General features: G+C 67.0%; 53 protein-coding genes and 1 tRNA gene (2 of these 54 cut by a window edge). 27 read left to right on the top strand and 27 right to left on the bottom strand.

The window, feature by feature from the left end:
• From Y900_RS22905 to Y900_RS22925, 5 genes are all read right to left on the bottom strand, one after another.
• Positions 1-591, bottom strand: partial view of a pyruvate kinase gene (locus Y900_RS22905; RefSeq protein ID WP_036344688.1) — the 5' portion only. Its footprint begins 1,260 nt before the window's first position; only the first 591 of its 1,851 coding nucleotides appear in the window; it begins with the start codon at positions 589-591; its stop codon lies beyond the left edge, outside the window.
• Positions 592-739: 148 nt separating this feature from the next.
• Complete coding sequence (locus tag Y900_RS22910; RefSeq protein ID WP_192827540.1) at positions 740-1,453, bottom strand: type 1 glutamine amidotransferase; 714 nt, start codon at positions 1,451-1,453, stop codon at positions 740-742.
• A gap of 26 nt (positions 1,454-1,479) precedes the next feature.
• Entirely contained in the window at positions 1,480-2,229 is a 750-nt protein-coding gene (locus Y900_RS22915; protein ID WP_036344690.1) for an SDR family NAD(P)-dependent oxidoreductase, read from the bottom strand.
• Complete coding sequence (locus tag Y900_RS22920) at positions 2,226-3,428, bottom strand: MBL fold metallo-hydrolase (protein WP_051660456.1); 1,203 nt, start codon at positions 3,426-3,428, stop codon at positions 2,226-2,228. Before Y900_RS22920 ends, Y900_RS22915 begins: the two co-directional genes overlap by 4 nt.
• 48 nt (positions 3,429-3,476) lie before the next feature.
• Positions 3,477-4,745: a sulfotransferase family protein gene (locus Y900_RS22925; RefSeq protein ID WP_036344692.1), complete on the bottom strand. Its 1,269-nt coding sequence runs from the start codon at positions 4,743-4,745 to the stop codon at positions 3,477-3,479.
• 40 nt (positions 4,746-4,785) lie between these two features.
• Here Y900_RS22925 and Y900_RS22930 point away from each other — a divergent pair, with 40 nt between their 5' ends.
• A complete protein-coding gene (locus Y900_RS22930) occupies positions 4,786-5,682 on the top strand; it encodes a helix-turn-helix domain-containing protein (protein ID WP_036344693.1) in 897 nt (298 codons plus the stop codon).
• A gap of 3 nt (positions 5,683-5,685) precedes the next feature.
• On the opposite strand, the gene Y900_RS22935 is transcribed toward Y900_RS22930, so the two are convergent.
• Together Y900_RS22935 and Y900_RS22940 are read right to left on the bottom strand one after the other, a co-directional pair.
• Positions 5,686-6,090 carry a RidA family protein gene (locus tag Y900_RS22935; RefSeq protein WP_036347586.1) on the bottom strand — a complete coding sequence of 135 codons (405 nt, stop codon included), beginning with the start codon at positions 6,088-6,090 and terminating at the stop codon, positions 5,686-5,688.
• Positions 6,087-7,121: an acetamidase/formamidase family protein gene (locus Y900_RS22940; RefSeq protein WP_051660210.1), complete on the bottom strand. Its 1,035-nt coding sequence runs from the start codon at positions 7,119-7,121 to the stop codon at positions 6,087-6,089. The genes Y900_RS22935 and Y900_RS22940 overlap by 4 nt, the downstream gene beginning before the upstream one ends.
• 206 nt (positions 7,122-7,327) lie before the next feature.
• Here Y900_RS22940 and Y900_RS22945 point away from each other — a divergent pair, with 206 nt between their 5' ends.
• Complete coding sequence (locus Y900_RS22945; RefSeq protein WP_036347589.1) at positions 7,328-8,320, top strand: TerC family protein; 993 nt, start codon at positions 7,328-7,330, stop codon at positions 8,318-8,320.
• On the opposite strand, the gene Y900_RS22950 is transcribed toward Y900_RS22945, so the two are convergent.
• From Y900_RS22950 to Y900_RS22985, 8 genes are all read right to left on the bottom strand, one after another.
• A complete protein-coding gene (locus Y900_RS22950; RefSeq protein WP_036344695.1) occupies positions 8,317-8,835 on the bottom strand; it encodes a hypothetical protein in 519 nt (172 codons plus the stop codon). The two genes, Y900_RS22945 and Y900_RS22950, sit on opposite strands and share 4 nt — an antisense overlap.
• A 1-nt stretch (position 8,836) precedes the next feature.
• The gene (locus tag Y900_RS22955; RefSeq protein WP_036344696.1) at positions 8,837-10,174 is read right to left on the bottom strand and encodes a molybdopterin-dependent oxidoreductase; all 1,338 of its coding nucleotides are present in this window, start codon (positions 10,172-10,174) and stop codon (positions 8,837-8,839) included.
• Positions 10,175-10,179: 5 nt separating this feature from the next.
• Positions 10,180-10,488 carry a hypothetical protein gene (locus tag Y900_RS22960; RefSeq protein ID WP_051660211.1) on the bottom strand — a complete coding sequence of 103 codons (309 nt, stop codon included), beginning with the start codon at positions 10,486-10,488 and terminating at the stop codon, positions 10,180-10,182.
• 104 nt (positions 10,489-10,592) lie between these two features.
• Positions 10,593-10,832 (bottom strand): anti-sigma factor family protein, encoded by a 240-nt coding sequence (locus tag Y900_RS22965; protein ID WP_109751127.1) that lies wholly within the window; start codon positions 10,830-10,832, stop codon positions 10,593-10,595.
• Entirely contained in the window at positions 10,829-11,464 is a 636-nt protein-coding gene (locus Y900_RS22970) for an RNA polymerase sigma factor (RefSeq protein WP_036344698.1), read from the bottom strand. The genes Y900_RS22965 and Y900_RS22970 overlap by 4 nt, the downstream gene beginning before the upstream one ends.
• A 20-nt stretch (positions 11,465-11,484) precedes the next feature.
• A complete protein-coding gene (locus tag Y900_RS22975) occupies positions 11,485-12,201 on the bottom strand; it encodes a flavodoxin family protein (protein ID WP_036347593.1) in 717 nt (238 codons plus the stop codon).
• 278 nt (positions 12,202-12,479) lie between these two features.
• Positions 12,480-12,565 (bottom strand) — tRNA-Leu (locus Y900_RS22980).
• 159 nt (positions 12,566-12,724) lie between these two features.
• Entirely contained in the window at positions 12,725-13,414 is a 690-nt protein-coding gene (locus Y900_RS22985; RefSeq protein WP_051660212.1) for a sensor domain-containing protein, read from the bottom strand.
• Positions 13,415-13,528: 114 nt separating this feature from the next.
• Here Y900_RS22985 and Y900_RS22990 point away from each other — a divergent pair, with 114 nt between their 5' ends.
• Genes Y900_RS22990 through Y900_RS23005 form a run of 4 tightly spaced genes read left to right on the top strand, consistent with a single transcriptional unit; the run spans position 13,529 to position 18,015 of the window.
• Positions 13,529-14,854: a M20/M25/M40 family metallo-hydrolase gene (locus Y900_RS22990; protein WP_192827541.1), complete on the top strand. Its 1,326-nt coding sequence runs from the start codon at positions 13,529-13,531 to the stop codon at positions 14,852-14,854.
• Between the two features lie 22 nt (positions 14,855-14,876).
• Positions 14,877-15,407: a YbhB/YbcL family Raf kinase inhibitor-like protein gene (locus Y900_RS22995; RefSeq protein WP_036344700.1), complete on the top strand. Its 531-nt coding sequence runs from the start codon at positions 14,877-14,879 to the stop codon at positions 15,405-15,407.
• Positions 15,408-15,466: 59 nt separating this feature from the next.
• Positions 15,467-16,945 (top strand): alpha/beta hydrolase, encoded by a 1,479-nt coding sequence (locus Y900_RS23000; protein ID WP_051660458.1) that lies wholly within the window; start codon positions 15,467-15,469, stop codon positions 16,943-16,945.
• Positions 16,939-18,015: a hypothetical protein gene (locus Y900_RS23005; protein WP_131536250.1), complete on the top strand. Its 1,077-nt coding sequence runs from the start codon at positions 16,939-16,941 to the stop codon at positions 18,013-18,015. Before Y900_RS23000 ends, Y900_RS23005 begins: the two co-directional genes overlap by 7 nt.
• Here the strand turns inward: Y900_RS23005 and Y900_RS23010 are convergent.
• Genes Y900_RS23010 through Y900_RS23020 form a run of 3 tightly spaced genes read right to left on the bottom strand, consistent with a single transcriptional unit; the run spans position 17,973 to position 20,286 of the window.
• Positions 17,973-19,067 (bottom strand): quinone-dependent dihydroorotate dehydrogenase, encoded by a 1,095-nt coding sequence (locus Y900_RS23010; protein WP_051660213.1) that lies wholly within the window; start codon positions 19,065-19,067, stop codon positions 17,973-17,975. The two genes, Y900_RS23005 and Y900_RS23010, sit on opposite strands and share 43 nt — an antisense overlap.
• Complete coding sequence (locus Y900_RS23015) at positions 19,067-19,321, bottom strand: DUF5703 family protein (protein ID WP_036344702.1); 255 nt, start codon at positions 19,319-19,321, stop codon at positions 19,067-19,069. The genes Y900_RS23010 and Y900_RS23015 overlap by 1 nt, the downstream gene beginning before the upstream one ends.
• Positions 19,318-20,286: a YncE family protein gene (locus Y900_RS23020; protein WP_237752628.1), complete on the bottom strand. Its 969-nt coding sequence runs from the start codon at positions 20,284-20,286 to the stop codon at positions 19,318-19,320. The genes Y900_RS23015 and Y900_RS23020 overlap by 4 nt, the downstream gene beginning before the upstream one ends.
• A gap of 204 nt (positions 20,287-20,490) precedes the next feature.
• Between Y900_RS23020 and Y900_RS23025 the strand changes: the two genes are divergently transcribed.
• The 7 genes from Y900_RS23025 (at position 20,491) to mshC (ending at position 25,992) form a co-directional block, all read left to right on the top strand.
• Positions 20,491-20,802, top strand: coding sequence for a hypothetical protein (locus Y900_RS23025; protein WP_036347603.1), 312 nt, complete (start codon positions 20,491-20,493; stop codon positions 20,800-20,802).
• Between the two features lie 46 nt (positions 20,803-20,848).
• Positions 20,849-21,682, top strand: a complete 834-nt coding sequence (locus Y900_RS23030) for an undecaprenyl-diphosphate phosphatase (protein WP_036347604.1) — start codon at positions 20,849-20,851, stop codon at positions 21,680-21,682.
• Positions 21,679-22,371: a histidine phosphatase family protein gene (locus Y900_RS23035; RefSeq protein WP_036344703.1), complete on the top strand. Its 693-nt coding sequence runs from the start codon at positions 21,679-21,681 to the stop codon at positions 22,369-22,371. The genes Y900_RS23030 and Y900_RS23035 overlap by 4 nt, the downstream gene beginning before the upstream one ends.
• Positions 22,372-22,425: 54 nt before the next feature.
• Positions 22,426-23,010: an Rv2134c family protein gene (locus tag Y900_RS23040; RefSeq protein ID WP_036344704.1), complete on the top strand. Its 585-nt coding sequence runs from the start codon at positions 22,426-22,428 to the stop codon at positions 23,008-23,010.
• Complete coding sequence (locus Y900_RS23045) at positions 23,007-23,834, top strand: Rv2133c family protein (protein WP_036344705.1); 828 nt, start codon at positions 23,007-23,009, stop codon at positions 23,832-23,834. Before Y900_RS23040 ends, Y900_RS23045 begins: the two co-directional genes overlap by 4 nt.
• Before the next feature lie 56 nt (positions 23,835-23,890).
• The gene (locus Y900_RS23050) at positions 23,891-24,652 is read left to right on the top strand and encodes a 3'(2'),5'-bisphosphate nucleotidase CysQ (RefSeq protein WP_036344706.1); all 762 of its coding nucleotides are present in this window, start codon (positions 23,891-23,893) and stop codon (positions 24,650-24,652) included.
• A 101-nt stretch (positions 24,653-24,753) separates the two neighbouring features.
• On the top strand, positions 24,754-25,992 hold the full coding sequence (gene mshC, locus Y900_RS23055; RefSeq protein ID WP_036344707.1) for a cysteine--1-D-myo-inosityl 2-amino-2-deoxy-alpha-D-glucopyranoside ligase: 1,239 nt from the start codon (positions 24,754-24,756) through the stop codon (positions 25,990-25,992).
• A 3-nt stretch (positions 25,993-25,995) separates the two neighbouring features.
• Here mshC and Y900_RS23060 read toward each other — a convergent pair whose 3' ends face one another.
• The 3 genes from Y900_RS23060 to Y900_RS23070 all read right to left on the bottom strand — a co-directional run bounded on the left by Y900_RS23060 (position 25,996) and on the right by Y900_RS23070 (position 29,363).
• Complete coding sequence (locus Y900_RS23060; protein WP_036344708.1) at positions 25,996-27,099, bottom strand: acyl-CoA dehydrogenase family protein; 1,104 nt, start codon at positions 27,097-27,099, stop codon at positions 25,996-25,998.
• Between the two features lie 13 nt (positions 27,100-27,112).
• Positions 27,113-28,288, bottom strand: a complete 1,176-nt coding sequence (locus Y900_RS23065) for an acyl-CoA dehydrogenase family protein (RefSeq protein WP_036344709.1) — start codon at positions 28,286-28,288, stop codon at positions 27,113-27,115.
• A gap of 184 nt (positions 28,289-28,472) precedes the next feature.
• Positions 28,473-29,363 (bottom strand): PAC2 family protein, encoded by an 891-nt coding sequence (locus tag Y900_RS23070; protein ID WP_036344710.1) that lies wholly within the window; start codon positions 29,361-29,363, stop codon positions 28,473-28,475.
• Positions 29,364-29,653: 290 nt separating this feature from the next.
• Here Y900_RS23070 and metH point away from each other — a divergent pair, with 290 nt between their 5' ends.
• Entirely contained in the window at positions 29,654-33,427 is a 3,774-nt protein-coding gene (gene metH / locus Y900_RS23075) for a methionine synthase (RefSeq protein WP_036344711.1), read from the top strand.
• A gap of 3 nt (positions 33,428-33,430) precedes the next feature.
• On the opposite strand, the gene Y900_RS23080 is transcribed toward metH, so the two are convergent.
• Genes Y900_RS23080 through gnd form a run of 3 tightly spaced genes read right to left on the bottom strand, consistent with a single transcriptional unit; the run spans position 33,431 to position 38,489 of the window.
• A complete protein-coding gene (locus tag Y900_RS23080) occupies positions 33,431-36,085 on the bottom strand; it encodes an MGH1-like glycoside hydrolase domain-containing protein (RefSeq protein WP_036344712.1) in 2,655 nt (884 codons plus the stop codon).
• Positions 36,082-37,476, bottom strand: coding sequence for a glucose-6-phosphate dehydrogenase (zwf, locus tag Y900_RS23085; protein WP_036344713.1), 1,395 nt, complete (start codon positions 37,474-37,476; stop codon positions 36,082-36,084). The genes Y900_RS23080 and zwf overlap by 4 nt, the downstream gene beginning before the upstream one ends.
• Positions 37,476-38,489: a phosphogluconate dehydrogenase (NAD(+)-dependent, decarboxylating) gene (gene gnd, locus Y900_RS23090; RefSeq protein ID WP_036347607.1), complete on the bottom strand. Its 1,014-nt coding sequence runs from the start codon at positions 38,487-38,489 to the stop codon at positions 37,476-37,478. The genes zwf and gnd overlap by 1 nt, the downstream gene beginning before the upstream one ends.
• A gap of 78 nt (positions 38,490-38,567) precedes the next feature.
• On the opposite strand from gnd, the gene Y900_RS23095 reads away from it, so the two are divergent.
• The gene (locus Y900_RS23095; protein ID WP_036344714.1) at positions 38,568-39,251 is read left to right on the top strand and encodes an HAD family hydrolase; all 684 of its coding nucleotides are present in this window, start codon (positions 38,568-38,570) and stop codon (positions 39,249-39,251) included.
• A gap of 87 nt (positions 39,252-39,338) precedes the next feature.
• On the top strand, positions 39,339-40,805 hold the full coding sequence (locus Y900_RS23100; RefSeq protein WP_036344715.1) for a sugar porter family MFS transporter: 1,467 nt from the start codon (positions 39,339-39,341) through the stop codon (positions 40,803-40,805).
• A gap of 6 nt (positions 40,806-40,811) precedes the next feature.
• Here the strand turns inward: Y900_RS23100 and Y900_RS23105 are convergent, their stop codons facing one another.
• Entirely contained in the window at positions 40,812-41,399 is a 588-nt protein-coding gene (locus tag Y900_RS23105; protein WP_036344716.1) for a hypothetical protein, read from the bottom strand.
• A 54-nt stretch (positions 41,400-41,453) separates the two neighbouring features.
• On the opposite strand from Y900_RS23105, the gene Y900_RS23110 reads away from it, so the two are divergent.
• The 11 genes from Y900_RS23110 (at position 41,454) to Y900_RS23160 (ending at position 55,482) form a co-directional block, all read left to right on the top strand.
• Positions 41,454-41,735, top strand: a complete 282-nt coding sequence (locus tag Y900_RS23110) for a phosphoribosyl-ATP diphosphatase (protein ID WP_036344717.1) — start codon at positions 41,454-41,456, stop codon at positions 41,733-41,735.
• 9 nt (positions 41,736-41,744) lie between these two features.
• Positions 41,745-42,599 (top strand): ATP phosphoribosyltransferase, encoded by an 855-nt coding sequence (hisG, locus tag Y900_RS23115; RefSeq protein WP_036347609.1) that lies wholly within the window; start codon positions 41,745-41,747, stop codon positions 42,597-42,599.
• Positions 42,600-42,667: 68 nt separating this feature from the next.
• Positions 42,668-43,150, top strand: coding sequence for a DUF4126 family protein (locus tag Y900_RS23120; protein WP_036344718.1), 483 nt, complete (start codon positions 42,668-42,670; stop codon positions 43,148-43,150).
• The gene (locus tag Y900_RS23125) at positions 43,147-44,514 is read left to right on the top strand and encodes an FAD-containing oxidoreductase (RefSeq protein ID WP_036344719.1); all 1,368 of its coding nucleotides are present in this window, start codon (positions 43,147-43,149) and stop codon (positions 44,512-44,514) included. The genes Y900_RS23120 and Y900_RS23125 overlap by 4 nt, the downstream gene beginning before the upstream one ends.
• A 133-nt stretch (positions 44,515-44,647) precedes the next feature.
• Positions 44,648-45,061, top strand: a complete 414-nt coding sequence (locus Y900_RS23130) for an NINE protein (protein ID WP_036344720.1) — start codon at positions 44,648-44,650, stop codon at positions 45,059-45,061.
• Complete coding sequence (locus tag Y900_RS23135; protein WP_036344721.1) at positions 45,054-45,464, top strand: DUF2752 domain-containing protein; 411 nt, start codon at positions 45,054-45,056, stop codon at positions 45,462-45,464. Before Y900_RS23130 ends, Y900_RS23135 begins: the two co-directional genes overlap by 8 nt.
• A gap of 150 nt (positions 45,465-45,614) precedes the next feature.
• The gene (gltB, locus tag Y900_RS23140) at positions 45,615-50,177 is read left to right on the top strand and encodes a glutamate synthase large subunit (RefSeq protein WP_036344722.1); all 4,563 of its coding nucleotides are present in this window, start codon (positions 45,615-45,617) and stop codon (positions 50,175-50,177) included.
• Entirely contained in the window at positions 50,170-51,669 is a 1,500-nt protein-coding gene (locus Y900_RS23145) for a glutamate synthase subunit beta (RefSeq protein ID WP_036344723.1), read from the top strand. Before gltB ends, Y900_RS23145 begins: the two co-directional genes overlap by 8 nt.
• 68 nt (positions 51,670-51,737) lie before the next feature.
• Positions 51,738-53,156: a pyruvate kinase gene (gene pyk / locus Y900_RS23150; protein WP_036344724.1), complete on the top strand. Its 1,419-nt coding sequence runs from the start codon at positions 51,738-51,740 to the stop codon at positions 53,154-53,156.
• A gap of 12 nt (positions 53,157-53,168) precedes the next feature.
• Positions 53,169-54,035, top strand: coding sequence for an acyl-CoA thioesterase (locus Y900_RS23155; RefSeq protein ID WP_036344725.1), 867 nt, complete (start codon positions 53,169-53,171; stop codon positions 54,033-54,035).
• A 22-nt stretch (positions 54,036-54,057) separates the two neighbouring features.
• Positions 54,058-55,482 carry an MprF family protein gene (locus Y900_RS23160; RefSeq protein WP_109751128.1) on the top strand — a complete coding sequence of 475 codons (1,425 nt, stop codon included), beginning with the start codon at positions 54,058-54,060 and terminating at the stop codon, positions 55,480-55,482.
• On the opposite strand, the gene Y900_RS23165 is transcribed toward Y900_RS23160, so the two are convergent.
• Together Y900_RS23165 and cydC are read right to left on the bottom strand one after the other, a co-directional pair.
• Positions 55,460-56,005, bottom strand: a complete 546-nt coding sequence (locus tag Y900_RS23165; protein ID WP_036347612.1) for a DUF4190 domain-containing protein — start codon at positions 56,003-56,005, stop codon at positions 55,460-55,462. The genes Y900_RS23160 and Y900_RS23165 overlap by 23 nt on opposite strands.
• A 10-nt stretch (positions 56,006-56,015) precedes the next feature.
• Positions 56,016-57,296, bottom strand: the 3' portion of a protein-coding gene (gene cydC / locus Y900_RS23170) for a thiol reductant ABC exporter subunit CydC (protein ID WP_036344726.1). 324 nt of this gene lie beyond the right edge of the window; 1,281 of the gene's 1,605 nt are visible here — the last part of the coding sequence; the start codon falls outside the window, past its right edge; the stop codon is at positions 56,016-56,018.

A 57,296-nucleotide genomic window follows, 5' to 3' on the forward strand; every position in this document is an offset into this window, starting at 1 on the left:
CAGGTCCATTGCCACCAGGCAGGTCTGGCCCGCCGCCGCGGCGGCGGCACGGACGTTGTCCGCCATGGCTTTCCATGCGGCGGCGTCGTCGTGGGCGCAGTTGATCCTGGCGATCCGCATACCGGAGTCGATGAGGGTGCGCGACAGGCCGGGGTTGGTGGCCGCCTCCGAGGGCAGGGTGACCATGATCCGGGCCGCGCGGTCCTCGGCGGCGGGTCCCAGCAACTCGGTGGCGTTGCGCTCCAGAAGGCGGCCGCCCTCGGCGACCTCCACGCAGACCTGGTCGTTCGGTGTCCAGCCCTGTCCGCGCATCGCGGCGAGCGCGGCCGACACCAGGCGCAGCGTCGCCTGGACGTGTGCTTCGCTGCGGCCGAGCGAGGAGAGCCCCAGAGCCGTCAGCTGCTGCTGGGCATCGCGGAGGTCGACCTGCCGCATCGCCCAGTAGTGCACCAGGTTCGTTGCGCTGCACCGATTCTCGTCGGCAACCGGGTCGGTCCACGGTTGCCATCGCAGCTCGGCATCGGCCAGCTGGGCCAGCAGCGCGTCGACGTCACTCTGCAACCTGGCCAGCTGCTCTGCGTCTGCGGACATGGTCCGGCACGCTAGTCACTCCAGGTTGCGGTTGGGTGAACGGTTGCCCTTGGGCGACGGCAACAACACGAGCCGGCCCCTGTTATCTTCGCCGGATGCGAACCCGGGGCTGCTCAGTGGATATTGGGATGTTGCTACTGGCGGGCAGTCAGCGGGCGACCGTCGCGAGGAATCCGCGCACCAGCTGCCTGAGCCGTCGTGCCGCATCGTCGACATGCGTGGTGGTGTCGGCGCGCAGGTCGTCGGCGCTCAGCCCGAGCCGGGCGAGATCCCCGTCGCCGCGGGTGCGGTCATCGTCGATCCACAGCTCGAGCAGCTTGTGGTCGAGTTCGGGGTGAAATTGCAGACCCAGAGTGCGGCCGTGGATGAAAGCCTGTGTGGCGCGGCTATTCTGGGCGACCACGGTGGATCCGGGCGGCGCGGTGAAGCGGTCGAAATGCCACTGGAACCACGGCCCGGCGTCGGGCACCAACTCGGGGTCGCTGCTGTGCACCTGATGCCAGCCGATCTCGGGATCGGGGGAGCGCTGCACCGAACCGCCGAGCGCTGTCGCCACCAGCTGGCCGCCGAAGCACACTCCGAGCACACCGACACCGGACTCGGCAGCCCGTCGCACCACGTCGATCTCACCGGCCACCCACGGCAGCCGTTCGTCGTACACCGCCCACCGTGAGCCCAACGGCACGATCACGTCGTAGCGGGTGGGGTCGGGGAAGGTCACGTCGACGGTGGGGTCGCCGGCTCGCTCAGCCGGGACGACCTCGAATGTGTCGACGTCGAAACCGAGTTCGGTGAACGTCTCGCCGAGCAGCGCTTCGGGCGCGATCGGATCGTTGTAGATGAACAGGACCTGACGGGGCACCCGCATACGGTACGGCAGGTGTGCGGCTACACGCAGTCCGAGCCACCGTCGACGACCAGCACCGCGCCGTTGATGTAGCTGCTCTGCGCCGTGCACAGGAACGCGATGGCCGGGGCGACCTCGTCGACCCGACCCATCCGCCCGGCCGGGATGTGCGCGATCTCGGTCGCCAGGATCTCCGGGACGGCATGCATCGGCTCGGTCATCGCGGTCTCGATGGTGCCCGGCGCGATCGCGTTGACCCGGATGCCGTACTTGCTCCACTTGACCGCCAGGTTGCGGGTGATGTTGACGATCCCGGACTTGGCCGCGCCGTAACCGGGGACCATCGTGACCGCACGCAGTGCCGACATCGAGGCGAGGTTGACCACGCTCGCCCCTCCTGCCGCGGTCGACGCCGTGAGTGCGCGACGCAGCCCGACGGTGAGTCGGTAGGGCCCGGTGAGGTTCAGTGCGACGGAGGCGGCGAACCCGTCTGGGGCGGATTCGTCAAGGCCGCCGGGGAAGTTGGCGCCGGCGTTGTTCACCAGCACGTCGAGCGACGAGATACTCTCGGCCAGGCTGTCGACGGACGCGTTGTCGGTGAGCACAAGTTGCCGATAGGTCATCCCGGACAGGTCGGTGTCGTAGTCGCCGGCACCGGGCTTGGTGCCCGTCACGGTGACGGCGGCGCCGGCGTCACGCAGCAGTACGGCCACGGCGTGGCCGATGCCGCTGGTCGCTCCGGTGACCAGCGCCTGGGTTCCGGTGAAGTCAAAGCTCAGCTGGGCGGTCATGTGTACCTTTCGATCTGCTTGGTCAGCCACGCGCTTTCCCAGAAGTTGACGCTGTCGGCCAGCAGCCGCTCGTGGGCGTCCTTGAGCACCGCCCGCGCGGCGGCGTCATCTGGGGCGGTGTCGGTGACGACTTCGGCGAGGTGGATGGCCTCCAGCGGCCGGCCATCGGTGAGGTGGCGCCGGGCGCGCGCGGTCAGGGCCGCGGCGCCGGACAACTCCACGAGGTCTGCGCTCACGGCGTCGGCCCCGGTGGGGTACAGCTCGGTGGTCGACTGGTGATGGAACCACCCGGAGTAGTTCTCCCAGATCGCCCGCACATTCCAGGCCACCTTGCCGTAGCCCTGGCCGACCTCCAGGTGGGCGGGCAACGTGATCTCGCGCATCAGCGTCCGGACGTCTTTACCGGCGTTCATCCCGGCCACCGTCTCGTCGTGCAGGTAGTGCACGGCATCGCGCAGTCGGGTCAGCTCGGCGTCGATCAGGTCGGCCCCGCGGATGGGGTCGAAGTGTCCGGTGAGCAGCACGTCGGGCCGCAGTGACCGAACCCGCTCGATGGTGTCGATCACCGTGAGCGCATCCCGATAGCGGTCGCCGCGCATGGTGACCAGATTGGGGATGTGACCGAAAACGGGTCCGAAGGTGTTGCTGCACAGGCAGATCCGCTCATCAGGCAGCCAGATCACCATCGAGTCGGTGGTTTCCCCGCCCGGAGTGGCGATCAGCTCGAAACGGCGCTCTCCGACCGTCAGCGACAACCGGTCGTCGACAACGATGTCGGCTCGCCCGGCGCTCTGGGGCGGCAGCTTCTTGCCGAAGCGCTGCTGGATCTTGGCGATACCACCGGTTAGTCTGTCGGAGAACGCGAACGCACTGCGATTGGCCCGGTAGGGCAGCAGCCGCTCATTGTCGTCGCGCCATTGCTCCCAATTCGCCTGTGCCACCACCGTGGTGTCCGGATCGCACAGGGTGTCCAGGCCGCCGACGTGGTCGTAGTGGCCCTGGGTGATCAGGATGTAGCGCACCGGTGAGGAATCGACGGCGTCGAAGACCGCGCGGTGCACCGGGGCTTCGAATCCCATCCCGGTATTGACGAGCACGCGACCGTCGGAGGTGGTGAGCAGGTAGGCGTTGGTCAGCCCGGGCGAGCACCAGATCCCGGGAGCGACTTCCTCGGCGTGTTCGGCGGCGGCAGGAGCCATGGCGTCGGCGCCGGGCCGGTTGCGGTAGATGGGTTCCACTGCGTTCCTTCAGATCTCGGGGCGGACGTCGAAGCGGTCGAAGTAGAACCCGAACCGTGACCGCAATTCATCGGGCTCGACACAGAAGTGACGGCGCAGGTCGTAGGGGATGCGGCCCTTGGCGCCGCGGCGGTTGTCGTCGATGTAGGCCTGGAATCGCGTGGCCACCTTGGGCGGGATATCGATACCGGCCAGATCGTAGAACGAGGTGAGTACCGGCATCTCGTTGCCGTTCAGGTGATGGAAGCTGATGTCGACGCTGCGGTCGGCGGGCACCAGATCCCGGTCCCGCACGCAGGCGGTCAGCAGGCGGTGGATCCGGTCACTCCAGTAGTCGACCAACCAGTCCGGGTCGATGCTGGTGCGGCGCAACCGATCCGAGTACGCCATCATCGTGATCGCCGACTGGATCACCGCGACGGGATCGCGATGGGTGAAGGCGACGGTGGCATCGGGGAAGGTGGTCATCAGCGGAGTGAGCTGCTCGGCATGTTGCGGCGATTTCAGCACCCAGGTGCGCGGGCCGCGCAGGAAGGTCAGCGCCTGCAGGATCTTCTTCAGGTAACCGTAGTGACGGACGTGATCCAGGCCGAGGTAGAAGTCGCGCCAGCCCGGAACACGGGCATGCCATTCGAGAACGTAGCCGGCCATGTCGAGATCGAGTAGTTCCACTTCCTCCTCGATGGCCTCGGGGAATCGGTCGTGCATCGCCGCGACGTACGGGGTGCTGGCCATCAGTGCCTCGTGCTCGGCCTTGACGCGGGTGTAGCGGGGATCGACACCGAACACGTCGGGCCCCTGCCCGAGCGTAGGAATCGGGTCCTCGGCCTCCCAGTACGGCAGGGCACGCCGGCGCCGATCCTGGGCGATCAGGTTGACCAGATGAGTGGTGCCCGAGCGGGGCATGCCGACCACGATCAGTGGCCGCTCGATGTGGATGGATGCGATCTCCGGGTAGCGCTTGAGCAGGTCGGTCAGCGACAGCCGGTTGCGAACCTTGCGAATCACTCTGGCGCGCAGACTGCTTCGGATCAGCTGGCGTAGCCCGGTGTCGGACTCGATGGCCGCCACATGGGCGGCCAACCGGTCGGCGAAACCGTCGTCGTCGGCCAGGTCGAAGCTGCCGGCCTGCTGCACGGCTTCGGCGAGCATCTCGTCGATGTCGAAGGTGACGTGCTGCGACTCGGTGTAGTCGAGGATCTGGCGCTGGGTTTCGGTCAGCACGGGGTCGGTGAGATCGTCGAGGTTCAGTGTCTCCGTTGATGACCGCGTCGTCATGTCTTGTTCCTGTCGAATATTCGACGTACTGTTCGGAAATATGACGCTCAACGTAGACCTTGCCAAGACGACGGGTCAAGCGTCCCCGCCCACCCAGCGGGTGATCGCCGTGATGGAGATGCTCGGCGCCGATCCCGGCAGGCAGTTCACGCTCGCCGAGATCTCCCGCGGCCTCGGCATCAGTCGGGCCACCGGGCACGCGATCCTCGCCACGCTCGTCGCCCACGAGTGGGTCACCCGGGATCCGCTTTCGGCGCGATACGCCTGGGGACCGGCCATCGCCAGCCTCGCCAAGCCGGCCGACCTGTTCCGCGATGATCTGGCCGACCTGGCCGCGGCCACCGGCACCCAGGTGTACCTGGCCCGCAGGGACGCAGGCAGTCTGGTGATCATCGACATCGCCGGCGAGACGCTGGCGGCGCCACGGATCGGGCGGGGCACCAAGACTCCGTTCGTGGCGCCCTTCGGCCGTGATTATGTGGCCTGGTCGAGCCCGGAGGTCCAGCAGGCCTGGCTCGAGGCGATCGGCCAGCCCAGCGCCGCCCTTCGTGGCCGAATCTCGGCGGTGCTCAACGAAACTCGCAACCGGGGTTTCGTCGTGGAGCGGCTCACCCGGGAATACCTGCGGGTGTACTCCGCTCTGCAGGCCCTGTCCGATGACGGTGAGGTGGACGCGATCACCGCCCAGCTCGCGCGCGCCTTCGCAGATCTCAGCGTGATCGACGTGCTTCCCGATGAATTGGGCGCCGGCGCCACCCACAGCATCGCGACGGTGTCGGCGCCGATCATGACCGTCGACGGTGTGGTGACCATGTCGGTCACCGCCGCGCCGTTCGCCACGCTGGAGGCGTCGGCGATCACCGGCCTGGGAGATCGGGTGCGTGCCACCGCCGCCGCGATCGGGGAGCGGTTGAACCGCTACGGCGATCAGGCCTAGAACTCAGCCCCAGCCGTCGTCGCGCCAGCACACCCAGTCGATCTCGACGCATGCGCCCACGGCCAGACCTGTCGTGCCGACACAGGTTCGGCTCGGGAGCCGGTCGGGGAACCACCGGGCGTAGGCGGCGTTGAAGGCGGCGTAGTCGTCCCAGTCGAGCAGAAACGCCCGCACCGAGACCACGTCGGCCACGCCGCCGCCACACAGTTCGGTGACGCGCAGCAGGTTGGCCAGCACTTGATCGGTCTGGGCCGCGACATCCTCGCCGACCACCGCGCCGCTGGTGTCGGTCGGCATCTGGCCGGTGACGTAGAGGGTTTGGCCCGCGGCCGTCGCGTGGGCGAACGGCGCCACCGCTGGTGGTACACCGTCGGCCGGGGTGAACGCGAACTCCCGAATACCGGTCATGCGGCGGGATTCTGCCACCGCGGGAAGCATCGCTTGTCGATTCGGCCGTGCACGCCCTGACGCTGGTCGACCACCTGGGTCACGGTGAAGTCCACTGCCACCGACATGAACGAGTATGCGTCGGCCCGCGACAACCCGAAGTGACAACGCAGCAGCTGCAGAGTGCGCAGCGCCGCGCACCTCATCGCCGTGTCCAGGCTGTCCCCGAAGCCGTGCACCAGCAGCTCGGTGGCGGTTTCCAGGACCGGCACGGTGAATGGCAGATCACGGCGAATCGTCAAGCGCAGCAACCCGTTCAGTGATGACTCCAGCGCGGTACCGCTGACTTCACCATCGCCCTGCGAGACATGCGGGTCACCGACCGAGAGCAGCGCGCCGGGCACCTGAACGGGGTAATACATCCGGCCGCCCACCCCGATGCGCCAGTTGTCGACGTTGCCGCCGTGATCGCCCGGCGGCACCGAGGAGACGCGCACCGGATCGGCAGGCGCCACACCCATGGTGCCGAAGTGCGGCCGCAGCGGCACCACGACTCCCGGCAGCGCAGGCTCGCGGCTCCCGGGGTCGGGTGCCACGATCGTGCCCGGCTCGTTGGCCAACGGGGTCGCTGTCCAGTCGTAGCCGAACAGCGCCCGTCCCTGCAGCGCGTTGACATCGAGTTCGTAGATGGTGACCCGTTCGACGGGGATCTCGTCGTAGAGGTAGCCCCAGTGCCCGGCCAGGTTGGATCCGTACGGCAGGCGCGGGGTGGCCTCCAGGATGTCGACCTGCAGCACATCACCCGGTCGGGCGCCGCTGACCGCGATCGGCCCGGTGAGGATGTGCGGTCCCGGCCCACGGTCGTCGACTTCGGCGAACACCCGCGAAATACGCTCGTCCATCAGCAGATCCGGGGCGTCGCCGGCGTGATGGGTCAGCGTTTCGATCGTCACCAGGTCGCCGGATTCGACGGTCAGTGCCGGAGCCTGCCGTGGGTCGAAGAAGCCCCACTGCACCGATTGCGCGGTCGCCGGGAGGTGGTGCACTGCCATAAGCGACAGATCATGCCAGCAGCCCGGCCGGGGCGCGCGATGAAGAATCACACCGCGTGATAGCGACGCTCAGGGCGCCCTGCCCCGTACTGCAACCGCCACCGGTGGTCAGCAAGTGTTCGAGGCAGCGTCGCGCAACAAGTGCTGATGGAATGCCCGAAACCTTGCTCGCGGTCAGGGCCGGCGAATACCGAATAATGGATGTCATGGACATCACCGGATCGGTCTGGTTCATCACGTGCGCAGTCATCCTCGGGCTGTTCGTGTTCGACTTCTACGCCCACGTGCGGGTGCCGCACGAACCGACGTTCACAGAGTCGGCGATCTGGTCGTCGGTGTACATCGGCCTGGCGGTGGTGTTCGGGGTTGTCGTGTGGTGGCTGTGGGGTGGGACGTTCGCCGGCGAGTACTTTGCCGGGTACGTCACCGAGAAGGCCCTGTCCGTCGACAACCTGTTCGTCTTCACGGTGATCATGGGCACGTTCGCGGTGCCGCGGGCATTCCAGCAGAAACTGCTGCTGATCGGGATCGTGCTGGCGCTGGTGATGCGCGCCGGGTTCATCGCCGTGGGTGCTGCGGCCATCAGCACGTTCAGCTGGGTGTTCTACCTCTTCGGACTCTTCCTGGTGCTCACCGCGATCAAGCTCGCGAAGGAGGCCGGTCACGAGAAGGAGGTCGAGGAGAAGCGCGACAGCCGCATCATCGCGTTGGTGCGCCGCCTCGTCCCGACGACCGACACCTACGACGGCGACAAGTTCCTCACCAAGGTCGACGGTAGCCGCGTTGTCACGCCGATGTTGTTGGCGCTGATCGCAATCGGCTTCACCGACGTACTGTTCGCCCTCGACTCGATCCCGGCGATCTACGGGCTGACCGAACAGCCCTACATCGTGTTCACCGCCAACGCGTTCGCCTTGATGGGGCTGCGGCAGCTGTACTTCCTGATCGGTGGTCTGCTGGACCGCCTGGTGTACCTGTCTTACGGGCTGGCGCTGATCCTGGCGTTCATCGGTGTCAAGCTCGTGCTGCACGCCTTGCACGAGAACAGCCTTCCGTTCATCAACGGCGGCGACCATGTCACGGTCCCCGAGATCTCCACCGGCATGTCGATCGGCGTGATAGGGGTGGTACTGCTGGTGACGACGGTTGCGAGTCTGGTCAAGACGCGCGGGCGCGCGAGCACGCCTGATTCGGTCTAGGACTCGCTCACAGTCGGTTTCATCGCCACGCGTGCCACCCGGACCCCGTACGCGACCGCGCTCGCCCCGAACAGCGCTGCCGTGAGCAGAAGCCAGCGTCCCAGATAGGGAGCCTGGGTCAAGCCGGTGGCCGCATGAAAGTTCACGGCGCCCTGCTCGATGATGCCGGGCAGGAAGACGACAAGAGTCAACGTCGCACCCATCAGCGGCACCCGCACATAGTTGATCAGCGGGACGCTCGCCTTGGTGGTGATGGTGGCGGGTCGGTGATGGAGTGCGGCCACGAGAACGCGGTCGACAAGCGAATAGAGCGGAAACAAGACGAGATCATGGGCGACGATGGCGGCCGCGAACCACACTGCGATCGACTGCCACCACGTGCTGGGGTTCCATAGCCCGTCAGGGCCAAGGGTGACGAGAACATAAGTGAACAAGGCGAATCCGGCCGTCAACGTGAGCAGGTGCAGCGGATGCGAGCCATAGACGTCGCGGAACACCGAGGTGAACGAAGACACCTCACACCGCCCTGAAGTCGATGGACGTGACCCACTTGGTGCTGTGCACGCCGGGCAGTGCAGGAACGACGATGCGCGCCGGGTACCCGTGATCGGGGGACAGGTCGGCACCGTTGACTGTCAACGCCAACAACGAATCCCGGTCTGATACCTGATTTCCTTGGAGCGTCGCCTGGTTGAAGCCATATCGCTCGAGGGAGCGGACGTACGCCGAGACCGGATTGGGCACACCGGCCAACGCGGCCAGACTGCGCAGCGGTACCCCTGTCCAGTCCTGAGTGCTCGACCACCCCTCGACGCAGGCGATCGGCAGGGTGGCGGTGTGCTGCGTCATTGCCAGCAGCGCTGCACGATCGAGCACCACGGCACGCGATCCACCGGTCAAGGTAAGTCGCCAGGCGTCGCTCGTGGCACGGGGATCGATCTGAGAGGCGGCGAAGGTCTTGTTCACCTCGAAGTCGTTCGGCCCGTTGCCCAGGTCCCGGCCACGCGGCAGGAGAAGCGCCAGAGGGCGCGTGAATCCGCCGAGCGTCTGCCCGGCAGTGAGCACCGCGATGAACGCCGAACCCGCGCCGACGAGAAGCAGCGCGCCCCGACGGCTCACGGTGGCCGGTGCGGGATCAGCCGCGACCAGCCCGTCGGGGTCCGCTGGTTCCGCCCGAGTTTCGGCCACCGGGGTGGCCAGCACCTGCCGAAAAGGTAGTGACCGCAGCCCCGCTCGCATCTTCGGGATCTTGATGGTGACGTGAACGAGGAATCCCGCGATGAACACCCAGGCGCCGAAGTAGTGGGCGGTATAGAAGCTGAACCCGAAGATGTAGTCGTACTGGATGTTGAGGACGCCGGTCACGATTTCGAAGAGGATCCCGCCGACCAGCATGATCAGCGACAGACGTTCGATCAGCTGGGCCGGCGAGCGCGAGGGCGGCCAGGAGAAGAAGCGCGGGATCACCGACCACAACTTCGCCAGTACCACCGGGATCAGGATCAGGCCCAGACCCACATGCAGACCTTGCGTGAGCCGGTACAACCAGGACGGGTCTGTCGGCCAGTCGAATGTCGGTAGTTTCAGCAGCCCGACATCGACGGGTATCGCCTGTCCGAACTGGGGACCATACGCGATGTATGACAGCAGGCCGGTGATCACGACTATCGGCAGGGTGATCAGGAGAACCAAGCCGAAGACTGAGGTCAACCACGGGCCGCGTAGCGGGCTACGCCATCGGCGGAGATGGTGGACCCCAGGTGGCGGATGCTTGTCCACGTTGCGCCACAACACCTTTGGGAACCCGTAATCGTCTGTCGCAGCGGCCGGTTCTTCGCTGTCGTCGCCGTTCATGTCGACTAGTTGCCGATCGGACAGGAGAGGTCTACGTAGGCCACGCCGGGGTTGCCCGGATCCATGCGCATCGTCAGAGAGCCGTCAGCCATCATCATGACTACCAGTCCGTGTACGCCGTTGACGGTGCACCGCGACAGCGGCATGGTCGTCGATGGTCCGTTGAATTGCACCGTGTAGCCCTGGTCTTGCAGAGCTTTGACAACATCTGCCGCCGATCCGCTGTTGATCGGGACGGCCATCGCAATGCCTGCAGTGCACACACTGACGCCAACGGCGAGGCCGAGCGCGGCAGCGGGAAGGGCGATCTTCACTGGGGAACTCCTGCGGGTCGTGCGCCGCGTTGGGTGAGGCGCTGGATGGTACGACCCGGAGTGTTCAGCGGACGGGGATGCGTTACACCGATGCGCAGAGCCGGTCAGCGCCAGTCGCGGAACGCGTTGAGCAGCTTGGCCCGGAAGTCGTGGTCGATGTGTTCATGCCTGATGCGCCCCACCGTCGCTATCGTGACCCGGAATTGCTGCAGATAGTTCTCACACCCGTCGCAGTCCAGCAGGTGCTCGTCGAACCTTGCCCTGTCCGTCGAGTCAAGTGATCCGTCGAGGTAGGCGGTGACGAGTTCGACCAATTCGTTGCAGTCCATGCCCCGGGCGTTCATCGCACCTCCCGCACGTAGTCCTCGAGCGCCTGCCTGATCCCGGCGCGACCGCGATGCAGCAGTACGCGCTGGTTCGCCACACTGAGCCCCAGCAACTCGCACACCTCACCAGAGTCGAATCCCAGTAGGTCTCGCAAGGTGACGACCATACGTTGCCGCTCGGGGAGCTTGTCCAATTCGCGACGTGCGAGATCGAGGAACTCTGCTTCCAGCACCGTGTCTTCGGGAGTGTTGGGGAACGGGACAGGTGCCCGGTCGTCTTTCCAGTGTCCGGGCCACTCTCGGTCGCCTGCGGGACGGAATCTGTCCGGGTCGACTGTGCCTCCCGCCGCGGCCACCTCGGCCTCGGTGTCCCGTCGGTCTCGTACGCCGCGAGTCTTGGCGATGTTGATCATCACCGTGAAAAGCCAAGTGCGAAGCGATGATCGGCCTTCGAACTTCTCGATGCCTTTGACCAGCGCGATCCAGGTCTCCTGGACCACCTCTTCAGCCGATTCGTGAGTGCGGACGTAACCGCGAGCCACCCGCAGGAGAGCGGGCGTGTAGCGGTCGACCAGCCGGGCGAACGACGGCTCATCGCCGGCCCGCAGTGCTGCGACGAGTGCTGACTCGTCGTCTTCCGTCCCGGCCATCGAGACGGAATGTTATCCGCTCAGCGGTATTCCGGATTGGCGAAATCATAGCGGCACCCCGCGTCCCAGCCCGCCCGTACATTTCCGTGGGCCGGTATCCCCCCGGTATTGCGCAGCAGCTGGGCCAGGTGCATCAGATTCCAGGTCATGAAGGTGGTGTTGCGGTTGGTGAAGTCGTTCTGGGGGCCGCCCGAACCGGGATCGAGGTAGGACGGTCCGGGACCTGCTTCCCCGATCCATCCTGCGTCGGCCTGCGGCGCAATGGTGTATCCGATGTGCTGCAGGGTGTAGAGCACGTTCTGCGCACAGTGCTTCACCCCGTCCTCGTTGCCGGTGATCAGGCAGCCGCCGACGCGGCCGTAGTACAAGTACTGGCCGGCGTCGTTCAGCAGGTGTGACCCACCGTAGAGCCGCTCGTGCACCCGTTTCATCACAGAGCTGTTGTCGCCGAGCCAGATCGGTCCGGCCAGCACCAAAATGTCTGCGGCAAGGACCTTTTCAAACAGCTCCGGCCAGTCGTCAGTGGCCCACCCGTGTTCACGCATATCGGGCCAGACACCGGTGGCGATGTCATAGTCGACCGCACGCACCACGTCGACCGCCACCCCGTGTCGAGTCATGATCGAGGTGCTGATGTCGACCAAACCCGCAGTGTTGCTCGGCTCGGGTGAACGTTTCAGGGTGCAGTTGATGAACAACGCGCGCAGACCCGTGAAGTCGTAGCTCGGAGCATTCATATAGTCGTAGCTCGGAGCATTCATATAGATGTTCTCCCTTGGTCACTGCTGCCACCGCAGTGCTCTGGGCCGTCGACACCGTTACACGGCTCTCTCGAGCGGTTCCCGGACACATCGTGGCGGAGATGTATGGCCATGATGATCGTCAGCGCAGACAGGTCGACGACGCGACCGCTGACTTGAGCCGGGATACCTCGGTGATCGCGCCAACGGCTACGCGACGATGACGGTGCCGAGTGCCGACGGTGTTCAGATCGCCGTCCGGCTGAGGAGAGATGTGTCCGAGGGGGGACTTGAACCCCCACGCCCGTTAATAGGGCACTAGCACCTCAAGCTAGCGCGTCTGCCATTCCGCCACTCGGACCTACCCCTGAAGACCAGCCCAGGGGCGCTTAAGGCTAACGGATCAGACACCCCAGCCCCAAATGAGGGCCCCGCGGCCCCGCACCCTCGCCGAGGGTAACGCCACGGTGACGTTCGCCGCCGAATCGCGCCCCGGCGTCACTGTCGGGGCGTCAGCGGCTCACGCACTCGGCAGACGCCCGGCGATCTGGCCTGCGATCGCGCTGGCCGCCGCCGTCGGCCCGTCCAGGCTGCATGCCTCAACATCGACCGCAACATTGCTGTGCACCGTCAACGCTCGCTGGCAGGCCCACCGCTGGGGGCTCTCCTGTACCCGCGACACCGCGAGCACGTCGCGATCGGTGCTGGGCTGTCCCACCGACCACACCTGCGGAGGTCCGATGGGCTGGGCATAGTTCAGCTCCCGGTTCGAGCACTCCGCCCAGCCGCGCTGCGACGCGGCGAAGAAGTCCGACGCCGCCTGCGCACTGGGGAACGACACCACCGCCTGCACGGCGTAGTGCTCCCACGCAGGCGCCGTCGGCGCCTCGCGCAGCACCTGACCGTGCACGGCCGTCGAGCCGCTGCCCGAGTACACCCCCTGTTGGGCGGCACCGGCGATGGCCAGGCAGTTCACGTCGGCGAAGTGGGCGCTGTCGTTCCACGCTTTGCTCACGTCGGTGGTGACGACGACGTCGTCGCTGGCCAGTGCCGCGCCCACATCGGGTGCCGACAGCAGGAGCGCGGGCAGGGCGTCCGGGCTGGTCAGCTGCGCACGTTCGGCCGGCTGCGCGCTGCCCGCAGTTACAGCCGAGCAGCCGCTCACCGACAGGCACAGCAGCGCCGCAATCGCGGGCAGGCGGGGAGTCATCCGCTAAATCAAACCCTAAATCGGCGTGTTGCGCGAGTGGTTCTTGGGAAACATGTGGTAGAGGCCGACCTCCGCACCCCCGGGGGGCGGGCGCCAGTGGTAGGAAAGGGGACTGTGACACAAGCCGTCGACGAGGTCGTTGATCTCGTCAGTTCCCTGATCCGGTTCGACACCTCCAACACGGGCGATTTGGCGACCACCAAGGGTGAGGCGGAGTGTGCCCGGTGGGTTGCCGAGCAACTCAGCGCCGTCGGCTACACCTGCGAGTACGTCGAATCCGGCGCGCCGGGCCGCGGCAACGTGTTCGCCCGCCTGGCCGGCGCCGACAGCGGCCGCGGCGCATTACTGATCCACGGCCATCTCGACGTGGTGCCCGCCGAGCCCGCGGACTGGAGTGTGCACCCCTTTTCCGGCGCCGTTGCCGATGGTTACGTGTGGGGCCGCGGTGCGGTCGACATGAAAGACATGTGCGGCATGATGATCGCGGTCGCCAGGCACTTCAAACGAGCCGGCATCGTGCCACCCCGGGATCTGGTGTTCGCGTTCGTCGCCGACGAGGAGCACGGCGGCACCTACGGCGCACAGTGGTTGGTGAACAACCGGCCCGACCTGTTCGAGGGCATCACCGAGGCCATCGGGGAGGTGGGCGGGTTCTCGCTCACCGTTCCGCACAAAGACGGCGGGGAACGCCGGCTCTACCTCATCGAGACCGCGGAGAAGGGGCTGTCCTGGATGCGGCTCACCGCCCGCGGCCGTGCCGGGCACGGCTCGATGGTGCACGACGACAACGCCGTCACCGCGGTCGCCGAGGCGGTTGCCCGTCTCGGGCGGCACCAATTCCCACTGGTGCTCACCGATTCCGTGCAGCAATTCCTCACCGCGGTCGCCGAGGAGACCGGTTACAGCTTCGATCCGGAGTCTCCCGATCTCGACGGCACGATCGCCAAACTCGGCGGCATCTCGCGCATCGTCGGCGCGACCCTGCGTGACACCGCCAACCCCACCATGCTCAAGGCCGGGTACAAGGCCAACGTCATCCCGCAGACGGCCGAGGCGGTCATCGACTGCCGGGTGTTGCCCGGCCGCAAGGAAGCCTTCGAGCGGGAGATCGACGAGCTGATCGGCCCGGACGTCACCCGCGAGTGGGAGCGGGACCTGCCGTCCTACGAGACCACCTTCGACGGTGACCTGGTCGACGCGATGAACGACGCGCTGCTGGCCGTCGACCCGGAGGCCCGCACCGTGCCCTACATGCTCTCCGGCGGGACGGACGCGAAAGCCTTTGCCAGACTGGGTATTCGGTGCTTCGGCTTCATCCCCTTGCGGCTGCCGCCCGAGCTGGACTTCGCGGCGCTGTTCCACGGTGTCGACGAGCGGGTACCCGTGGATGCGCTGCACTTCGGCACCCAGGTGCTCGAACACTTTTTGAAGAACTGTTGACAACCGAAAGGAAGCCCGTCACATGGCATTTCCATACAACCCCTACGAATTCCTGCCCGCGCTGCCGGGTTTCACCCTCACCAGCACCGACTTCGCCGACGGTGAGCCGTGGAAGAACGCTCAGGTCAGCGGCATCATGGGCGCCGGTGGTGAGGATGTCTCGCCGCAACTGAGCTGGTCGGGTTTCCCGGAGGAGACGCGCAGCTTCGCCGTCACGGTCTACGACCCGGACGCTCCGACCGCCTCCGGCTTCTGGCACTGGGCGGTGGCCAACCTCCCGGCGACCGTCACCGACCTGCCGTCCGGCGTCGGTGACGGTTCGGTGCTGCCCGGTGACGCCCTCACACTCGTCAACGACGCCGGCATCCGCCGCTTCCTCGGCGCCGCCCCGCCGCAGGGGCACGGCTACCACCGCTACTACGTCGCCGTGCACGCGGTGAAGGTGGAGAAGCTCGAGCTCACCGAGGACGCCAGCCCGGCCTACCTCGGGTTCAACCTGTTCATGAATTCCATTGCGCGGGCAGTTATTCACGGCACGTACGAGCAGAACTGACCACGTTGGGTTGCATCGGCCGCCAACACGTCACCCGGATCGCAGCGGTCCTGGCGGCCATGCTGATGTCGGGCTGCAGTACATCTGTTGCGGGACTGCCGATGCCGTCGGGGCCACCCTTGGCGCAACCGGCGCCGGTTGCATGGTCGCCGTGTTCCGTCGTCGGTGGCGGTGACAGCTCCCAGGTGCCGGCGGGTGCCCAGTGCGGCGAGATCGAGGTACCCGTCGACTACTCCAAGTCCGGCGGTCCGGTCGCCCATCTGGCAGTGGTTCGCTTTCCGGCCACTGGTCAAAAGATCGGCTCCCTGGTCGTCAACCCCGGTGGTCCCGGGGAGTCGGGGGTCGACGCGGCAATGGATTTGGTGACATCGCTGCCACCGGAGATCCGCCGGCGATTCGACTTTGTGGGTTTCGACCCGCGCGGTGTCGGATCGTCGATTCCGGCGCTGTGGTGTAACTCCGATGCCGACAACGACGCCTACCGCGCCGACCCGCAGGTCGACTACAGCCCCTCGGGCGTCGCGCACATCGATGACGTCGACAAGCAGTACGCCCAGCGCTGCCTTGACAAGATGGGCAAGGACTTCCTGGCCAACGTCGGCACGGTCAACGTGGCCCGCGACCTCGACCGGCTGCGTGCTGCACTCGGTGACGACAAGCTCACCTATCTGGGCTACTCGTACGGAACCGAGATCGGTTCGGCCTACGCCGAGGCCTACCCGGACAAGGTTCGGGCGATGATCCTCGATGGAGCCGTCGACCCGAACGCCGACCCGATCCAGTCCAACCTGGACCAGGATGCCGCCTTCCAGAAGGCGTTCAACGACTATGCCGCCGACTGCGCCAAGAATCCCAAGTGCCCGTTGGGCACCGATCCGGCGAAGGCGGTCGAGGTCTATCACCATCTGGTGGATCCGTTGGTGGCCAAGCCCGTTCACACCGACGATCCTCGTGGGCTGGGTTACAGCGACGCGATCACCGCGACCATCATGGCGCTGTACTCGCCCGGTCTGTGGACGCACCTCACCGACGGGTTGACCGAGCTGTCCACGGGGACGGGTGACACCCTGCTGAATATGGCAGATGCGTACTGGAATCGTGATGGCCACGGCCACTACACCAACTCCAACGACGTTGAAAGAGCGGTCAATTGCGTCGACCAACCGCCGATCACCGACCGGGCGCGAGCGATCGACGAGGACCGGCGGTCGCGGCAGGTCGCGCCGTTCGACAGCTACGGGCAGTTCACCGGCGATGCGCCCCTTGATCCCTGCGCGTTCTGGCCGGTGCCGCCGACCAGCGGCCCGCACACGGTGAGCGCGCCGGGTCTGCCTCCGGTGCTGGTGGTCTCGACGACTCACGACCCGGCGACCCCCTATCAGGCAGGCGTCGAGCTCGCCAAGCAGATGGGCGGTGCCTTGTTGACCTTCAACGGCACGCAACACACGGTGGTGTTCCAGGGGAACACCTGCGTCGACACGTACGCGGCGACGTATCTGACCGATCTCACACTGCCGCCGAAAGGTGCTACATGCTGATCAAGCCGGCAATTCCGGCAGCGGTCGGCGCGGTTTTACTGGTTGCCGGATGTAGTTCTGGCACACCGGTTGCCCCAAGTGTGGCCCCGTCGTCTTCGGCGCCTTCGGCCACATCGGCTGCCGGGCCCTACAGCGCCTACACGCAGAGCTATACGGTTCCGTGGGTCGGGTCACCGGACTTCGCACACCTGACCAGCACGCTCAAAGTCGAGGCGTCGGTCAACGGTGGCGCGGTGTCGCCGTTCACGGTGGACACCGGGTCGGTGGGGGTGGTGGTGCCGGCCTCGGAGGTGCCGAATATTCCTGCCGACTCGCCGCCCGGCAGCCTCACCTACAGTTCGAGTGGGCTGGAGCTGACCGGAGTCTGGGTGACGGCGTCGGTGTCGTTCCCGCAGGCCGTCGACGCCACCGGTGCCGCCGCGGGAGCGCAAGCAGAAGTGCCGGTGCTTGCGGTGACCAGCTCGACATGCCGTGGCGGCGGGGTGAATTCGGGCCGTTGCACGGGGGCGATACCGCACATGCTCGGCGTCGGGTTCGGCCGGGGAAACACCGCCCGTGCCGCGCCGACCCACAATCCGTTCCTGAACCTCGCCGCGATGACGGCGGGGACGATGCGGCGCGGGTACCTGATCGGCCGGCCCGGCCTGTCGCTGGGCCTGACGGCCGCCAATGTCACCGGTGCCTGGACCATGCAGCAGCTGACCAGTGCCGGCACCCCGGCGGAGGGCCCGCACAACGACTGGCTGACCCCGACAGGCGGCTTCCAATCGGGCTCAGGGCCAATGCATTCCGGCAAGGTTCTGGTCGACACCGGTCTGCTGGACATGATCGTGGAGGCCGACGGTCTCCCGGCGAACGGCACCGTGGCCGCCGGCACCGCGATGACGATCACCGTGGGCGATCTGCGCTACAGCTTCGCCGTCGGCGACGGGGGACCGCAGACGCCGACCGAGGTGCACCGCGCGCCCGCCCGAAATGGAACATTCGTGAACACCGGGCTGCGGGCACTGGGCCGCTACGACCTGCTCTACGACGCGGACGGCGGATTCTCGGGGTTGCGCCCGGGGTGAGCCGACCCGACGGCCTCCGCCAGCGACGAGAAGCCGCCGGCGTGCAGACGGGCGGCGATGCCGTCGTGAATCTCCTTGGCCCACAAGCCGCCGCCGTAGATGAATCCAGTGTAGCCCTGCAGCAGGGACGCTCCGGACGTGATGCGCTCCCACGCGTCGTCGGCGGTCTCGATGCCGCCCACACTGATCAGCACCAGATCGCCGCCGACCCGGCTGTACAACCGCCGCAGGATCTCCAGGGACCGGCGCGCCACCGGCGGTCCGGAAATACCGCCCGGCCCCAGCGCGTCGACACCGGGGGTGCGCAGGCCGGCTCGCGAGACCGTGGTGTTGGTGGCCACGATCCCGGCCAGCCCCAGCCCGACGGCCAGGTCGGCGACGGCGTCGACGTCCTCGTCGGACAGGTCCGGCGCGATCTTGACCAGGACGGGGGCCGAGGTCTCAGCCAGCACGGCCGACAGGATCGGGCGCAGCGATTCGACGGCCTGCAGGTCGCGCAGTCCGGGTGTGTTGGGGGAGCTGACGTTGACCACCAGGTAGTCGGCCAGCGGGCCGAGTAGCCGTGCGCTGGCGCGGTAATCGTCGGCGGCCAGCTCGGCCGGAGTGACCTTCGACTTCCCGATGTTGACCCCGATCGGCGAGTCGGGCCGATATCGGGCCAACTGCAGCGCCAACTGCCCGGCGCCGTGGTTGTTGAAGCCCATCCGGTTGAGCAGGGCCCGGTCCTCGGGGAGGCGGAACAGCCGCGGCAACGGATTGCCCGGCTGCGCACTCGCGGTCACGGTGCCGACCTCCGCGTAGCCGAATCCCAGCGCGTCCCAGGTCTTCAGCCCGAGGCCGTCCTTGTCGAACCCGGCGGCCAAGCCCATCGGGCCGGGGAACCGCACCCCGAACACGGTGCTGGCCAGTGCCGGATCGCGGGGTGCGAGCCGGCGGCGTAACGGTCCGCGCGTGGCGTTGGTGGCCGTGACGGCTCGCAGGGAGCCGAACACGAACGTGTGGATGCGTTCGGCCGGCACCAGGAAGAATGCCCGCCGCAGCGCGTCGTACATCACAGCTCGGGCTGATCGGCGGTCTGGCCGTTGACTCGAGACTTCTTGCGTCGCAAGAGGATTCGACGGCTACCGTCGGTATAGAGGCGCACCCGGGTCAACTCCCACCCCCGGTACTCGGCTTCGATCGACAGTCGGGTCGAGGCGCTGACGCGGGTGACGTCGGGCGGCAACCGCAGAGGGATCCACTCGTAGTCGTCGGAGAGTTCGACTTCCCAACTCGCCGGCATCCGGCCGCGGTACGCCGCGCTCACCGGGCGCCCGCCGCATTGCGGATCACCTGCACACCCGCGCCGGCGGCCGACACCACATAGAGCGTGTCGGAATTGTCATCGAAAGCCAGCGAGTTCGGTTGCTGCACGGTCGGGTAACGCACTTTCTCCACAGGAATGCCAGTCGTCAAATCGTAACCAACAACCATGTTCGACGCGGTCTGCGAAACCCAGGCCAGGTGGCGTGACCCGGCCAGGCCGTACGGCGCATCCGGAACCGGGTAGGCCTGTCGCTCGATCAGCGGATCGACACCGAACACCAGCAGCTGGCCACCGCGGGTGTCGGTGACCAGGACTCGGCCCAGCGGGTCGGCCACCATCGTGGTGGCGCCCAGACCGGCGCGCAGGGCCTGCTGGGTGCGGCCGTCGGCGTTTAGTGAGGTCACCGAGGTCTGACCGCGGTCGAGAACCACGGCGTTGTTGCCTTCGGCGACCACGGCGTCCACCCGCGCGAAGATCTTCACCTTCTCGGCGACCGCGGTGTCCGATCCCAGGGTGTAGGCGGTGCCGTCGGCGCTGCCGAGCACCAGCCGACCGTCCGCGCGGCGGGCGATCGCGGTGAAGTCGGTGTCGGTCTCCTCGCTGATCGACACCGGACTGGCCGTGCCCGCGGCCAGGTCGACGGTGACATAGCCACCTCTGGTGGACAGGAAGGCCGAACCCTGGCCGTCGCCGGTGATCGCGGTGGCCGGACCGGGCAGGGTGAGCTCGCGGGGAACGCCGCTGGCGTTGAATATCGTCAGTGTCGCCGCGGACTGGGGGTCGGCACCCGGGGTCAAAACAGCCAGTGACCCGGTGCGTTCGTCGAAGACCGCGGCGTCGGGATTTCCGCCCAGCGGCAAGATCTGACCGGCGGGCCGGGTGGCCGGCGGCGGGGACACCGCGGGAGCGGCCGGCTCGATCGTCGGAGGCGGCGCTGCCAGCGGATTGCTCGAGCAACCGGCCATGACGGTGGCGCACGCCAATAAGATGACGGCTGACCTGCGCAAACCGGCGCGGTTTACGATTTTTGCCAACGGGTAGCCCCCGGTTGTGTTCACGATCGAGCGAACGAATCGCTCACTGTCGATCAGGAAGTCTAGGCGGGCGCAGGCAAGACAAAATCGTCAGATTGTCTTCTCATGTCCCGTAACTCGCGTTATGGTGACTTCATGACGCTGGCCGTGACTCGGGAGTCCGATGGGCGAGAGTTCGCTATCGAGGACATTTCTACTGGTGTGTTCGCCAGCGGTTTCGGCCATCTCGGGGACGGTCGCAGTTTCTCGTTCCAGGTCCATCGCGGGCAACTCCTTGTGGAGGTCTACCACCCCCGGTTGGCCGGTCCCGTGCCGCTGGAGGAGGACGTGGTCGCCACGGCGGCCCGCAGCCTCACCGACTTCGACGTCGACGACGAGCGCAGCCTGACCGCAGCCGTGCGGGACGCGGTCGCGCACGCTGTGCCGGTGGCCCGCCCTTCACGCTGAACCACCTGCTCTATCCAGTACGGTCGGCGACGTGAGCGTCGCGTCGATGTCGTGGTTGCAGGTCGTCGTCCTGTCGATCGTCCAGGGTCTGACCGAGTTCTTGCCGATCTCGTCGTCGAGCCACCTCGCGATCGTGTCGAGGGTTTTCTTCTCCGCCGACGCCGGTGCGTCGTTCACGGCGGTGTCCCAGCTGGGCACCGAAGCCGCCGTGGTCATCTACTTCGCCCGCGACATCTGGCGGATACTCAAGGCCTGGTTCAACGGCCTGTTCGTCAAGGCTCACCGGGACAACATCGATTACCGGATGGGCTGGTACGTCATCATCGGCACGCTGCCGATCGTGGTGATCGGCCTGGCGTTCAAGGAAGCGATCCGCGGTGATGTCCGCAACCTGTGGGTGATCGCCACCGCGATGCTGGTTTTCTCGGCCGTGATCGCCGCTGCGGAGTACCTCGGGAAGCAGACCCGCCATATGGAGCAACTGACCTGGAAGGACGGTCTGACAGTCGGCGTGGCGCAGTGCCTGGCGCTGGTACCGGGGGTGTCCCGGTCCGGTTCGACGATCAGCGCCGGCCTGTTCCTCGGGCTTGACCGTCCGCTCGCGGCGAGATTCGGCTTCCTGCTTGGTATTCCGGCGGTGTTGGCCTCGGGCATCTTCTCGCTTCCCGATGCCTTCCATCCGGTGACCGAAGGGATGAGTGCCTCCGGCCCGCAATTGCTGGTGTCGGTGGTCATCACCTTCGTCGTCGGCTACGTGGCGATCGCCTGGCTGCTGCGCTTCGTCGCCAATCACGCCATGTATTGGTTCGTGGGCTATCGGGTGGTGCTGGCACTCGTCGTGATGGCGCTGCTCGCGTCGGGTGTGGTGGCGGCCTCGTGACCGTCATCCTGCTGCGCCACGGCCGTTCGACGTCCAACACCGCGCACACGCTGGCCGGCCGGACCGAGGGGGTCGAACTCGACGACAAAGGGCGAGACCAGGCCGGCGCTCTCGTCGACCGGGTCAAGGGCCTGCCGATCAAGGCGCTCGTGCGGTCCCCGCTGCTGCGCTGCCGCCTCACTCTGGAACCGCTCGCCGCCGAACTGGAGCTCGAGCCGGTGGTCGACGACCGGCTCGCCGAGGTGGACTACGGCCAGTGGACCGGCCGGGCGCTGAAGGATCTGGTGAAGGAGCCGCTGTGGGCGGTGGTTCAGCAGCAGCCGAGTGCGGCCGTCTTCCCCGATGGTGAGGGGCTGGCGCAGGTTCAGGCCCGCGCGGTGGCCGCGGTACGCGAGCACGACCGCCGCCTTGCTGACGAGCACGGTCACGACGTGCTGTGGATCGCCTGTACGCACGGCGATGTGATCAAGGCTGTCGTCGCGGACGCACTCGGTGCCCATCTGGACAGCTTCCAGCGGATCACCGCCGACCCGGCGTCGATGAGTGTCATCCGCTACACGCCGTTCCGCCCATTTGTCGTGCACGTCAACCACACCGGCGCCGAACTCGCGTCGGCGCTGAGCGCACCGCCGCCTGCTGAGGGCGACAAGGCCGCCGGGGACGCCGTCGTCGGTGGGACCACCGACTGAACCGGCTGCCGCCGATTACGGCTGGCTGCTTCCAGCCGGTATTTTGGACATAACATGGCCCGCGCAATTCACGTCTTCCGCACACCCGACCGTTTCGTCGCCGGGACCGTTGGGCAGCCCGGAAATCGCACCTTCTATCTCCAGGCCGTTCACGACACCCGGGTCATCTCCGTGATCCTGGAGAAACAACAGGTCGCGGTGTTGGCCGAACGTATCGGGGCGCTGCTGGTCGAGATCAACCGCCGGTTCGGCACCCCGCTGCCGCCGGAGAAGGACGTCGACGATCTCAGCCCCCTCGTCACGCCGGTCGACGCGGAGTTCCGGGTCGGCACGATGGGCCTTGGGTGGGACTCCGAGGCGCAGACCGTCGTCGTCGAACTTCTGGCCGTCAGCGACGTCGAATTCGACGCGTCAGTGGTGCTCGACGACGCCGAGGAGGGCCCGGACGCGGTCCGGGTTTTCCTCACGCCCGAGTCGGCCCGCCAGTTTGCCTCCCGCTCGACCCGGGTCATCTCGGCCGGACGTCCGCCCTGCCCATTGTGCGACGAGCCACTGGACCCGGACGGCCACATCTGCGTGCGCACCAACGGATATCGGCGCGGTGCGTTCGGCGAGACCGACGACGACTTCGACTCGTGACAGCCGCCGACGAGGCCTCGGCCCGCGACGCGCTGCGCTGCGGTGAGCTGACCATCCTCGGGCGGATCCGCTCGGCAAGTAATGCCACCTTCCTGTGCGAGGCGACCGGGCCCGCGCAGACCGACCATCCGGTGCACTGCGTCTACAAGCCGGTCGCCGGTGAGCAGCCCCTGTGGGATTTCCCCGACGGCACCCTGGCCGGCCGGGAAGTGGGCTCGTATCTCGTCTCCGCCGCACTCGGCTGGAACATCGTGCCGTACACCATCATTCGGGACGGACCAGCCGGTCCGGGAATGGTGCAGCTGTGGGTCGATCAGCCCGGCGACAGCGACGACGACGAATCCGAAGGACCCGACCTGGTCGACATCTGCCCGCCGGGATCCATTCCGCCGGGCTACCTTTCGGTGCTGCGCGCCTACGACTACGCGGGCAACGACGTCACGCTGGTGCATGCCGACGACACGCGGCTGCGGCGGATGGCGGTGTTCGACGTGATCGTCAACAACGCCGACCGCAAGGGCGGCCACATTCTGGCCGGCATCGACGGCCGGGTGTACGGCGTCGACCACGGGGTGTCGCTGCATGTCCAGGACAAGCTGCGTACCGTGCTCTGGGGCTGGGCCGGAAAGCCGATCGACGACGAGACGCTGGCGGCGATCGCCGGACTCGGGGAGCAGCTGGCCGGCCCGCTCAGCGACCAGCTGCGCGAACACATCACCCCGGCGGAGGTCGCGGCGTTGCGGCGGCGGGTCCGGATACTGGTCGCCGAGCCCGTGATGCCCGCACCCGATCGGCACCGGCCGATTCCCTGGCCGGCCTTCTGAGCCCAGGCCCGCGGGGCGACCGACGGGACCGATCATGATTCGGCGATACTGACTCGATGAGCATGACCGACGCGGCGCTGGCCGCCGACCTCGCCGAGGAGGCGGGCCGGCTGCTGCTGTCGGTGCGTGACGAGGTCGGTTTCGACTTCCCGCCCGCGCTCGGTGACGCCGGCGACGTGCGCGCCAACGCCCTGATTCTGCGCCGGCTGCGCGCCGAGCGCCCCGGTGACGCCGTGCTCTCCGAAGAGGCCTACGACGACCTCAAGCGGCTTCAGGCCGACCGGGTGTGGATCATCGACCCGCTCGACGGCACCCGCGAATTCTCCATGCCCCGCCGCACGGACTGGGCGGTGCACGTGGCCCTCTGGCAGCGCACCGGCGGACCGGACGGCACGATCACCGACGCCGCCGTCGCGCTGCCTGCGATGGGTGAGGTGTATCGCTCGGACACCGTGACCACCCCGCCGCCACCGCCGCCCGGCCCGATTCGGATCACCGCCAGCTCCAACCGCCCGCCCGCGGTGCTGTGGCGGCTGCGGGACCGCCTCGACATCGAGTTTCTGCGGATCGGATCGGCCGGCGCCAAGGCGATGGCGGTGGTGCGCGGAGACGCCGACGCCTACATCCATGCGGGCGGTCAGTGGGAGTGGGACTCGGCCGCACCCGCCGGGGTGGTGCAGGCTGCCGGTCTGCACGCCACCCGCATTGACGGGTCGCCGCTGCGCTACAACCGGCCGGACCCCTACCTGCCCGATCTGCTGATGTGCCGGGCCGAAGTCGCCGACCTGCTACTCGACGCCATGTGGCTCGCGAGTTAGGGAATCAAACATGCCGCCGCGTTGTCTGAAGTAACGCCAGACAGCCGGTCACCACACCACCTGAGAGCGCCGTGAACAGCGAACCCCCTAGAGTCGAGGCCATGCAGTCCTGGTCGGCCGTCGACATTCCACAGCTGCCCGGTCGTGGGCCGGCCCTGCGGTTGTACGACACGGCCGACGGCCAGGTCCGTCCGACATCGCCGGGGGAGACCGCGACGATGTACGTCTGTGGCATCACGCCCTACGACGCGACGCACCTGGGCCACGCCGCGACGTATCTGACGTTCGATCTGGTCTACCGGGTCTGGCTGGACGGCGGCCATCAGGTTCATTACGTGCAGAACATCACCGACGTCGACGACCCGCTCTTCGAACGGGCCAATCGCGACGGGGTGGACTGGCGGGAGCTGGGCGCGCGGGAGATTCAGTTGTTCCGGGAGGACATGGCCGCGTTGCGGGTACTGCCGCCGCGCGACTATGTCGCCGCCACCGACGCGATCGGCGAAGTGGTCGAGGTGGTGGAGAAGATGCTGGCGTCCGGGTCGGCGTATGCCGTCGATGACGACGAGTACCCGGATATCTATTACCGCGCGGATGCCACCACCCAGTTCGGTTATGAGTCGGGCTACGACCGCGACACGATGATGCGGCTGTTCGCCGAACGCGGCGGCGACCCGGATCGGGCGGGCAAGGCCGACCCGCTCGACGCACTGCTCTGGCGCGCCGCCCGCCCGGACGAGCCGAGCTGGCCTGCGCCGTTCGGTCCCGGCCGGCCGGGCTGGCACGTGGAATGTTCGGCGATTGCTCTGAGCCGCATCGGTTTTGGATTCGACGTGCAGGGTGGCGGCAGCGACTTGATATTCCCGCACCACGAGTTCTCCGCCGCGCACGGTGAATGTGTGGTCGGAGAGCGCCGGTTCGCACGGCACTACGTGCACGCGGGGATGATCGGCTGGGACGGGCACAAGATGTCCAAGAGCCGCGGCAATCTGGTGCTGGTGTCCCGGTTGCGCGAGCACGGTGTGGACCCGGCGGCCATCCGGTTGGGCCTGCTGGCGGGGCACTATCGCAGCGACAGGTCGTGGAGCGACGCGGTTCTCGACGATGCCAACGCCCGCCTCCACCGGTGGCGGTCAGCTGCGGCCCTGCCCGCCGGACCGGACGCCGCCGACGTCATCGGACGGCTGCGGCAGTACCTGGCTGACGACCTGGACACTCCCAAAGCCCTTGCCGCCATTGACGGTTGGGTCACCGACGCGCTGGAGTACGGTGGCCACGACGACAGCGCGCCGGCCGCGGTCGCTGCCGCGGTCGACGCGCTGCTGGGCGTGTCGCTCTAGTTCCTACAGGGCGACGGCGCCGTAGCTACCCACCTGCGAGCTGAGGAATCGCAGCTGATCGGTGGCCGACCCGAGGGTCTGGTCGATCGCGGTGAGGCGGGCGGCGTAGTGAGCCACCGGGTATTCGGCGGTCACGCCGATACCGCCATGCATCTGGATCGACTCCTGGGCGATGTGCTTGCCCGACCGTCCGATCTGCAGCTTGGCCCGGGCCGCGACCACCGGGTCCAGCCGGCCGTCGCTGATGCACATCGCCGCGTAGTAGTTCATGCTGCGGGCCAGCTCGAGCGACACGTACATGTCGGCAGCGCGCTGGGTGAGCGTCTGGAACGTCTTGAGCGGCACGCCGAACTGCTTGCGTGCGTTCAAGTACTCGGTGGTCATCCGCAGCGATTCATCCATGGCGCCGACGGCTTCGGCGCACAGGGCCGAGGAGTAGCGGATCAGCGTGTGGTGGATGCGTTCGCTGACATCACCGCCGTCGCCGAGCGGCTGCGCCGGGGCATCGGTGAAGTCGATCTCGGCACCGCGCTGGCCGTCGAAGGTCCGGTAGCCGCGGCGGGTGGTTGCCGCGGCGTCGACGAGGAACGCGCCGATGCCACCGTCGGGCAGGGTCGCGGTGACGACCAGCACGTCGGCGCTGTCGCCGGCCAGCACCGGGTTCTTGCGGCCGGTGATGGTCCAGGAGTCCCCGGTTTTGGTTGCGCGCGTCGACAATTGGTCGAGCCCGCGCAGGCCCTTCTCGGTGTGCGCCAACGCGAGCAGCCGCTCCCCGGCGGCGACCTCGTCGAGCTGGGCGCGCTGACAGTCGCTGCCGAGTTCGGCGATCAGGCCGCCCGGGATCAGCGCGGCCGCGGCGACCGGCTCGGGTGCCAGGCGGCGACCCAGCTCGGTCATCACGACGATGATCTCGATCTGTCCGGATTCTTCGGGCTCGAAACCCAGTCCGAGGATGCCGATCTCGGCCAACTGGCGCCACACGTCGCGGCTCCAGCCCAGCTCGGAGTCGACCGTCTTGTTGCGGGTCTCGATGTCGTAGGTGCGGGAGAACACCTCGCGCGCGGTGTCGCGGAGCAGTTCTTGTTCGTCGGTCAAATCAAAGTTCATGGCTGGCCGGCCCTCACAGTCCCAGGATCGTCGAGGAGATGATGGTGCGCTGGACCTCGTTGCTTCCGCCGTAGATCGAGGTCTTGCGGTAGTTCAGATATTTGGGCGCGGCGTGCTGCGCCCAGAGCGGGGATTCGATCTCGGCGCCGCCGTCGAACGGCAGCGCATCCGGTCCGGCGACCTCAACGGCCAACTCGGTGACGGCCTGCTGCAACTGGCTGCCGCGCAGCTTCAGGATCGACGACGCCGGGTTCGGCTTGCCCGTGCCCTCGTCGCCGCTGACCCGCAGCTGCGTGAGTTCCAGGGCCAGCAGTTCGTTTTCGATCTCGGCGACCTTGGCGGCGAAGAGTGGATCATCGAGCAGGCTCCCCGCGCCGACCTTGGTCTGAGCGGCGTTCTCCTTGACGTCGGCGAGCCACAGTTTGGTGGTGCCGATCCGGGCGATGCCGGTGCGCTCGTTGGACAGCAGGAACTTGGCGTAGCTCCAGCCCTGGTTCTCCTCGCCGACAAGCTGATTGGCGGGCACCCGGACGTCTTCGAAGAACACCTCGTTGACCTCGTAGCTGCCGTCGATCAGCTTGATCGGTCGCAGGGTGATGCCGGGGGTGTTCATCTCGACGAGGATGAAGGAGATGCCTGCCTGTTTCTTCGGGGCATCCGGGTTGGTGCGGGCCAGCACGAATATCCAGTCGGCGTACTGGCCGAGCGTCGTCCAGGTTTTCTGGCCGTTGATGACGTACTCGTCGCCGTCGCGCACCGCGACGGTCCGCAACCCGGCCAGGTCGGAGCCGGCTTCGGGTTCGGAAAAGCCTTGGCACCACCAGATGTCGAGGTTCGCCGTCGGCGGCAGGAAGCGTTCCTTGATCTCCTGCGAGCCGAAGTGCGCGATCACCGGTCCGACCATGCTGGCGTTGAAGGCCAGCGGCTCGGGGACGCACGCCATGCGCATCTCGTCGGCCCAGATCTGGCGCTGCAGCGGGGTCCAGTCCTTACCGCCCCACTCCACCGGCCAGTTGGGCACACCCAACCCGGCCTTGTTGAGGATCCGCTGCGTGGTGATCGCGTCATCGGGGAAGTTCAGGCTGTCCGTGCGCGCCCGTTCGCGGATGTCGGCGGGGACCTGGGTGGTGAAGAACTCGCGGAGTTCGTCGCGGAACTTTGCGTCCTCGTCACTGAGTGCCAGCTTCACGAGCGCAACCTCGATTCTTGTTACTCGGCAGTACCTATTGCTCGATCCATTGCACGGTAGCGCAGCCCTACCAACTGGTCGGCAGGACCACCCCTGACTGACACATTCTCGTCAGCGCCTGGTCACAGTATTCGAACAGGCGTGCGATCAGTTGAGTCTGTGGGTCTGGTCGCCGATCCCGGAGCTAGCCGCGGAAGCCCGGACCCCGCCGGCGCAGGTACCGCTCGAACTCGGCGGCCAGCGCGTCACCGTCGACCTTGGAGAGCGCCTCGTTGACGTCGACCTCGGCGTCGCCGCGCTGTTCCAGGGAGGCCACGTACTCGGCGATCTCCTCGTCCTCGGCGGTCATCTCGGTGACGGCCTGCTCCCACTCCTCGGCCTGCGCGGGCAGGTCGCCCAACGGCACCTCGATGTCGAGCACATCCTCGACGCGCCGTAGCAGTGCGACGGTGGCCTTCGGATTGGGCGGTTGCGACACGTAGTGCGGCACCGCGGCCCAGAACGTCACCGCCGGGATACCGGCCGCCACGCAGGCATCCTGGAACACGCCGGCGATGCCCGTCGGGCCCTCGTAGCGGGTTTCCTCGAGGCCGAAGAACTTCGCGGATTCGGGGGAGTAGGCCGCTCCCGAGACCGGCACGGGGCGGGTGTGCGGGGTGTCGGCCAGCAGCGCGCCGAGGATCACCACGGTGTCCACGTTCAGCTTGTCGGCGATCGCGAGCAGCTCGGCGCAGAACGTGCGCCACCGCATGTTGGGTTCCACCCCGTGCATCAGCACGATGTCGCGGTCCGAGCCCGGCGGGCGGCAGTGCGAGATCTGCATCGACGGCCACACCAGTTCGCGGGTCACACCGTCCACCTGCCGGATCACCGGACGGTTCACCTGGTAGTCGTAATACGCCTCGTCGTCGATCTCGACGATCGTGTCGGCCTCCCAGATCGCGTCCAGGTGCTCGAGCGCGTCGCTGGCGGCGTCGCCGGCGTCGTTCCAGCCCTCGAAAGCCGCGACGATGATCGTGTTCTGCAATTCGGGCAGATCCGGGCCTTTCGCGCCGCTGAAATTCGACGGGGTCACAACTTCAGCCTAAGGGTTGCTCGGCTTCGATGAGCCGTCTCGGACCGACTACCCTGGTGTTGTGGCGTGTGCTATTAGACGCATCATTCGGCACGTGGTTGCGAGCCCGGGCGTCCCCGGTGCGAAATACGTTCGGCTGCAATCTGGTTAACCCCACGGGTTAGGCGTCCAGAAGTCGATTGCGTGACGACGTAGACTTTTCACCGTCGAGAGGCGTTGCAACGGCTACCTGAGGGGCCCGAATCCCCGGATGGCCGCCACGCTCGGCAGAGTCAAGGACGCCTTCCGTCATGGAAGGAACGTACGTGACCGCTCCCGTGAGCTCTGAGTCGAACGGCTTCACGCCGAACATCCGCCCGGACTGCACTGACGCGTTGGCAGCTGCCATGCGCGAGCGGATTCTGGTGATCGACGGCGCAATGGGCACGGCGATTCAGCGCGACCGGCCGGACGAGGCCGGTTATCGCGGCGAGCGGTTCAAGGACTGGCCGAGCGACCTCATCGGCAACAACGACCTGCTCACCCTGACCCAGCCGCACATCATCGAGGGCATCCACCGCGAATACCTGGACGCGGGCGCCGACATCCTGGAGACCAACACGTTCAACGCGAACGCGGTCTCGCTCTCCGATTACGGCATGCAGGAGTTCGCCTACGAGCTCAACTATGCCGGCGCGGCGCTGGCCCGCACGGCCTGCGACGAGTTCAGCACGCCGGACAAGCCCCGCTACGTCGCGGGGGCACTGGGCCCGACGACCCGGACCGCGTCGATCTCCCCGGACGTCAACGACCCCGGCGCCCGCAACGTCTCCTACGACCAGCTGGTCGACGCCTACCTCACCGCCGCCAGGGGCCTCGTCGACGGCGGGGCCGACCTGCTCATCGTCGAAACGATCTTCGACACGCTGAACGCCAAGGCCGCGATCTTCGCCATCGAGACGCTGTTCGAGGAGCGCGGCCGCCGCTGGCCGGTGATCATCTCGGGCACCATCACCGACGCGTCCGGGCGGACGTTGTCCGGTCAGACCACCGAGGCGTTCTGGAACTCGATCCGGCACGCGAAGCCACTCGCGGTCGGCCTCAACTGCGCGCTGGGCGCACCCGAGATGAGGCCCTACCTCGCCGAGATGTCGCGGATCGCGGACACCTTCGTCTCCTGCTATCCGAATGCCGGTCTGCCCAACGCCTTCGGCGAGTACGACGAATCCCCGAAGCGCCAGGCCGGCTACGTCGCCGACTTTGCCGACGCCGGTCTGGTCAACATGGTCGGCGGCTGCTGCGGCACGACGCCGGCGCACATCGCCGAGATCGCCAAGGTCGTCGAGGGCAAGCCACCGCGCGAGGTGCCGGAGATCGAGATAGCCACCCGCCTGTCGGGCCTGGAGCCCCTCAACATCACCGAAGACTCGCTGTTCGTGAACATCGGTGAGCGCACCAACATCACCGGCTCCGCCCGGTTCCGCAACCTCATCAAGGCCGAGGACTACGACACCGCACTGTCGGTCGCCCTGCAGCAGGTCGAGGTCGGTGCACAGGTCATCGACATCAACATGGACGAGGGCATGATCGACGGCGTCGCCGCGATGGACCGGTTCACCAAGCTGATCGCGGCCGAGCCGGACATCAGCCGCGTCCCGGAGATGATCGACTCATCCAAGTGGGAGGTCATCGAGGCCGGTCTGAAGAACGTGCAGGGCAAGCCGATCGTCAACTCGATCTCCATGAAGGAGGGCGAGGAGAAGTTCATTCGCGAGGCGCGGCTGTGCCGCAAGTACGGTGCCGCCGTCGTCGTGATGGCCTTCGACGAGCAGGGGCAGGCCGACAACCTGGAGCGCCGTAAGGAAATCTGCGGGCGCGCGTACCGGATCCTGACCGACGAGGTCGGCTTCCCGGCCGAGGACATCATCTTCGACCCGAACTGCTTCGCGCTGGCGACCGGCATCGAGGAGCACGCGACCTACGGGATCGACTTCATCGAGGCGTGCGCTTGGATCAAGGAGAACCTGCCCGGGGTGCACATCTCCGGCGGCATCTCGAACGTCTCGTTCTCGTTCCGGGGCAACAACCCGGTTCGTGAGGCGATCCACGCGGTGTTCCTGTTCCACGCGATCAAGGCCGGCCTGGACATGGGCATCGTCAACGCCGGGGCGCTGGTGCCCTACGACTCGATCGACCCCGAGCTGCGCGACCGCATCGAGGACGTCGTCCTGAATCGGCGCGAGGATGCGGCCGAGCGCCTGCTGGAGATCGCCGAGCGGTTCAACAGCACGGACAAGGCCGAAGACCCCAAGGCGGCCGAGTGGCGATCTCTGCCGGTCCGCGAGCGGATCACGCACGCTTTGGTCAAGGGCATCGATGCCGACGTCGACGACGACACCGAGGAATTGCGCGCCGAGATCGCCGCCGCGGGCGGTCGGCCGATCGAGGTGATCGAGGGCCCGCTGATGGACGGCATGAACGTCGTCGGTGACCTGTTCGGCTCGGGCAAGATGTTCCTGCCCCAGGTGGTGAAGTCGGCCCGGGTAATGAAGAAGGCCGTGGCGTACCTGCTGCCGTTCATCGAGGCGGAGAAGGCCGAGAACGGCACGGCCGATTCGAAGGACACCAACGGCACGATCGTGATGGCGACCGTGAAGGGCGACGTCCACGACATCGGCAAAAACATTGTCGGAGTCGTGCTGCAGTGCAACAACTTCGAAGTCATCGACCTCGGTGTGATGGTGCCCGCCCAGAAGATCCTGGATGCGGCCAAAGAGCATGACGCCGACATCATCGGGCTGTCCGGCCTGATCACCCCGTCGTTGGACGAGATGTCCAACTTCGCCGTCGAGATGGAACGCGCCGGCTTGGATATTCCGCTGCTGATCGGTGGCGCGACGACCTCGCGGGCCCATACGGCCGTGAAGATCTCACCGCGCCGCAGCGGCCCGGTGGTGTGGGTGAAGGACGCGTCCCGCTCGGTGCCCGTCGCCGCCGCGCTGCTCGACGACAAGCAGCGGCCGGCTCTGCTGGAGGCCACCGAGAAGGACTACGCGTCGCTGCGGGAGCGGCACGCGCAGAAGAACGAGCGGCCGATGCTCACCCTGGAGAAGGCCCGCGCCAACCGCACGCCGATCGAGTGGGACGGCTACACACCGCCGGTGCCCGCCCAAGGCCTCGGCGTGCGGGAGTTTCTCGACTACGACCTCGCCGAGCTGCGCGAGTTCATCGACTGGCAGCCGTTTTTCAACGCCTGGGAGATGAAGGGCCGCTTCCCCGACATCCTGAACAACCCCGCCTCCGGCGAGGCGGCCCGCAAGCTGTACGACGACGCCCAGCGGATGCTCGACACCGCGATCAAGGAGAAGTGGCTGACCGCCAACGGGGTGATCGGCTTCTTCCCGGCGAACGCCGTCGGTGACGACATCGAGGTCTACACCGACGAGACGCGCACCGAGGTGCTGACCACATTGCACAACCTGCGCCAGCAGGGCGAGCACCGCGACGGCATCCCGAATCGGAGTCTCGGTGACTTCGTCGCGCCGAAAGACACCGGGCTGGCGGACTACGTCGGAGCTTTCGCCGTCACGTCAGGACTCGGCGGCGGCGAGAAGATCGCAGAGTTCAAGGCCGCGCTCGACGACTACAGTGCGATCCTGCTGGAGTCGATCGCCGACCGCCTGGCGGAGGCGTTCGCCGAACGCATGCATCAGCGGGTCCGCAAGGAGTTCTGGGGCTACCAGCCCGACGAGCAGCTCGACAACGACGCACTGATCGGCGAGAAGTACGTCGGAATCCGTCCCGCGCCCGGCTATCCAGCCTGCCCTGAGCACACCGAGAAGATGACGCTCTGGGAGCTGATGGACGTCAAGGAGCGCACCGGTATCGAGCTGACCGAGTCGATGGCGATGTGGCCCGGCGCCGCGGTCAGCGGCTGGTACTTCTCGCACCCGCAGTCGCAGTACTTCGTGGTCGGGCGGCTGGCCCAGGATCAGGTTGCCGACTACGCCAGGCGCAAGGGCTGGACCCTGGCCGAGGCCGAGCGCTGGCTGGCGCCGAATCTCGGCTACAACCCGGAGGACTAGGTCCTAGCGCCGGAAGTACAGGCTGCCCCGGAACTGAAGCAACACAGCGACGGTCGCGGTCCAGCCGGTCTGGTGGCTGGCCCCGAGGCCGCGGCCGGAGTCGCCGTCGAAGTACTCGTGGAACGGGATCAGGTCGCGCCAGTGCGGGTCGGTCTGGAAGTACTCGTTGGTCCCGAACACCGCGCGCCGGCCGTTCTCGTCACGGACCAGCAGTCCGGTGAGCTGGCGGGCCAACCGGTCGGCCACCACATGCAGGGTGACCTCGTCGGCCGACCCGGCGGGATCAGGAACGCGGTAGGTATCGCCGAGGAACCGGGCGTAGGAGTTCAGCGCTTGGACGATAAGGAAATTGGTCGGCAGCCAGACAGGGCCGCGCCAGTTCGAGTTCCCGCCGAACATCCGGCTGCGTGATTCGGCAGGCTGATAGTCCACAACGTAGTCGACGCCGTCGACGTGGTAGGTGTACGGGTGGTCCCGGTGGTACCGCGACAGTGACCGGATTCCGTTGGGGGACAGGAACTGCTCAGGGTCGAGGAGCCGTCGCAGGATATGGGTGAGCCGGTCCTCGTGGATGACGCCGATCATCAGATGCGTGCCGTCGCCGCCACTCATCACCAGCTTGACATCGTCGTCGGTGTGCTCGTAAGTCTTGGCCAGCGCTTCGAGGCAGTGCCGCAGGATCGAGGTGACCTCGGTCGCGCTGGTCGGGATGGCGATCGCCGCAAACAGTGGAACGATCGCCTGAATCGAGAACACCTCCAGCGATCTGCTTGTCCCGTCCGGCATTTCGATGACGTCGTGATAGAAGTTCGTGTCGTCGTTCCAGAAGCTGACCCGGTAGGTACCCTTCTCCAGCGAGTTGGCCACCAGCCACGCGTCCCACACCCACCGGCTGAACATGTCGGTATAGCTCGGATCTGTTTGGGACAGTTCGATCGCCATCTCCAACAGATGGAAGACCAGCGCCGCCATCCACGCGGTACCGTCGACCTGGGCGAGCTCGCCGCCGGTGGGAAGCGGCTCGTCGCGGTCGAACACCCCGATGTTGTCCATGCCGAGGAACCCACCGCCGAACACGCCGCGGTTGGTCTCGTCCTTCTGATTCAGCCACCACATCGCGTTGAGGGTGGCTGATCGGTACGCGGTGGCCAGGAAATCGAAATCGCCGACACCGCTGCGGAGCTGATCGAGTTGGTAGACCTGCCACGCCGCCCAGGCATGCACCGGGGGATTGGTGTCACCGAACTTCCATTCGTAGGCCGGGATCTGGCCGTGCGGATGTTGTGCGGTGGAGCCGTGCAGGACGAGTACCTGCGCCTTGGCGAACTCGGGATCGATGAGCGCCATGGCGACACAGTGAAAGGCCAAGTCCCAGGCGGCGAACCACGGGTACTCCCACGCATCGGGCATCAGGATGATAGCGCTGACTGCGAAGTGCTGCCAGTCGTGGTTGCGTGCGCTCCAGCGTTCGCGCGGCGGTGGCGGCTGCTCCGGGTCGCCCTTGAGCCAGCGCCGGACCGCGTAGTTGTAGAACTGTTTGCACCACAGCAGTCCGGCGAAGGCCTGCCGTTGGACCAGCCGTTCGTCGTCGCTCAGGTCCGGTGTCGCGATCGAGCGATAGAACTCGTCGGATTCGCGCTTGCGCTCCGCGAGCACCGCATCGGCGTACTCGGGCGGACGGACGGTATCCGAGCTCGCGAAACGCACCGTGACGGTCAAGCTTTCACCGGGCTGTACGGTGGACGAGACGATAGCGGCGAGCTTGCTGCCCGCGGCGGGGTCGACGGCGCCGGCGATGCCGTCGACCAGGTAGTCGTTGATGCCGTCTTTGGTGGTGGCCGAGGTGTTGGCCGAGGAGAACAGCAGCCGGTTGTTGGTCTCGTTCTCGCAGAAGACCAGTCGCGGAGTGTCTCCGCAGGAGCTGGTGACCGTATACCACCGCTGGCCGAGCTTGGGGTGCCAGGTGCGCGCCGCCCCCTCGCCGCAGGCGGTGATCCGCGGCCTGTCCTGGTCGGGATCCCAGGACCAGGTGTTGCGGTACCACAGCTGCGGCAGCACATGGATCGGCGCCGCGTCCGGTCCGCGGTTGGTCACCGTGATACGGCAGAAGACGTCCTCCGGCCCGTCCTTGGCGTAGGCCACCTCGACGTCGAAATAGCGTTGCTCCAGCCATTGTTGGCGCAACGCTTCGAACAGTTCGTACTCGTCGTCCGCGGGCCCGCGCTGCTGGTTCGTGCGCAGCAGGTCGTCGTAGGGGAATGCGGCCTGCGGGTATTTGTAGACCAGGGACGCATAGGCGTGGGTGGGCAGGTTGTCGGTGTAGAACCAGTAGTCCTTGACGTCCTCGCCGTGGTTGCCTTCCTCGTTGGCCACGCCGTAGGGCCGTTCCTTGAGGATGCGGTCGTGACCGTTCCAAAGAGCGACGCCCAGACAGATGGTCTGCTCGTCATCGCACCAGCCCGCCAGGCCGTCGTCGCTCCAGCGGTATGCCCTGCTGCGCGCGTGGTCGAAGGGAAAGTACGCCCAGGCGTCGCCATCGGCGCTGTAATCCTCTCGCACGCTGCCCCATGCGCGTTCGCTCAGGTAGGTTCCCCAGCGCCGCCAGGGTGCCACGCCGGTCGTGGCCTCGTCGAGACGGGTCTGTTCGGCCGTGCTCACTGGTGGTCAGGCAGCCAGGGCTGACGCCAGGCCGGGTATCCCGCTACCAGTTCGTCAGCTCCCTTCGGTCCCCACGAACCCGGTTGGTAGACCTCGACCGGCGGCGGTGAATCCAGCAGCGGCTCGACGACCCGCCAGGTTTCCTCAACACCGTCTTCCCTGATGAACTGGCTCGAGTCGCCGCGCATGGCGTCTCCGAGCAGTCGCTCGTAAGGTTCGGGGGCGGTGGCCATTTCGTCGGCGAACACCAGGCAGAGGTTGACGGCGCGGGTGGCGTCGGCGCCGGATTCCTTGGCTTGGAGCACGAGGTCGACGCCGGGGTTGGGATCGATCCGGAAGATCAGTTCGTTCTGCTCGTCGATCTCCGGCAGGAACGGCAGTGGAGGCGGTCGCTTGAAGATGACCCGAATCTCGGTTGCCCGCACCGGAAGAGCCTTGCCGGCGCGGATGAAGAACGGCACACCCGACCAGCGCCAGTTGTCGATGTACAACTTCAGCGCCGTGTAGGTCTCGGTCTGCGAGTCGGGCGCGACGCCGTCGATGTCCCGGTAGCCGGCGTACTGACCGCGCACGTAGTGCTTGGGGTCGGCGGGACGGATGGACTTGAACAGCTCGACCCGCTTGTCCCGGAATCCGTCTGGGCCGCCGCTCGATGGTTCGGAGGCGATCAGCCCGATCAGCTGCAGCAGATGGTTCTGTACGACGTCGCGCAATGCCCCGACCGGGTCGTAGAAGTGGCCGCGATCCTCAACGCCGAAGTTCTCGGCCATCGTGATCTGCACGGCCTCGATCCGGTCGCGGTTCCAGAGCGGCTCGATGATCGAGTTGGAGAACCGGATGTAGCGGATGTCCATCGCCGGTTCCTTGCCGAGGAAGTGGTCGATGCGGTAGATCTGCCACTCCTGTAGGTGCGCGCTCAACTGGTCGTTGAGGGCCTTCGCCGACGAAAGGTCGTGTCCGAACGGTTTTTCCACCACCACGCGGGCATTGCCGGTCAGGCCGGCGCCGGCGAGGCCGTCCACCACCCGCCCGAACAGTGACGGCGGGATCTCCAGATAGAACACCGGATAGGTGCGTCCTTTGATGGCGTCCGCCACCTTGGTGTAGGTCGCGGCGTCGGCGAAGTCGCCGGAGACCATCGACAACCGCGCCGCGAATCGGGCGAACACGTCGTCGTCGACCGGTTCGCCGGTGGCCTCGATCGCAGCCCGGGCGTGCTCCCGCAGGGTGTCGGCGGACCAGTCGTCCAGCGCCACCCCGACGATCGGGCACCCGAGCAGGCCGCGCCGCTCCAAGCGGTACAGCGACCGGAACGTCATCTTCCTGGCCAAGTCACCGGTGATGCCGAATATCACCAGAACATCTGCGGCGGATGCGCTTTGAGCGGCCATCACTTCTTCTCCGCGTGGCCGCCGAATTCGCTGCGCATCGCCGAGCAGATCTTGTCGGTGAAGTCGCCCAGCTGCCGGGACTGGAAGCGCTCGTAGAGGGCGGTGGTGATGACCGGGGCGGGGATACCTTCGTCCACTGCGGCGAGCACCGTCCAGCGTCCTTCGCCGGAATCCGATACCCGCCCGGAGAACTGGTCGAGGCCGGGCGAGGCGGCGAACGCGTCTGCGATCAGGTCCACCAGCCAGGATCCGACCACCGATCCGCGGCGCCAGACTTCGGCGACCTCGCCGACGTTGATGTCGTACTGATAGGCCCACGGGTCGCGCAGGGGAGTGGTCTCGGCGTCGACCACCCGATCGACCGTGCCTGCGTTGGCGTGCTTGATGATGCTCAGCCCCTCGGCAATCGCGGCCATCATGCCGTACTCGACACCGTTGTGAACCATCTTCACGAAGTGTCCGGCGCCGTTGGGGCCGCAGTGCAGGTACCCCTCGGGGGCGGTTCCGGTGGCATCCGCCGGCCGGCTCGGGGTGGGTTCGGCCGTACCGATCCCGGGCGCGATGGTCTTGAAAATCGGATCGAGCCGATCGACCACCTCGGTCTCTCCGCCGATCATCAGGCAGTAGCCGCGGTCGAGCCCCCAGACGCCTCCGCTGGTGCCGCAATCGACGTAATGCAGACCACTTTCGGCGAGCTTCTGCGCCCGGGTGATGTCGTCGCGGTAGTACGAGTTACCGCCGTCGATCACTGTGTCGCCGGACGACAGCAGCGGAACCAGAGCGTCGAGTGTCGAGTCGACGATCGCGGCGGGCAGCATCAGCCAGATCGCGCGCGGACCGTCGAGTTGTGTGACGAATTCTTCGAGGCTGGCCGCTGCGGTGGCGCCCTCGCCTTCCAGCTCGCTGACCGCGGCGGGGTTCACGTCATACACCACGCACGTGTGTCCACCGCGCATCAACCGGCGAACCAGGTTCGCGCCCATTCGTCCCAAACCAACCATGCCGAGTTGCATGACGCCCACCCTAGTGATCCGTCGCAGCAAACTCGCCGGATTCGAGGTCATGGCCTGGTACATGGCACAATCGTGGGCGTGCGAGCGGTGTTATGGGACATGGACGGCACTCTCGTCGACTCCGAAAAGCTCTGGGACGTCGCGATCAACGAGCTGTACACCCGCCACGGCCGGGTGTTGTCACCGGAGGTCCGCGACGCCACAGTGGGCGGCTCGGCCGACGGGGTGATCCGGATCGTGTTCGCCGACCTCGGTCTGGACCCGCACCCGGGGCACATGGCCGAGGTCGCGGACTGGATGCACGAGTACGTCGGAGAATTGTTTTCGACCGGCCTGCCGTGGTGTCCGGGCGCCCGGGAACTACTCGACGCGCTACGCGCCGCTGACGTGCCGATGGCGCTGGTGACCAACACTCGTCGGGGCCTGACCGAGAATGCGTTGAACAGCATTGGCAGGCATTATTTTTCGGCCACCGTATGCGGCGATGAGGTGCCCGAAGGCAAGCCCGCCCCGGACATTTACCTGCGCGCGGCCGAGCTCCTCGGGTTTGCCGCAGGTGAGTGTCTGGCGATCGAGGACTCGGTCACCGGCACCGCTGCCGCCGAAGACGCCGGCTGCCCGGTGCTTGTGGTGCCCAACGAGATCTACGTGCCGGCCGCCCCTGGCCGACAGCACGTTTCGTCGCTCGTCGGGTTGGGCATCCCGCAGCTGCGGCAGATCTACACGGACCTGCGGCTCGGGCTCGGCGAGCGCTCAGCGTGAACGGCTGACCGATATCGGCGTGGTGCGGCTGCGACTGTGCAATCGTGGTTGCCACCAGATTTCGCAGTGCTGCGGAAAGGACGCCTCATGGCTGGCCAAGGACCCACCAGCGATTCACCGACGGGACTCGAGGACGAGGACTTCTCCTCTGGCGGCACCGCGGTTCGGATAGCCTCGGTAGCCGCCTTGGGTGGTCTGCTCTTCGGCTACGACAGCGCGGTGATCAACGGTGCGGTTGACTCGATCCAGGAAGACTTCGGCATCGGTAACGCCGAACTCGGCTTCGCCGTCGCGTCGGCGTTGCTCGGCGCCGCGGCCGGCGCGATGTCCGCGGGCCGAATCGCAGACCGGATCGGCCGCATCTCCGTGATGAAGATCGCAGCGGTGTTCTTCCTCATCAGCGCCATCGGCACGGCGTTGGCGCCCAATGTGGCGACGGTGGTCATCTTCCGGATCGTCGGCGGCATCGGCGTCGGGATCGCCTCGGTGATCGCACCGGCGTATATCGCCGAGACCTCCCCACCGCGCATCCGGGGGCGGCTCGGCTCCCTTCAGCAGCTGGCCATCGTCTCCGGCATCTTCCTGTCTTTCGTCGTGAACTGGCTTCTCCAGCACGCCGCCGGTGGCCCCAACAAGGAACTGTGGCTACACCTCGACGCCTGGCGGTGGATGTTCCTGGCGATGGCGATTCCCGCGGTTCTGTACGGGACATTGGCGTTCACCATCCCGGAATCGCCGCGGTATCTGGTGGCCAGCCACAAGATACCGGAGGCCCGCCGGGTGTTGAGCATGCTGCTGGGTGAGAAGAACCTCGAGATCACCATCAGCCGCATCCGCGAGACATTGGAGCGGGAAGACAAGCCCTCCTGGCGGGATCTGCGCAAGCCGAGCGGCGGCCTCTACGGCATCGTCTGGGTTGGCTTGGGACTGTCGATCTTCCAACAGTTCGTCGGCATCAACGTGATCTTCTACTACTCGAATGTGCTGTGGCAGGCCGTCGGCTTCGACGCCGACCAATCGGCGATCTACACCGTGATCACGTCGGTGGTGAACGTCGCGACCACCCTGATCGCGATCGCTCTCATCGACAAGATCGGCCGGAAGCCATTGTTGTTGATCGGCTCGTCCGGCATGGCCGTCACCCTCATCACGATGGCCGTCATCTTCGCCAACGCGACTCTGGTCGACGGAAAGCCGAACCTGCCGGGCGCATCCGGAGTCATCGCGCTGATTGCCGCCAACCTTTTCGTGGTGGCGTTCGGCATGTCCTGGGGTCCGGTCGTCTGGGTCCTGCTCGGTGAGATGTTCCCCAATCGCATTCGTGCGGCCGCCCTGGGCCTGGCCGCGGCGGGACAGTGGGCGGCGAACTGGTTGATCACGGTGTCGTTCCCCGGCCTGCGTAACCATCTCGGCCTGGCATACGGGTTCTACGGCTTGTGCGCGGTGCTGTCGGGACTGTTCGTGTGGAAGTGGGTCATGGAGACCAAGGGCGTCTCGCTCGAGGACATGCACGCCGAAGTCCTGCACGAGGACAAGCCGGCCCGCTCCGGCTAGCCGAGGTCAGGGGACGTCGGTGTACACCCAGGTCGCCCCGGTGTTGGAAAAGGTGAACCCATTGCCGGTCTGTTCGCTCAGGCACGAAATGCCGGTCTGCTGCTGAATATTGCAGCGGAATCCGGCGGCAGCGAGAATGTTGTTGAACGGCAACGTCTTCGGCGCGCCCGACGGCTGTGTGAACTGGTCGGCTGGGATCGACGCGAACTGGGGATCGCCTTGCGTAGACACCGTGATCGAGTTGGGTGCGACGCTCTGCCCGCCGGTGTCGGTCACCGTATCCGGCGCGCCGGTCACGCCGATGCGCCCGGTCCCTGAGCTCGACTGGCACCCGGCCCAGGTACGGGGGACGATCACGCAACGCCAGCTGCCGCTCGGGCTGGTGAAGTAATAGCCCGAGTGGACGTCGTCGGTTCTGGTGTAGAAGTCGAATGCATTGACCAGTTTGTCATTGCTGGGTCGCGCTGAACTAGTGGCAGCGGGTGGCGGAGCCGTTTGCTCACCGGTCTCTTTGGTGGTGATGATCGGGTTCGAACAGCCGGCCAGGGCCACAATGACGGCGCCCAGGACGAACAGTGGCCGGGATCCTCGCACGAGATGCCAGCCTAGTGGCCGACCGGAAACCGCCGTGACGGCGGCTGCACGCGCATGGAACAATCGCAGGCCGTGAAGACCTTCGAGGAACTGTTCGCCGAACTGGGGGAGCGAGCCCGCACCCGACCGGCGGGCAGCGCCACCGTCGCCGCGCTGGACGGCGGTGTGCACGCCCTCGGCAAGAAGATCCTCGAAGAAGCCGGCGAGGTGTGGCTGGCCGCCGAGCACGAGTCCGACGAGGCGCTGGCCGAGGAGATCAGCCAGTTGTTCTACTGGGCGCAGGTCATGATGGTCGCCCGTGGCCTGACCCTCGACGACATCTACCGGAAGCTCTAGGTGGCTGCCATGTTGCGCGTTGCCGTCCCGAACAAGGGGGCGCTGTCCGAATCCGCCGCCGAGATCCTCTCGGAGGCCGGCTACCGGCGGCGCACCGATCCCAAAGACCTCACCGTCATCGACCCGGCCAACGGCGTCGAGTTCTTCTTCCTGCGGCCCAAGGACATCGCGATCTACGTCGGCTCCGGGCAGCTCGACTTCGGCATCACCGGCCGTGATCTGGCCGCCGAGTCCGATGCCCCGGTGACCGAGCGGCTGGCCCTGGGCTTCGGCTCGTCCAGCTTCCGGTACGCCGCACCGGCTGGACGGGAATGGACAGTCGCCGACCTGGCGGGCAAACGTATCGCCACCGCGTACCCGAACCTCGTCCGGAAAGACTTGGCGAGCAAGGGAATCGAGGCCACCGTCATCCGCCTCGACGGAGCGGTCGAGATCTCGATCCAGCTCGGCGTGGCCGACGCGATTGCCGACGTGGTGGGTTCGGGCCGAACGCTGCGGCTGCACGATCTGGTGGCTTTCGGTGCGACGCTGTGTGATTCGGAAGCAGTGCTGATCGAACGGGCCGGCAACGGCGACGATTCCAACCGGGCCGCGCGCGACCAATTGGCGGCCCGCGTCCAGGGCGTGGTGTTCGGCCAGCAGTACCTGATGCTCGACTACGACTGCCCGCGTTCGGTGCTCGAGCGCGCCACCGCGGTCACCCCCGGTCTGGAGTCACCCACGATCGCGCCGCTGGCCGACCCGGACTGGGTTGCGGTGCGCGCCCTGGTTCCGCGCCGCGATGTGAACGCGATCATGGATGAGCTTGCGGCCATCGGCGCCAAGGCTATTCTGGCCTCCGACATCAGGTTCTGCCGCTTCTGAGGTTGGCCCGCCCCTCGGGCGGCTCCGTGTTAGCGTCCCTTTAGTTGCCACCGGCCCGAAGGACCGTCATGACGCACGCTCTCGTACTGTTGCTGGCCCTGCTGATCGGTGTGATCGCCGGACTGCGCGCGCTGACCGCGCCCGCGGTCGTGGCGTGGGGCGCTTTCCTCGGGTGGATCGACGTCACCGACAAGTGGTCGGCGTGGGTGGGCAGCTGGATCACCGTGGCCGTGCTGACGGTCCTGTTGTTCGTCGAACTCGTCACCGATCAGCTGCCGAAGACGCCCAGTCGCAAGACCCCCGCGCAGTTCCTGACCCGCCTGCTCACCGGTGCGTTCGCCGGCGCGGTGATCGGCAGCGCGTTCTTCCACACGTTCAGTTCACTCGGCGCCGGCATCATCGGCGCGGTGCTCGGCACCCTCGGGGGCTACGAGGCCCGCTCGCGGCTGGTGGCGGCCAATGGGGGCCGTGATCTGCCGGTGGCTATCGGCGAGGACGTGATCGCGGTGGGCGGCGGCTTCCTGGTCGCTTACCTGGTCAGTCTGCTGTGACTCACGTTGACGCGATCGTCGTCGGTGCAGGGCAGGCGGGCCCACCGCTGGCCGGCCGCCTGACCGCCGCGGGCCAGACCGTCGCCGTCATCGAACGCAAGCTTGTGGGTGGAACCTGCGTCAACTCCGGCTGCATCCCCACCAAGACGCTGGTGGCCAGCGCGCACACCGCCCACACTGCCCGGCGCGGTGCCGACTACGGAGTGTCGACCGGCGAGGTGTCGGTCGACATGGCAAAGGTCAAGGCGCGCAAGGACGGAATCGTGCTGGGCGACCGCAGCGGAGTCGAGTCGTGGATCGAGGGGATGCCCGGCGCCGCTCTGATCCGCGGCCACGCGCGGTTCGAGGATCCGCACGCCATTCGCGTCAATGACGAGGTTCTGACCGCCGACCGGATCTTCCTCAACGTCGGCGGCCGCGCGGTGGTGCCCGACCTGCCCGGTCTGTCCGACATCGACTACCTCACCAATGTCGGCATCCTCGAACTCGACACTGTGCCTGCGCATCTGGTGATCATCGGGGGTAGTTATATCGGCCTGGAGTTCGCTCAGATGTACCGCCGGTTCGGGGCGCAGGTCACCGTGCTCGAGCGCGGTCCGCGCCTCACCCCACGCGAAGACGAACACGTTTCCGCCGCCATCCAGGACATCCTGACGGCCGAGGGCATCACCATCGTCACCGGCGCATCCGGTTTGCGATTCACCAAGCGCAACAACGGTTTCGAGGTGATTCCGTACGACGGGGCGGTGCCCATCGCCGGTTCACACCTGCTCGTGGCCGTGGGCCGCAGGCCCAACACCGACGACCTGGGCCTCGACCGCGCCGGTGTCGAGGTCGACAGCCGCGGCTACATCGTCGTCGACGACCAACTTCGCACCAGCGCCGAGCACATCTGGGCGATGGGGGACTGTAACGGCAAGGGCGCCTTCACCCACACCTCCTACAACGACTTCGAGATCGTCGCGGCCAATCTGCTCGACGATGATCCGCGCCGAGTCAGCGACCGGGTACCGACCTACGCTCTCTACATCGACCCGCCGCTCGGCCGGGCCGGCCTGACCGTCGACCAGGTCCGTAAGTCCGGCCGTCGGGCCCTGATCGGCAAGCGTCCGATGACCAGGGTCGGCAGGGCGGTGGAAAAGGGCGAGACGCAAGGCTTCATGCAGGTCGTCGTCGACGCCGACACCGAGGAGATCCTCGGCGCGGCGATCCTCGGGGTCGGCGGCGACGAGGTCATCCACTCGATCCTGGACATCATGTCCGCCAAGAAGCCCTACACCGCGATAGCGCGCACCATGCACATCCACCCGACCGTCAGCGAACTGGTGCCGACCATGCTGCAGGAGTTGGAACCGCTGGTGTAGCGGCCGCCTACTAGCGCGTTCTCCTCACCGGCGCGCTGACCTCCTCGACGAGCATGGTCGCCCCAGCAATCGAGGCGATGAGGCACGCAGATGGCCACCGTGTGGCCCCTTCTGGGTTGGGCCCGGCTCTGGCATGCTGTGGGGCATGACTGAGCCGCAGTTCGGAGGCACCGAGGGCGCACCGCCGCCCAACTACCAGGTTCCGCCCAACTACCAGGCACCGCCGAATTACCCGATGCCGCCGCAGTATCCGGGCCCGGGTGGCTACGTCGACCCCTCGGCCCCGTTCGGCCGTCATCCGGTCACCGGCGAGCCGCTGTCGGACAAATCCAAGATCGTCGCCGGGCTGCTGCAGCTGCTCGGATTGTTCGGCCTGGTGGGGATCGGCCGCATCTACCTGGGCTACACCGGCCTGGGCATCGCCCAGCTGCTGGTCGGGCTCGTCACCTGCGGCCTCGGCGCCGTCATCTGGGGGATCATCGACGGCGTCATGATCCTCACCGACAAGGTGCGCGACCCGCAGGGGCGACCCCTGCGTGATGGGTAGCGTCGACCAGCCACGGACAACCCGGCTCTACGCCGGGCTGGCTACTGGTGCGCTGGGGATCGGTGCGTTCACCTATGTCGGCATCGTCGACCCGCACCGGCCCGGCTCACTGTTTCCGCCGTGCCCGTTCCGGTTGCTCACCGGCTGGAACTGCCCGGCGTGCGGTGGCCTGCGAATGACCCACGACCTGCTGCACGGCGACGTCGCGGCCGCTGTCGTCGACAACGGGTTCCTGCTCGTCGGTTTGCCCCTGCTGGCCCTGTGGGCGGTCTGGCGGATCCGGCGAGGGGAGCGGGCGTTTCCGCTATGGGTGATCAGCGTGATCGCCGTCGCGGCGATCGGCTGGACAGTCATCCGGAACCTGCCGGGCTTCCCGCTGGTGCCCACATTAATTGGGCAGTGATGCCCACCCCGCGCTGATACACTCTCAACTGAAAATCATCGGGCCGGTGCAGTCCCAGACATCACACGTCAGACTGCGGTAAAGGCCAATCACCACGCGCATCGCGCACACCAGCTTTCCGCCGCATGACCGACCGCGGAGGAGCGTGGAATGCTGTTCTCGGCACTTCCCGAAGCGCAGGGTCTCTACGACCCCAGGCACGAGTCCGACTCGTGCGGTGTGGCGATGGTGGCCGACATCCAGGGCCGACGGTCACACCAGATCGTCGCCGACGGACTGACGGCACTCGAACACCTCGAACACCGCGGTGCCGCCGGCGCTGAACCCAACAGCGGTGACGGCGCCGGCATCCTCCTGCAATTGCCGGTCGAATTGCTTTCCGCTGTGGCGGAATTCGATCTTCCGGAACCAACGCGCAACGGCTGCAACACCTTTGCCGCCGGCATCTGCTTCCTGCCGATGGACCCGTTCGCTCGACAAGCCGCTGTCGACCGGGTCGAGGCAATCGCCGAGGAGGAGGGCCTGGACGTCCTCGGGTGGCGGGCCGTGCCGGTCGACCCTGACGGCGCCGAAGTCGGCGCCACCGCGCTGGGTTGCATGCCGCACATGTCGATGTTGTTCGTGGCAGCTCCCGAACGAAACGGCCACCGTCTCGGCGGGATCGATCTCGACCGCCTGGTCTACCCGCTGCGCAAGCGCGCCGAGCAAGGCCCCGACAGCGTCTACTTCCCGTCGCTGTCCAGTCGCACCATCGCCTACAAGGGCATGCTCACCACAATGCAGCTGCCGCAATACTTTCCCGATCTGCGCGACCAACGGTGCCGCAGCGCGATCGCGATCGTGCACAGCCGCTTCTCCACCAACACCTTTCCGTCCTGGCCGTTGGCGCACCCCTTCCGGTTCGTGGCGCACAACGGCGAAATCAACACGGTGCGGGGTAACCGCAATCGGATGCACGCGCGAGAAGCCATGCTCGCCAGCACCATGATTCCCGGTGACCTGAGCCGGCTTTCGCCGATCTGCACGCCCGATGCGTCGGACTCCGCGTCCTTCGACCAGGTGCTCGAGCTGCTGCACCTCGGCGGCCGCAGTCTGCCGCACGCCGTGATGATGATGATCCCGGAGGCGTGGGAGAACAACGCAACTCTTGCCCCGGCCCGCCGGGCGTTCTGTCAGTACCACGCCTCATTGATGGAGCCGTGGGACGGACCAGCCTGTGTGACGTTCACCGACGGCACCGTGGTGGGAGCTGTCCTGGACCGCAACGGCTTACGGCCCGGCCGGTGGTGGCGCACCATCGACGACCGGGTGATCCTGGCCAGTGAGAGCGGTGTGCTGGACATTCCGCCGGGCGAAGTGGTGGCCAAGGGTCGGTTGGAGCCCGGCAAGATGTTCCTGATCGACACCGCCGCCGGGCGGATCGTCAGCGACGACGAGATCAAGGGTCAGCTCGCCGCCGAAGCGCCGTACGCCGAATGGCTGCACGCCGGTCTGCTCGATCTGGCGACTCTGCCGGCAAGGACCCGGGTCTCACCGAACCACGAATCGGTGGTGCGTCGCCAGGTCGCGTTCGGCTATACCGAAGAAGACCTGCGGATCATGCTCACCCCGATGGCGGCCTCCGGGCAGGAGCCGCTGGGGTCGATGGGCACCGACACCCCGGTGGCTGTTCTGTCCCAGCGCCCCAAGCTGATCTACGACTACTTCGTCGAACTGTTCGCCCAGGTGACGAACCCGCCGCTGGACGCCATTCGCGAGGAGATCGTCACCTCGATGGCCCGCGTCATGGGCCCCGAACAGAACCTGCTCGAGCCGACGGCCGCATCCTGCCGCCAGATCCTGCTGCACTGGCCGGTTCTGGACAACGACGAGCTGAACCGGATCGTCCACATCAACGACGACGGCGAGCAGCCCGGCCTGAAGTCAGCCGTCCTCAAGGCGCTCTACGATGTCGAACGCGGCGGGGAAGGCCTGGCCGAAGCCATCGAGGAGTTGCGCCACCGGGCGTCCGACGCGATCGCCAAAGGCGCACGCACCCTGGTCATCTCCGACCGCGACTCCGACCACACCCGCGCGCCGATCCCGTCGCTGCTGGCCGTCGCCGCGGTGCACCACCACCTGGTCCGGACCAAACAGCGCACCATGGTGGCGCTGGTGGTGGAAAGCGGTGACGCCCGCGAGGTCCACCACATCGCGCTTCTGATCGGATACGGCGCGGCCGCAGTCAACCCGTATCTGGCGTTCGAGTCGATCGAGGACCTGATCCGCGAGGGCGAACTCACCGGCATCGACTCGGGCACCGCCGTGCGCAACTATCTCAAGGCACTCGGCAAGGGCGTCATGAAGGTGATGAGCAAGATGGGCATCTCGACCGTCGGCTCATACACGGCTGCACAGGCTTTCGAGGCCATCGGGCTGTCCAAGGATGTCGTCGACGAATACCTCACGGGCACGGTCAGCCAACTCGGCGGTGTCGGACTCGACGTGCTGGCCGACGAGGTCAAGCTACGGCACCGCCGTGCCTACCCGGAGAACCCCACCGAGCGGGTGCATCGCCGCCTCGAGGTCGGCGGAGAATACCAATTCCGCCGCGAAGGCGAGCTCCACCTGTTCACCCCGGAAACGGTCTTCTTGCTTCAGCATTCGACCCGGACCAAGCAGGGCGAGGTGTTCGCCAAGTACTCCGCGGAGGTCAACCGGCTCTCCCGCGAGGGCGGTACGCTGCGCGGCCTGTTCGGCTTCAACAAGGGTCTGCGGCCACCGGTTCCGCTGCACGAGGTGGAGTCCGTCGAAGCCATCTGCAGCCGCTTCAACACCGGAGCGATGAGTTACGGCTCGATCTCGCAGGAAGCGCACGAGACCATGGCGATCGCCATGAACAACCTCGGCGGGCGTTCCAACAGCGGTGAAGGCGGCGAAGACGAAGACCGGCTCTACGACCCGCGCCGGCGTAGTGCCGTCAAACAGGTGGCGTCTGGTCGGTTCGGTGTCACCAGTGACTATTTGGTCAACGCCACCGATATCCAGATCAAGATGGCCCAGGGTGCAAAGCCCGGTGAGGGTGGGCAACTGCCCGGCTTCAAGGTGTATCCGAACATCGCGAAGACCCGACACTCCACACCCGGCGTGGGCTTGATCTCGCCGCCACCGCACCATGACATCTACTCCATCGAGGACCTGGCGCAACTGATTCACGACCTCAAGAACGCCAACTCGCAGGCCCGGATCCACGTCAAACTGGTGAGCTCGGTCGGTGTCGGCACGGTGGCGGCCGGGGTGTCCAAGGCGCACGCGGATGTCGTGCTGATCTCCGGATACGACGGTGGCACCGGCGCGGCGCCGCTGACCAGCCTCAAGCATGCCGGGGCGCCGTGGGAGATCGGCCTCGCCGACACCCAGCAGACGTTGGTGCTCAACGGACTTCGCGATCGCATCACCGTGCAGTGTGACGGCGGTCTGCGCACCGCCCGCGACGTGATGGTCGCCGCCCTGCTCGGCGCGGAGGAATTCGGTTTCTCCACCGCGCCGTTGGTGGTGGCCGGGTGCATCATGATGCGGGTCTGCCACCTCGACACCTGCCCGGTGGGGGTGGCCACCCAAAACCCGGAACTGCGAGCACGTTTCAACGGCAAGCCGGAGTTCGTCGAGAACTTCTTCCGGTTCATCGCCGAAGACGTCCGGGTGATGCTGGCCGAGCTGGGCTTCCGCAGCATCGACGAGGCCGTCGGCCACGCGGAGGTGCTCGACACCGACAACGGGGTGGCGCACTGGAAAACCAAGGGCCTGGACCTGAGCCCGATCTTCGCGGTGCCCACCGCCGCGCACGGCGGTGCGTTGCCGCAGCGCCGGCGGCTGCGGGATCAGGAACACGGCCTCGAGCACGCTCTGGACCAGACGCTGGTTGCGCTGGCCGAAGGTGCGCTCGAGGACGCCCACCCGGTTCGGCTGGAACTGCCGGTCCGCAACGTCAACCGCACCGTCGGCACTCTGCTGGGTTCGGAGGTCACCCGCCGCTACGGCGCCCAGGGCCTGCCGGATGACACCATCCACATCACGCTCACCGGCTCGGCAGGCCAGTCCATCGGCGCATTCCTGCCGCCCGGCATCACCCTCGACCTGATCGGTGACGCCAACGACTATGTGGGCAAAGGCCTTTCCGGTGGGCGGGTGATCGTCCGGCCGCCCGACGATGTCCTGTTCCTGCCGGAGGACAACGTGATCGCCGGCAACACCCTGCTGTACGGGGCTACCTCCGGCGAGGTGTATCTGTGCGGCCGGGTCGGGGAGCGGTTCGCCGCTCGCAACTCCGGTGCGCTCGCCGTGACCGAAGGCGTCGGCGACCACGCCTGCGAGTACATGACCGGCGGGCGCATCGTCGTGCTGGGCCGCACCGGACGCAACATGGCGGCCGGAATGTCCGGCGGCATCGCCTACGTGCTGGGTCTCGACCCGGCCATGGTCAACACGGCGATGGTCGAGCTGCACGCCCCGGACCCCGACGACCTGGAATGGCTGCACGACGTCGTGGCTCGCCATGCCCGGTGCACCGGCAGCACGCTGGCTCGCTCGGTGCTCTCGGACTGGCCAAGGCGAAGCGCGCAATTCACCAAGATCATGCCCACCGACTACCGGAAGGTGCTCGAGGCCACCCGGATGGCCAAGGCGGAGGGGCGTGACGTGGACACGGCGATCATGGAGGCGACACGTGGCTGATCCCACCGGGTTTCTGAAAGTGCCGAAGATCGAGGCCGCCAAGCGGGCCGTCGACGAGCGGATCGGCGACTGGCGCGAGGTGTATGAACGTCAGAATCCCCAGGAGCGCGCGGGCGAGGTGGCCCAGCAGGCCCGCCGCTGTATGGACTGCGGAATTCCGTTCTGCCACTCCGGAACTGCGGGGTGCCCGCTGGGCAACCTGATCCCGGAATGGAACGACCTGGTGCGACGCGGCCGCTGGGACGCTGCAAGCGAACGCCTGCACGCCACCAACAACTTCCCGGAGTTCACCGGCCGCCTGTGCCCGGCGCCGTGCGAAGCGGCCTGCGTGCTGTCGATCGGCGAGGAACAGACCGGCGGCAGCGTGACGATCAAACGGATCGAGAACACCATCGCCGACCAGGCCTGGCGGCTCGGAATCGTCGAGGCGCAGCCCGCGGCGATCGGCACCGGCCGCAACGTGGCGATCGTGGGCTCCGGACCCGCGGGACTGGCCGCAGCCCAGCAGCTGACCCGCGCCGGTCACCACGTCACCGTCTACGAACGTGACGACCGACTGGGCGGTTTACTCCGCTATGGGATCCCCGAGTACAAGCTCGAGAAGGCCACGCTGAACCAGCGGTTGGCCCAAATGCGAGCCGAGGGAACGCGTTTCGTCACCGAATGTGAAGTGGGCGTCGATGTCTCGGTCGAGGAGCTGCGCAGCCGGTTCGATGCCGTCGTACTGGCGGTCGGTGCGTTGCGCGGCCGCGACACCGACGTCGAGGGTCGTCATCTGGCCGGCGTCCACCTGGCGATGGAGCATCTGGTCCCGGCCAACCGGGAGTGCGAGGGTGACGGGCCCTCGACGCTGTCGGCCAAGGACAAGCACGTGGTGATCATCGGCGGCGGCGACACCGGAGCCGACTGCCTGGGCACCGCACACCGCCAGGGCGCGGCATCGGTGACCCAGCTGGACTACAACCCGCAACCGCCGGACGTCCGCAACGACGAGCTGAGCCCGTGGCCCACCTGGCCGCTGGTGCTGCGCACGTCGCCCGCGCACGCCGAGGGCGGCACGGTTCACTATCAGGTCGCGGTGCAGCGGTTCGTCGGTGACGGCGAGGGCAACCTGCGCGCGCTGGAGATCGCCGAGGTGAAGGTCGAGCGGATCGACGGGCGGCGTGTCATCACACCGGTGGGTGAGGCCATGGAGATTCCATGCGACCTGGCGCTGCTGGCGATCGGCTTCGAAGGTGTCGAACCCATGACCCTGCTGGACGACCTTGGCGTCGCGTTGAGTCCGCGCGGGGTCATCAGCTGCGGATCGGACTGGCAGACCGACGCGCCCGGCGTCTTTGTTTGTGGCGACGCCCACCGAGGCGCCTCGCTGGTGGTGTGGGCGATCGCCGAGGGGCGCGCCGCCGCTCACGCGGTCGACGCATATCTCATGGGTGAGTCGGATCTCCCCGAGCCGGTACGGCCGCACCAATTGCCATTGGCCGTCGGCTGAGTGAATACCGTGCCGCCGCCATCTGGATCGGTCGAGATGCCCATGAACCGCGACTATGCTGAGGCGTCGTGAGTAGACGCGGGAAGATTGTCTGTACCCTCGGCCCGGCCACCAGCACCGATGAGTCGGTGAGAGCTTTGGTCGACGCCGGCATGGACGTGGCCCGCCTGAATTTCAGCCACGGCGACTATGTCGATCATGAGGCGGCCTACAAACGGGTTCGCCAGGCATCCGATGTGACCGGGCGTGCCGTCGGGATCCTCGCGGACCTGCAGGGACCCAAGATCAGGCTGGGCCGGTTCGCCGACGGCCCGACGTATTGGGCCAACGGTGAGACGGTGCGGATCACCGTCGAGCACTTCGAGGGCAATCACGATCGGGTGTCGACCACCTACAAGAACCTGGCCAGGGATGCTCAGCCGGGTGACCGTCTGCTGGTCGACGACGGCAAGGTGGCGCTCGTCGTCGAACACATCGACGGCGACGACGTGGTGTGCATGGTCACCGAGGGCGGTCCGGTCAGCAACAACAAAGGCCTGTCACTGCCCGGCATGAACGTGTCGGTGCCCGCGCTGTCCGAGAAGGACATCGAGGACCTCGAGTTCGCGTTGCGCCTGGGTGTGGATCTGGTGGCGCTGTCGTTCGTGCGCTCACCCGCCGACGTCGAGCTGGTGCACGAGGTGATGGACCGGGTCGGCCGTCGTGTCCCGGTGATCGCCAAGCTGGAAAAGCCGGAAGCGATCGACAATCTCGAGGCGATCGTGCTGGCCTTCGACGCCGTCATGGTGGCCCGCGGCGATCTCGGCGTCGAGCTGCCGCTCGAAGAGGTTCCGCTGGTGCAGAAGCGGGCCATCCAGATGGCCAGGGAGAACGCCAAGCCGGTGATCGTGGCCACCCAGATGCTCGAGTCGATGATCGAGAACTCCCGGCCCACCCGGGCCGAGGCCTCCGACGTCGCCAACGCGGTGCTGGACGGTGCCGACGCGGTCATGCTGTCCGGCGAGACCTCGGTGGGCAAGTACCCGCTGGAGTCGGTGCGGACGATGGCTCGCATCATCGGTGCCGTCGAGGAGAACTCGACGGCGGCCCCGCCGCTGACCCACGTCCCGCGCACCAAGCGCGGCGTCATCTCCTATGCCGCTCGTGACATCGGTGAGCGCCTCGACGCCAAGGCTCTGGTCGCGTTCACCCAGTCCGGGGACACCGTGCGGCGGCTGGCCCGGCTGCACACCCCGCTGCCGCTGCTGGCGTTCACCGCGCTGCCGGAGGTGCGCAGCCAGCTGGCACTGACCTGGGGCACCGAGACCTTCATCGTCGGCCACATGGAAACCACCGACGACATGATCCGCGAGGTCGACCGCTCAATGCTGGAGCTGGGCCGCTACAAACGCGGTGACCTCGTGGTCATCGTCGCAGGTGCTCCGCCGGGCACAGTAGGCTCGACAAACCTGATCCATGTCCACCGGATCGGGGAGGACGACCACTAGGGGAGAGAACTCTTGGCCAACGCGGACCTCGACGAGCTGCTGGCCATTCTCGATCTCACCCCGGTCGGCGACGACGTGTTCGTCGGTGCGCATCCGCACAAGAACCCGCCGCGCACCTTCGGCGGGCAGCTGATGGCGCAGGCCTTCGTGGCGGCCACCCGCACCCTTCGTCACGAGATCGCACCGAGCGCGTTGTCGGTGCACTTCATCGCCGGCGGTGATCCGGAGTCGGACATCGAATACCACGTCGTCCGGCTGCGCGACGAGCGGCGGTTCGCCAATCGGCGCGTCGACGCCATCCAGAACGGCACGCTGCTCGCCACCGCTCTGGTGTCCTACATTTCGGCGGGCAGCGGCCTCGAACACAACACCCCGATGCCCAATCTGCCGTCCCCGGAGACACTGCCGACGATTGACGAGCTTCTCGTCGGGTACGAGAAAGTGGTGCCCGGATTCGTCGAAGCGCTGCGCCCCATCCAGTGGCGCTACACCAACGAGCCGTCCTGGATCATGCGCGAAAAGGGCGGCACGCTCACAGGAAATCAAGTGTGGCTCAAGGCCGATGGCGCAATGCCGGACAGCCCGACGCTGCACACCGCCGCAATGATCTATTCGTCCGACACCACGATCCTGGATTCGATCATCACCACCCATGGCCTCTCGTGGGGCTGGGATCGCATCTTCGCGGTCACGGTCAACCATTCGCTGTGGTTCCACCGACAGGTCGATTTCTCCGACTGGGTGCTCTATTCGACCAATTCGCCCGCCGCTGCCGAATCACGCGGCTTGGGCAGCGGCCACTTCTTCAGTCCGGCCGGCGACGTGGTGGCCACCGTCACGCAGGAGGGCATCGTCAAGCACTTCCCCGGAAATGCCTGATAGACGGCGTATCGTCGGTCACGTGACCGAACCGCCGGTTCGGGTAGCGCAGCGCTTGCGCGCCAGAGAACGGGTTGTCGTGAATGTCGACACCCTGGCCGCGCGCTGGGTTGGCGCGCTGGCGTTGTTGATCGCCGCGAGCTGGCTCACCGTGCTGATGATCCGCGCGCACCGCCACCACACCCACTGGCATGCCGACAGCCGCGTCGCCTGGTCACTGACGATCCTGGCCGCCGTCGCGTTGATCGCGCGGGGCATCTTCCTCGGCCGCCCGGTGACCGCCGCGCACGCGATCGCCGCCGCGGCGGCGGTGCTCGCCGGATTCGCCGCCCACCTATTGGCCTTCGACCTCACCGGCGACGTGTTGATCGCGTCCTCGGGGTTGCTGCTGATGTGGCCGACGACGGCGCGACCGGATCCTTCGCAGCTGGCCAGAGTGTGGGACCTTGTCGACGCGACCAGTAATGACCCGGTGGCGCCCTTCGCGATGCAGGATCTCAAGAGCTACTTCTTCAGTGCCGACGGCACGGCCGCGGTCGCCTACCGCACCCGGCTGGGTTACGCCGTGGTCAGTGGTGACCCGATCGGCGACGAACGCCGTTTCGACGAGCTCGTCGGCGACTTCACCGGCATGTGCCACACCCACGGCTGGCGGGTGGTGGTCCTGGGCTGCAGCGAGCTAAGGCTCGGGCTGTGGCGCGATCCCGCGGTGATCGGGCAGACCCTGCGACCGGTCCCGATCGGGCGCGACGTGGTGATCGACGTGCCGTCCTTCGACATGGTGGGCCGTAAGTTCCGCAACCTGCGTCAGGCGGTGCAGCGCACCCACAATTTCGGGATCAGCACCGAGATCGTCGCCGAATCCGAACTCGACGACCGTCGGCTGGCCGAGCTCACCGACGTGCTGCTGTCGTCGGCCAAAGGGTCGCGCACCGAGCGCGGCTTCTCGATGATTCTCGATGGCACGCTGACCGGTCGCTATCCCGGCATCCTGCTGATCATCGCGCGCGACCGGACGGGCCGGGTGCAGGGATTTCATCGTTACGCGGTCGCCGGTGGCGGCACCGACATCACCCTCGACGTCCCGTGGCGGCGGCGCGGCGCCCCGAACGGCATCGACGAGCGGCTGTCCGTCGACATGATCAACGCGATGAAAGCGCAAGGAGCGCAACGCCTTTCACTGGCATTTGCGGCGTTCCCGGAGATCTTCAACGAGAAGCAGCGGGGACCGCTCAGCGCGTTCTTTTATACGGCGATCCATCTGGGCGACTCGCTGATCGAGTTGGAGTCGCTGTACCGGTACCTGCGCAAGTTCCACGCCCTCGGCGATCGCCGGTACGTGCTGCTGTCGCTGAGGCAGGTGTTGCCGCTTCTGGTGGTGTTGCTCTCGTTGGAGTTCTGGCCCCGGCGGCGGGAGCTGCCCCCTACGGCGTCGGCGTCAAGGTGACGCTGAACTTGTTCTCCACGGATTGCTTGAACTCGTCGGCGCACTGCTGAACCTGCTGCTGGTCCTGGCCGGCCTTCTGCAGGCAGTCGATGTAGTCGGTGGCGCCGACCTCTTTGAACACCCCGACCCACACGGCGATGAACGCGAGACCGACGATGATCGCCAGAAAACCGAGGATGACGCCGGCGAGTGCGACGCCGCCGTTGTTGGCTTCACCGCGCTTGACCCGGCCGCGGCCGGCGAAGCCGATGACCACCGCGACGATCCCCAGGATGACGCCGCCGACCACGGAGAACGACGACAGCAGTGCGACGATCGCAATAACCAGGGCGGTGACGCCCAGGCCGTTGCGGGGCCCGGTGGGCGGCGGCATGTAACCGGCATATGGCTGCGGCGGAGCGGGTGGATAGCCGCCGGGATACTGGCCGTAGGAGGGAGCGGGATAGCCGGGGGGAGGAGGCGGTGGTGCTCCGTGCGGGGGCGGGGTGGGCTGCTGAGGTGCCTGCTCTGGGGGCTCAGTCATGGATTGCACGTTACCCGCCGTCGCCGATCGATAGTCGCGGACAGGTGATGTCGATACCAAGTTGATGACTGGCGACCACCACGGTGCGGTGTGCGCCGAGCAGGCTGCCGTCGACCAGCGCGGTCAGGATGCGTCGGCCGTCGGTGGCGTCGAGGTGCTCGGTCGGCTCGTCGAGGAGCACGATCGGTGCCGGACACAGCAACACCCGGGCCAGCAGCAGCCGGCGGCGCTGGCCTGCCGACACAGCGGCCGCACCGCCCATGAGCACCGTGCTCAATCCGTCGGGCAGCGCGGCCAGCCAATCGTCGAGGCCCACGGCGGCGAGTGCGTCGGTGAGCTCGTCGTCGGTGCAATCGCCGCGCGCCACCAAGAGGTTGTCCCGGACGGTGGTATTGAACAGATGTGCGTCTTCGGCGAAATAGCTTATGGTGCTCCGCAATTGAGATTCGGTGAGCTCGGTCGTCGCTTTCCCGTCGAAGGTCACTGTGCCGTCGAGCGGTGGCAGCAGCCCGGCCAGCGTCATCAGCAGTGCGGTCTTGCCCGCGCCGCTTCGCCCGGTGATCGCCAGCCGGGCACCGGGTTGCAGCGTCACAGCGAGGTGGTCACCGGTCGGCCCGCCGGGATAACCCGCACGCAGGTCGGCCTCCAGCGCCGGTGCCGTGGCGAGAGTGGTGAGGACGACGTCGGATTGGACGGCACCCGAGGGCAGCAGCTCGCGCAGGCGCGCGGCGGCGATCCGGGCGCGAGTCAGGGCGACTGCTGCACCCGGCAGGGCGACGGTGGCCTCGAACGCCGAGAGTGGCAACAACATCAGCACCGCGAGTGTGGTGGGGGCGGTGTGGGCGGCGATGCCGATGCCGGCCACGACGGCCCCGATCGCGCTGGCTCCGATCGCGAGGGTCGGCACGGCGGCCGCCGCAGCCGCGGGTGCGGCCGCGCGGTCGATCGCCGACCCCCAATCCCGCTGACGCTGTTCGGCTTCGGCGATCAGGGCCGGTAGTCGGCCGGCCACCCGCAGTTCGGCGGCATGATCGAGCGCGGTGACGGCGGCGATGTCGCGGTCCGATTGTTGGGCGCGGGCGACGGCTTCCTGCGCTCGCGCGGCGCGTGCGGCCAATACCGGTGCGAGCACACCCGCGACGAGCAGGCACACGGCGAGGGCCAGAGCGGCGGCGGGCGAGATCATCGCGATGACGGCCGTGGCGGCGACGCCGAGCACGGCCGCGACGCCGATCGGGACCGCGGCGCGAACGGCGACGTCGGCGAGCGTGTCCACGTCGGCGCCGACCCG

Source organism: Mycolicibacterium aromaticivorans JS19b1 = JCM 16368 (assembly GCF_000559085.1).
GTDB classification, from domain to species: domain Bacteria; phylum Actinomycetota; class Actinomycetes; order Mycobacteriales; family Mycobacteriaceae; genus Mycobacterium; species Mycobacterium aromaticivorans.

Coding starts and splice junctions, on each gene's coding strand:
- Y900_RS22915 (WP_036344690.1), bottom strand. CDS start 2,229: ATGACCGCCCAGCTGAGCTTTGACTTCACCGGAACCCAGGCGCTGGTC.
- Y900_RS22920 (WP_051660456.1), bottom strand. CDS start 3,428: ATGGCTCCTGCCGCCGCCGAACACGCCGAGGAAGTCGCTCCCGGGATC.
- Y900_RS22925 (WP_036344692.1), bottom strand. CDS start 4,745: ATGACGACGCGGTCATCAACGGAGACACTGAACCTCGACGATCTCACC.
- Y900_RS22930 (WP_036344693.1), top strand. CDS start 4,786: ATGACGCTCAACGTAGACCTTGCCAAGACGACGGGTCAAGCGTCCCCG.
- Y900_RS22935 (WP_036347586.1), bottom strand. CDS start 6,090: ATGACCGGTATTCGGGAGTTCGCGTTCACCCCGGCCGACGGTGTACCA.
- Y900_RS22940 (WP_051660210.1), bottom strand. CDS start 7,121: ATGGCAGTGCACCACCTCCCGGCGACCGCGCAATCGGTGCAGTGGGGC.
- Y900_RS22945 (WP_036347589.1), top strand. CDS start 7,328: ATGGACATCACCGGATCGGTCTGGTTCATCACGTGCGCAGTCATCCTC.
- Y900_RS22955 (WP_036344696.1), bottom strand. CDS start 10,174: ATGAACGGCGACGACAGCGAAGAACCGGCCGCTGCGACAGACGATTAC.
- Y900_RS22965 (WP_109751127.1), bottom strand. CDS start 10,832: ATGAACGCCCGGGGCATGGACTGCAACGAATTGGTCGAACTCGTCACC.
- Y900_RS22970 (WP_036344698.1), bottom strand. CDS start 11,464: ATGGCCGGGACGGAAGACGACGAGTCAGCACTCGTCGCAGCACTGCGG.
- Y900_RS22975 (WP_036347593.1), bottom strand. CDS start 12,201: ATGAATGCTCCGAGCTACGACTTCACGGGTCTGCGCGCGTTGTTCATC.
- Y900_RS22985 (WP_051660212.1), bottom strand. CDS start 13,414: ATGACTCCCCGCCTGCCCGCGATTGCGGCGCTGCTGTGCCTGTCGGTG.
- Y900_RS22995 (WP_036344700.1), top strand. CDS start 14,877: ATGGCATTTCCATACAACCCCTACGAATTCCTGCCCGCGCTGCCGGGT.
- Y900_RS23000 (WP_051660458.1), top strand. CDS start 15,467: ATGCTGATGTCGGGCTGCAGTACATCTGTTGCGGGACTGCCGATGCCG.
- Y900_RS23005 (WP_131536250.1), top strand. CDS start 16,939: ATGCTGATCAAGCCGGCAATTCCGGCAGCGGTCGGCGCGGTTTTACTG.
- Y900_RS23010 (WP_051660213.1), bottom strand. CDS start 19,067: ATGTACGACGCGCTGCGGCGGGCATTCTTCCTGGTGCCGGCCGAACGC.
- Y900_RS23020 (WP_237752628.1), bottom strand. CDS start 20,286: ATGGCCGGTTGCTCGAGCAATCCGCTGGCAGCGCCGCCTCCGACGATC.
- Y900_RS23025 (WP_036347603.1), top strand. CDS start 20,491: ATGACGCTGGCCGTGACTCGGGAGTCCGATGGGCGAGAGTTCGCTATC.
- Y900_RS23030 (WP_036347604.1), top strand. CDS start 20,849: ATGTCGTGGTTGCAGGTCGTCGTCCTGTCGATCGTCCAGGGTCTGACC.
- Y900_RS23040 (WP_036344704.1), top strand. CDS start 22,426: ATGGCCCGCGCAATTCACGTCTTCCGCACACCCGACCGTTTCGTCGCC.
- Y900_RS23050 (WP_036344706.1), top strand. CDS start 23,891: ATGAGCATGACCGACGCGGCGCTGGCCGCCGACCTCGCCGAGGAGGCG.
- mshC (WP_036344707.1), top strand. CDS start 24,754: ATGCAGTCCTGGTCGGCCGTCGACATTCCACAGCTGCCCGGTCGTGGG.
- Y900_RS23060 (WP_036344708.1), bottom strand. CDS start 27,099: ATGAACTTTGATTTGACCGACGAACAAGAACTGCTCCGCGACACCGCG.
- metH (WP_036344711.1), top strand. CDS start 29,654: ATGGAAGGAACGTACGTGACCGCTCCCGTGAGCTCTGAGTCGAACGGC.
- zwf (WP_036344713.1), bottom strand. CDS start 37,476: ATGGCCGCTCAAAGCGCATCCGCCGCAGATGTTCTGGTGATATTCGGC.
- gnd (WP_036347607.1), bottom strand. CDS start 38,489: ATGCAACTCGGCATGGTTGGTTTGGGACGAATGGGCGCGAACCTGGTT.
- Y900_RS23100 (WP_036344715.1), top strand. CDS start 39,339: ATGGCTGGCCAAGGACCCACCAGCGATTCACCGACGGGACTCGAGGAC.
- Y900_RS23110 (WP_036344717.1), top strand. CDS start 41,454: ATGGAACAATCGCAGGCCGTGAAGACCTTCGAGGAACTGTTCGCCGAA.
- hisG (WP_036347609.1), top strand. CDS start 41,745: ATGTTGCGCGTTGCCGTCCCGAACAAGGGGGCGCTGTCCGAATCCGCC.
- Y900_RS23120 (WP_036344718.1), top strand. CDS start 42,668: ATGACGCACGCTCTCGTACTGTTGCTGGCCCTGCTGATCGGTGTGATC.
- Y900_RS23130 (WP_036344720.1), top strand. CDS start 44,648: ATGCTGTGGGGCATGACTGAGCCGCAGTTCGGAGGCACCGAGGGCGCA.
- Y900_RS23135 (WP_036344721.1), top strand. CDS start 45,054: ATGGGTAGCGTCGACCAGCCACGGACAACCCGGCTCTACGCCGGGCTG.
- gltB (WP_036344722.1), top strand. CDS start 45,615: ATGCTGTTCTCGGCACTTCCCGAAGCGCAGGGTCTCTACGACCCCAGG.
- Y900_RS23165 (WP_036347612.1), bottom strand. CDS start 56,005: ATGACTGAGCCCCCAGAGCAGGCACCTCAGCAGCCCACCCCGCCCCCG.